The 56343-nt window shown below is 67.3% G+C and carries 55 protein-coding genes (2 of these 55 only partly in view); 39 read left to right on the top strand and 16 right to left on the bottom strand.

What is annotated here, in order from left to right:
- A protein-coding gene (locus ACZYZ7_RS01395) for an SMP-30/gluconolactonase/LRE family protein (protein WP_450068827.1) crosses the window boundary here: on the bottom strand, window positions 1-144 show its start. It extends 756 nt beyond the left edge of the window; 144 of the gene's 900 nt are visible here — the first part of the coding sequence; the start codon lies at window positions 142-144; the stop codon falls past the left edge of the window.
- Window positions 145-219: 75 nt separating this feature from the next.
- On the opposite strand from ACZYZ7_RS01395, the gene ACZYZ7_RS01400 reads away from it, so the two are divergent.
- The 8 genes from ACZYZ7_RS01400 (at window position 220) to ACZYZ7_RS01435 (ending at window position 8555) form a co-directional block, all read left to right on the top strand.
- Window positions 220-924, top strand: coding sequence for a hypothetical protein (locus tag ACZYZ7_RS01400; protein ID WP_044517584.1), 705 nt, complete (start codon window positions 220-222; stop codon window positions 922-924).
- Between the two features lie 8 nt (window positions 925-932).
- On the top strand, window positions 933-2162 hold the full coding sequence (locus ACZYZ7_RS01405) for a cytochrome P450 (protein WP_450068828.1): 1230 nt from the start codon (window positions 933-935) through the stop codon (window positions 2160-2162).
- 1 nt (window position 2163) lies between these two features.
- Window positions 2164-3132 carry a zinc-binding dehydrogenase gene (locus ACZYZ7_RS01410; protein WP_450068829.1) on the top strand — a complete coding sequence of 323 codons (969 nt, stop codon included), beginning with the start codon at window positions 2164-2166 and terminating at the stop codon, window positions 3130-3132.
- Complete coding sequence (locus tag ACZYZ7_RS01415) at window positions 3129-3941, top strand: HpcH/HpaI aldolase family protein (protein WP_450068830.1); 813 nt, start codon at window positions 3129-3131, stop codon at window positions 3939-3941. The genes ACZYZ7_RS01410 and ACZYZ7_RS01415 overlap by 4 nt, the downstream gene beginning before the upstream one ends.
- Window positions 3942-3952: 11 nt before the next feature.
- Complete coding sequence (locus ACZYZ7_RS01420; protein ID WP_450068831.1) at window positions 3953-4684, top strand: SDR family NAD(P)-dependent oxidoreductase; 732 nt, start codon at window positions 3953-3955, stop codon at window positions 4682-4684.
- Window positions 4666-6198, top strand: coding sequence for a flavin-containing monooxygenase (locus ACZYZ7_RS01425; RefSeq protein WP_450068832.1), 1533 nt, complete (start codon window positions 4666-4668; stop codon window positions 6196-6198). Before ACZYZ7_RS01420 ends, ACZYZ7_RS01425 begins: the two co-directional genes overlap by 19 nt.
- Window positions 6199-6201: 3 nt before the next feature.
- Window positions 6202-7125, top strand: coding sequence for an alpha/beta hydrolase (locus ACZYZ7_RS01430; RefSeq protein ID WP_450068833.1), 924 nt, complete (start codon window positions 6202-6204; stop codon window positions 7123-7125).
- 191 nt (window positions 7126-7316) lie between these two features.
- On the top strand, window positions 7317-8555 hold the full coding sequence (locus ACZYZ7_RS01435; protein WP_450068834.1) for a MinD/ParA family ATP-binding protein: 1239 nt from the start codon (window positions 7317-7319) through the stop codon (window positions 8553-8555).
- On the opposite strand, the gene ACZYZ7_RS01440 is transcribed toward ACZYZ7_RS01435, so the two are convergent.
- Together ACZYZ7_RS01440 and ACZYZ7_RS01445 are read right to left on the bottom strand one after the other, a co-directional pair.
- Window positions 8547-9026, bottom strand: a complete 480-nt coding sequence (locus ACZYZ7_RS01440; RefSeq protein WP_450068835.1) for an SRPBCC family protein — start codon at window positions 9024-9026, stop codon at window positions 8547-8549. The genes ACZYZ7_RS01435 and ACZYZ7_RS01440 overlap by 9 nt on opposite strands.
- 28 nt (window positions 9027-9054) lie before the next feature.
- Window positions 9055-9762 carry a DUF427 domain-containing protein gene (locus ACZYZ7_RS01445; RefSeq protein WP_463740066.1) on the bottom strand — a complete coding sequence of 236 codons (708 nt, stop codon included), beginning with the start codon at window positions 9760-9762 and terminating at the stop codon, window positions 9055-9057.
- Window positions 9763-9971: 209 nt separating this feature from the next.
- Here ACZYZ7_RS01445 and ACZYZ7_RS01450 point away from each other — a divergent pair, with 209 nt between their 5' ends.
- Together ACZYZ7_RS01450 and ACZYZ7_RS01455 are read left to right on the top strand one after the other, a co-directional pair.
- Complete coding sequence (locus ACZYZ7_RS01450) at window positions 9972-10565, top strand: hypothetical protein (protein ID WP_450068837.1); 594 nt, start codon at window positions 9972-9974, stop codon at window positions 10563-10565.
- Window positions 10565-11431 (top strand): acyl-CoA thioesterase, encoded by an 867-nt coding sequence (locus ACZYZ7_RS01455; protein ID WP_450068838.1) that lies wholly within the window; start codon window positions 10565-10567, stop codon window positions 11429-11431. The genes ACZYZ7_RS01450 and ACZYZ7_RS01455 overlap by 1 nt, the downstream gene beginning before the upstream one ends.
- A gap of 22 nt (window positions 11432-11453) precedes the next feature.
- On the opposite strand, the gene ACZYZ7_RS01460 is transcribed toward ACZYZ7_RS01455, so the two are convergent.
- Window positions 11454-11708 (bottom strand): DUF2631 domain-containing protein, encoded by a 255-nt coding sequence (locus ACZYZ7_RS01460; RefSeq protein WP_135453695.1) that lies wholly within the window; start codon window positions 11706-11708, stop codon window positions 11454-11456.
- A gap of 87 nt (window positions 11709-11795) precedes the next feature.
- Window positions 11796-13130: a cryptochrome/photolyase family protein gene (locus ACZYZ7_RS01465; RefSeq protein WP_450068839.1), complete on the bottom strand. Its 1335-nt coding sequence runs from the start codon at window positions 13128-13130 to the stop codon at window positions 11796-11798.
- A 48-nt stretch (window positions 13131-13178) separates the two neighbouring features.
- Here ACZYZ7_RS01465 and ACZYZ7_RS01470 point away from each other — a divergent pair, with 48 nt between their 5' ends.
- The 3 genes from ACZYZ7_RS01470 to ACZYZ7_RS01480 are packed head-to-tail and all read left to right on the top strand — an operon-like array spanning window position 13179 to window position 15406.
- Window positions 13179-14048 (top strand): TIGR03619 family F420-dependent LLM class oxidoreductase, encoded by an 870-nt coding sequence (locus tag ACZYZ7_RS01470; protein ID WP_450068840.1) that lies wholly within the window; start codon window positions 13179-13181, stop codon window positions 14046-14048.
- Between the two features lie 53 nt (window positions 14049-14101).
- Entirely contained in the window at window positions 14102-14578 is a 477-nt protein-coding gene (locus ACZYZ7_RS01475) for a histidine kinase (RefSeq protein WP_450068841.1), read from the top strand.
- Window positions 14579-14599: 21 nt separating this feature from the next.
- Window positions 14600-15406 (top strand): DUF4097 family beta strand repeat-containing protein, encoded by an 807-nt coding sequence (locus ACZYZ7_RS01480; RefSeq protein WP_135453699.1) that lies wholly within the window; start codon window positions 14600-14602, stop codon window positions 15404-15406.
- Here the strand turns inward: ACZYZ7_RS01480 and ACZYZ7_RS01485 are convergent.
- Both ACZYZ7_RS01485 and ACZYZ7_RS01490 read right to left on the bottom strand, forming a co-directional pair.
- Complete coding sequence (locus tag ACZYZ7_RS01485; protein ID WP_135453700.1) at window positions 15403-15855, bottom strand: nitroreductase family deazaflavin-dependent oxidoreductase; 453 nt, start codon at window positions 15853-15855, stop codon at window positions 15403-15405. The genes ACZYZ7_RS01480 and ACZYZ7_RS01485 overlap by 4 nt on opposite strands.
- A gap of 12 nt (window positions 15856-15867) precedes the next feature.
- Window positions 15868-16710 carry an NmrA family NAD(P)-binding protein gene (locus ACZYZ7_RS01490; RefSeq protein ID WP_450068842.1) on the bottom strand — a complete coding sequence of 281 codons (843 nt, stop codon included), beginning with the start codon at window positions 16708-16710 and terminating at the stop codon, window positions 15868-15870.
- Window positions 16711-16803: 93 nt separating this feature from the next.
- Between ACZYZ7_RS01490 and sigI the strand changes: the two genes are divergently transcribed.
- The 5 genes from sigI to ACZYZ7_RS01515 are packed head-to-tail and all read left to right on the top strand — an operon-like array spanning window position 16804 to window position 22179.
- Entirely contained in the window at window positions 16804-17658 is an 855-nt protein-coding gene (gene sigI, locus ACZYZ7_RS01495) for an RNA polymerase sigma factor SigI (RefSeq protein WP_450068843.1), read from the top strand.
- 41 nt (window positions 17659-17699) lie between these two features.
- A complete protein-coding gene (dxr, locus tag ACZYZ7_RS01500) occupies window positions 17700-18884 on the top strand; it encodes a 1-deoxy-D-xylulose-5-phosphate reductoisomerase (RefSeq protein WP_450068844.1) in 1185 nt (394 codons plus the stop codon).
- Window positions 18881-20101, top strand: a complete 1221-nt coding sequence (locus tag ACZYZ7_RS01505; RefSeq protein WP_135453704.1) for a M50 family metallopeptidase — start codon at window positions 18881-18883, stop codon at window positions 20099-20101. The genes dxr and ACZYZ7_RS01505 overlap by 4 nt, the downstream gene beginning before the upstream one ends.
- 10 nt (window positions 20102-20111) lie before the next feature.
- The gene (gene ispG / locus ACZYZ7_RS01510) at window positions 20112-21269 is read left to right on the top strand and encodes a flavodoxin-dependent (E)-4-hydroxy-3-methylbut-2-enyl-diphosphate synthase (protein ID WP_210115501.1); all 1158 of its coding nucleotides are present in this window, start codon (window positions 20112-20114) and stop codon (window positions 21267-21269) included.
- 55 nt (window positions 21270-21324) lie between these two features.
- Window positions 21325-22179 (top strand): GNAT family N-acetyltransferase, encoded by an 855-nt coding sequence (locus tag ACZYZ7_RS01515; protein WP_450068845.1) that lies wholly within the window; start codon window positions 21325-21327, stop codon window positions 22177-22179.
- Window positions 22180-22197: 18 nt separating this feature from the next.
- Here ACZYZ7_RS01515 and ACZYZ7_RS01520 read toward each other — a convergent pair whose 3' ends face one another.
- On the bottom strand, window positions 22198-22749 hold the full coding sequence (locus ACZYZ7_RS01520) for a peroxiredoxin-like family protein (RefSeq protein WP_450068846.1): 552 nt from the start codon (window positions 22747-22749) through the stop codon (window positions 22198-22200).
- A gap of 76 nt (window positions 22750-22825) precedes the next feature.
- On the opposite strand from ACZYZ7_RS01520, the gene ACZYZ7_RS01525 reads away from it, so the two are divergent.
- From ACZYZ7_RS01525 to ACZYZ7_RS01535, 3 genes are all read left to right on the top strand, one after another.
- On the top strand, window positions 22826-23434 hold the full coding sequence (locus tag ACZYZ7_RS01525) for a TetR/AcrR family transcriptional regulator (RefSeq protein WP_450068847.1): 609 nt from the start codon (window positions 22826-22828) through the stop codon (window positions 23432-23434).
- A 96-nt stretch (window positions 23435-23530) separates the two neighbouring features.
- Complete coding sequence (locus ACZYZ7_RS01530; RefSeq protein WP_135453708.1) at window positions 23531-25354, top strand: penicillin-binding transpeptidase domain-containing protein; 1824 nt, start codon at window positions 23531-23533, stop codon at window positions 25352-25354.
- A 23-nt stretch (window positions 25355-25377) separates the two neighbouring features.
- Window positions 25378-25965, top strand: a complete 588-nt coding sequence (locus ACZYZ7_RS01535) for a DUF1707 SHOCT-like domain-containing protein (protein WP_463740067.1) — start codon at window positions 25378-25380, stop codon at window positions 25963-25965.
- Window positions 25966-25972: 7 nt separating this feature from the next.
- Here the strand turns inward: ACZYZ7_RS01535 and ACZYZ7_RS01540 are convergent, their stop codons facing one another.
- The 3 genes from ACZYZ7_RS01540 to ACZYZ7_RS01550 all read right to left on the bottom strand — a co-directional run bounded on the left by ACZYZ7_RS01540 (window position 25973) and on the right by ACZYZ7_RS01550 (window position 28666).
- Window positions 25973-26353, bottom strand: coding sequence for a PaaI family thioesterase (locus ACZYZ7_RS01540; protein ID WP_450068848.1), 381 nt, complete (start codon window positions 26351-26353; stop codon window positions 25973-25975).
- A 70-nt stretch (window positions 26354-26423) separates the two neighbouring features.
- Window positions 26424-27608, bottom strand: a complete 1185-nt coding sequence (locus ACZYZ7_RS01545) for a sulfotransferase family protein (RefSeq protein ID WP_450068849.1) — start codon at window positions 27606-27608, stop codon at window positions 26424-26426.
- Window positions 27605-28666: a DUF1214 domain-containing protein gene (locus ACZYZ7_RS01550; RefSeq protein WP_450068850.1), complete on the bottom strand. Its 1062-nt coding sequence runs from the start codon at window positions 28664-28666 to the stop codon at window positions 27605-27607. Before ACZYZ7_RS01550 ends, ACZYZ7_RS01545 begins: the two co-directional genes overlap by 4 nt.
- Window positions 28667-28707: 41 nt before the next feature.
- Between ACZYZ7_RS01550 and ACZYZ7_RS01555 the strand changes: the two genes are divergently transcribed.
- The 5 genes from ACZYZ7_RS01555 (at window position 28708) to ACZYZ7_RS01575 (ending at window position 32987) form a co-directional block, all read left to right on the top strand.
- Window positions 28708-29292 (top strand): TetR family transcriptional regulator, encoded by a 585-nt coding sequence (locus tag ACZYZ7_RS01555; protein WP_450068851.1) that lies wholly within the window; start codon window positions 28708-28710, stop codon window positions 29290-29292.
- A 16-nt stretch (window positions 29293-29308) separates the two neighbouring features.
- On the top strand, window positions 29309-30166 hold the full coding sequence (gene map, locus ACZYZ7_RS01560) for a type I methionyl aminopeptidase (protein ID WP_450068852.1): 858 nt from the start codon (window positions 29309-29311) through the stop codon (window positions 30164-30166).
- Window positions 30167-30176: 10 nt separating this feature from the next.
- Window positions 30177-31676, top strand: a complete 1500-nt coding sequence (locus ACZYZ7_RS01565; protein WP_450068853.1) for a cobyric acid synthase — start codon at window positions 30177-30179, stop codon at window positions 31674-31676.
- A 9-nt stretch (window positions 31677-31685) separates the two neighbouring features.
- On the top strand, window positions 31686-32360 hold the full coding sequence (locus ACZYZ7_RS01570; RefSeq protein WP_450068854.1) for a hypothetical protein: 675 nt from the start codon (window positions 31686-31688) through the stop codon (window positions 32358-32360).
- A 63-nt stretch (window positions 32361-32423) separates the two neighbouring features.
- Window positions 32424-32987, top strand: coding sequence for an alpha/beta fold hydrolase (locus ACZYZ7_RS01575; protein ID WP_135453716.1), 564 nt, complete (start codon window positions 32424-32426; stop codon window positions 32985-32987).
- Between the two features lie 81 nt (window positions 32988-33068).
- Here ACZYZ7_RS01575 and ngg read toward each other — a convergent pair whose 3' ends face one another.
- Together ngg and ACZYZ7_RS01585 are read right to left on the bottom strand one after the other, a co-directional pair.
- Entirely contained in the window at window positions 33069-34856 is a 1788-nt protein-coding gene (gene ngg / locus ACZYZ7_RS01580; RefSeq protein WP_450068855.1) for an N-acetylglutaminylglutamine synthetase, read from the bottom strand.
- On the bottom strand, window positions 34853-36658 hold the full coding sequence (locus ACZYZ7_RS01585) for an N-acetylglutaminylglutamine amidotransferase (RefSeq protein ID WP_450068856.1): 1806 nt from the start codon (window positions 36656-36658) through the stop codon (window positions 34853-34855). Before ACZYZ7_RS01585 ends, ngg begins: the two co-directional genes overlap by 4 nt.
- Window positions 36659-36755: 97 nt before the next feature.
- Here ACZYZ7_RS01585 and ACZYZ7_RS01590 point away from each other — a divergent pair, with 97 nt between their 5' ends.
- The gene (locus ACZYZ7_RS01590; protein ID WP_463740068.1) at window positions 36756-40079 is read left to right on the top strand and encodes a DEAD/DEAH box helicase; all 3324 of its coding nucleotides are present in this window, start codon (window positions 36756-36758) and stop codon (window positions 40077-40079) included.
- Here ACZYZ7_RS01590 and ACZYZ7_RS01595 read toward each other — a convergent pair whose 3' ends face one another.
- Window positions 40080-41669, bottom strand: a complete 1590-nt coding sequence (locus ACZYZ7_RS01595) for an amino acid permease (RefSeq protein ID WP_463740069.1) — start codon at window positions 41667-41669, stop codon at window positions 40080-40082.
- Window positions 41670-41858: 189 nt separating this feature from the next.
- Here ACZYZ7_RS01595 and ACZYZ7_RS01600 point away from each other — a divergent pair, with 189 nt between their 5' ends.
- Genes ACZYZ7_RS01600 through nicT form a run of 7 tightly spaced genes read left to right on the top strand, consistent with a single transcriptional unit; the run spans window position 41859 to window position 48398 of the window.
- Window positions 41859-43226, top strand: coding sequence for a glutamine synthetase family protein (locus ACZYZ7_RS01600; protein WP_450068859.1), 1368 nt, complete (start codon window positions 41859-41861; stop codon window positions 43224-43226).
- A 1-nt stretch (window position 43227) separates the two neighbouring features.
- Window positions 43228-43971 (top strand): gamma-glutamyl-gamma-aminobutyrate hydrolase family protein, encoded by a 744-nt coding sequence (locus ACZYZ7_RS01605; RefSeq protein ID WP_450069250.1) that lies wholly within the window; start codon window positions 43228-43230, stop codon window positions 43969-43971.
- Complete coding sequence (locus ACZYZ7_RS01610; RefSeq protein WP_450068860.1) at window positions 43968-45347, top strand: aldehyde dehydrogenase family protein; 1380 nt, start codon at window positions 43968-43970, stop codon at window positions 45345-45347. The genes ACZYZ7_RS01605 and ACZYZ7_RS01610 overlap by 4 nt, the downstream gene beginning before the upstream one ends.
- Window positions 45347-46120, top strand: coding sequence for a 3-oxoacyl-ACP reductase (locus tag ACZYZ7_RS01615; RefSeq protein ID WP_135453722.1), 774 nt, complete (start codon window positions 45347-45349; stop codon window positions 46118-46120). The genes ACZYZ7_RS01610 and ACZYZ7_RS01615 overlap by 1 nt, the downstream gene beginning before the upstream one ends.
- Before the next feature lie 17 nt (window positions 46121-46137).
- Window positions 46138-46902, top strand: a complete 765-nt coding sequence (locus ACZYZ7_RS01620) for a FadR/GntR family transcriptional regulator (protein ID WP_135453723.1) — start codon at window positions 46138-46140, stop codon at window positions 46900-46902.
- Between the two features lie 9 nt (window positions 46903-46911).
- Window positions 46912-47241: an ArsR/SmtB family transcription factor gene (locus ACZYZ7_RS01625; protein ID WP_450068861.1), complete on the top strand. Its 330-nt coding sequence runs from the start codon at window positions 46912-46914 to the stop codon at window positions 47239-47241.
- Window positions 47242-47297: 56 nt separating this feature from the next.
- Window positions 47298-48398 carry a Nickel transporter NicT gene (gene nicT, locus ACZYZ7_RS01630; protein WP_450068862.1) on the top strand — a complete coding sequence of 367 codons (1101 nt, stop codon included), beginning with the start codon at window positions 47298-47300 and terminating at the stop codon, window positions 48396-48398.
- On the opposite strand, the gene mtr is transcribed toward nicT, so the two are convergent.
- Both mtr and ACZYZ7_RS01640 read right to left on the bottom strand, forming a co-directional pair.
- Window positions 48395-49780 (bottom strand): mycothione reductase, encoded by a 1386-nt coding sequence (mtr, locus tag ACZYZ7_RS01635; RefSeq protein WP_450068863.1) that lies wholly within the window; start codon window positions 49778-49780, stop codon window positions 48395-48397. The two genes, nicT and mtr, sit on opposite strands and share 4 nt — an antisense overlap.
- Window positions 49781-49789: 9 nt before the next feature.
- Window positions 49790-50830, bottom strand: coding sequence for an alpha/beta hydrolase (locus tag ACZYZ7_RS01640; protein WP_463740070.1), 1041 nt, complete (start codon window positions 50828-50830; stop codon window positions 49790-49792).
- A gap of 571 nt (window positions 50831-51401) precedes the next feature.
- Here ACZYZ7_RS01640 and mqo point away from each other — a divergent pair.
- The 5 genes in view from mqo to ACZYZ7_RS01665 are tightly spaced (at most 34 nt apart) and all read left to right on the top strand, a layout consistent with a single transcriptional unit that may run on beyond the window.
- On the top strand, window positions 51402-52841 hold the full coding sequence (mqo, locus tag ACZYZ7_RS01645; protein ID WP_450069251.1) for a malate dehydrogenase (quinone): 1440 nt from the start codon (window positions 51402-51404) through the stop codon (window positions 52839-52841).
- Window positions 52842-52854: 13 nt separating this feature from the next.
- Window positions 52855-53340, top strand: coding sequence for a GNAT family N-acetyltransferase (locus ACZYZ7_RS01650; RefSeq protein WP_135453729.1), 486 nt, complete (start codon window positions 52855-52857; stop codon window positions 53338-53340).
- Window positions 53341-53374: 34 nt separating this feature from the next.
- The gene (locus ACZYZ7_RS01655; protein WP_450068864.1) at window positions 53375-55246 is read left to right on the top strand and encodes a magnesium chelatase subunit D family protein; all 1872 of its coding nucleotides are present in this window, start codon (window positions 53375-53377) and stop codon (window positions 55244-55246) included.
- A 34-nt stretch (window positions 55247-55280) separates the two neighbouring features.
- Entirely contained in the window at window positions 55281-55895 is a 615-nt protein-coding gene (gene cobO, locus ACZYZ7_RS01660) for a cob(I)yrinic acid a,c-diamide adenosyltransferase (protein ID WP_450068865.1), read from the top strand.
- Between the two features lie 13 nt (window positions 55896-55908).
- Window positions 55909-56343: the 5' end (the start) of a cobyrinate a,c-diamide synthase gene (locus ACZYZ7_RS01665; protein ID WP_450068866.1), read on the top strand. 927 nt of this gene lie beyond the right edge of the window; the window shows 435 of its 1362 coding nt (coding positions 1-435); its start codon is at window positions 55909-55911; its stop codon lies off the right edge, out of view.

Here is a 56343-nt window from a genome sequence, read left to right on the forward strand (position 1 = left end):
GGAGCCTGACAGCGTGACCGTGTGTACCGCCTCGCCGAGCATGTCGGAAAACCACAGCAGGCCCTCGAACCAGCGCGGCCCCTCGCCGAAACAGAAACCATGCGCCAGTTGGGTTGTCCCGGTTTGTTCGGTTCCCGCCGTCATGTCCTCGCACCTTTACAAAACACGCCTCAAGTGTCACGCTCGCATGGTGCCACTGTCAACTATCGGAGCGTCGTGATGAAGAAGTTCTACGGCCACACGCTGCTGTATTTGCACGAGACCATCGACCTCGGGTCGGGTAGGACCGACCAATTCACGGAGACCTTCGGTGAGGTCTACCGGCCGATGATGGAGGACCTCGGCGCCCGATTGTTCGCGATCTGGGAAACCACGCCCTACAACGGGCACTGGCCGCAGGTGACGATCATCTGGGAGATCGACGCATTCGCCGACTACGCCCGCATCGGCAAGGCGCAGGCGGTCGGCGGCAGTCATGAGAAGCCCGCACTCCAGTGGGCGGCCTACCTGTCCGAGCTCGGGGCCCGCGGCGAGGGGCGGATCATGTACGCCGGCAAGTACAACAGGACGCTCGCGCAGCTCCAGGAGGCGAACTTCGGTGCGGGCCTGGTGATTCAGGAGATCATGGAGACCAAGCCCGGGCGCCAGGACGACTACATCCGGGAACTCGAGCGGTTGTATGTGCCGTGGTCGGAAAGCACCGGCAAGCGCTGGCTGGGCTCGTTCATCACCACGTTCCGGTTCAACGAGGTGATCCACTACTGGGCACTCGACGACGACTGGGACTGCTTCGAGAATCATTACCCGTCGTGGAAGGGCAGCCCGCCCGCGGAGATCGTCACCTGGATGAGCGTGGCCCCCGCGCTTCGTGACGGCTGGGAGGATTCGATCCTCTCGGCCCTGCCGCCCTCACCGCTGAAGTAGAGGCGGCCATGAATCAGCCTGTGCTGCAGGACTTCACCTACGATCCGTTCGATCCGGACGTGATGGCCGACCCGCTCCCGTACTACCGGATCCTGCGCGACGAGTACCCGGTGTACTACATCGACAAATGGGACACGTACGCGCTGTCCCGGTTCGACGACATCTGGAACATGCTCGGAGTCAACGACGGAACCTTCGTCGCCTCCGAGGGGACCCTGCCGGCCGCGAACGTGCTGGCGCACCGCAACGACGGCCCGGTGCCCGATCCGCCGCTTCATCCCATGCCCTTCCACGCCAACTTCGACTCTCCGCTCTACGAGAACGTGCGGCGGTGTACGTCGGCGCAGTTCCGGCCACGCTCGGCGGCCAAGCTGGCCGAGAGGATCCGGACGTTGGCCAACGAACGTCTGGACGAGTTGCTGCCGCGCGGCACGTTCGACCTGACGCAGGACTACGGCGGCATCGTCGCCGCCGCAATGGTCTGCGAGTTCGTCGGACTACCAGCCGATCTCGCACCGGAGGTGTTGGCCACGGTCAACGCGGGCAGCCTCGCGCAACCCGGGGAGGGGGTCGAGGTCGGCAACGCCCGCCCCGGCTACCTGTCCTACCTCACCCCGATCATCGAGCGGCGGCGCGCGGCAGGTCATGACGGCAGCGTGCCGATCGCCGATGCCCTGATCGACTTCCGGCTGCCCGACGGGTCGGCCTTCGGGGACATGGAAGCCGCGGTGCAGATGCTCGGCGTGTTCATCGGCGGAACCGAAACGGTCCCGAAGATCACCGCGACCGGGCTGTGGCAGCTGCTGCGGCACCCCGACCAGTTGGCCGCGGTGCGTTCCGATCTCGACGGCAATGTGCCGGTCGCCCGTGAGGAGATCATCCGGCACAGCGCCCCGGCGCAGTGGTTCGCCCGAACGGTGCGGCGGCCCTACACCGTTCACGGCACCACCATCAATCCCGGCCAACGTGTCATCACGCTGCTGGCCTCGGCGGCCCGCGACGAACGGGAATACGACAATCCGGACGACTTCGTGTGGAACCGGCCCATCGAACGGCTGTTGTCGTTCGGCCACGGGCAGCATTTCTGCCTCGGCGTACACGTGGCCCGGCTGGAGATCACCATCATGATCCAGGAGTTCCTCAAGCGCGTGCCCGACTATCACATCGACGAGACCGCGGCGTCCCGACCGCCGTCGAGTTTCCAGTGGGGCTGGAACAACATCCCTGTGGAGGTGTGACGTGTGGTCGTATCGGCTCGTCGCTCCCTATGTGTTTGAGCGGAAAGATATTTCAGAACCATCGCCGGAATCGTTGACCGACGGCCAAGTGCTGCTCGACTTCCTGGCCGCCGGGATCTGCGGCAGCGACCTGCCCGGATTCCGTGGCACCCAAGGCAAGCTGCCGGGGGACACCGGATGCTGCGCGGCGGAGATGAACGGCTTCCCGATCCACGAGATCGTCGGCGAGGTACTGGCCAGCCGCCATCCTGACCACCGCCCGGGGGAGCGCGTGGTGGGTTGGGCGTCGGGTTTCGACGGTCTGATGGGCCGCGTGATCGCCGACGGAGCCGGGCTGGTCTCCTACGACCCGGCACTGACCCCGGAACTGGCCGTCGGCCTGCAGCCGCTGGCATGCGTCCTGTACGCCGTCGAGCAACTACCGGATCTGCAAGGCCGCCACGTCGCCGTTATCGGACAGGGCTCGATCGGCTTGCTGTTCTCCTATGTGGCAAAGGCTTTCGGTGCCGCACGGGTCACCGGGGTGGACCCCGTGGACCGTTGCGCGGTGAGCGCCCACTTCGGGGTCGACGACGCGATCCGGGCCACGAGTGACCGTTGGGTCAGGCACCTGGGGCCGGACGGCAAGCCCGACATCGTCATCGAGGCCGTCGGGCATCAGGTCGCCACGCTCAACCACGCACTGGATGCCGCCGCGTTCGGGGGCACGGTGTTCTACTTCGGGGTGCCCGACGACGACAGCTATCCGATCAGCATGCGCACCATGTTGCGTAACAACCTCACCCTGAAATCCGGTGTCACACTCGACCGTCAGCGTGTGCTGCGCCGGGCCGACGACTTCGCCCGGGAGCATCCCGACCTGTTGCCCCGCTACGTGACCCACACTTTCGGCTCGGACGATGTGCAGGCGGCGTTCGAACTGGCCTGCCGTCCGGTGCCCGAGCGCGTCAAGATTGCGATCACCCGATGAACCCCAGTCGATTGCAGGACGCGCTGGCGGCCAACGCCCAGGTCTGGGGTGGCTGGGTCGTGGGGCCGACGATCCTCGGTCCCGAGGAGTTCGCGGCGGCGGGCTACCACTATGTCGGATTCGACGTCCAGCATGGGTATCTCGATGACGCGGACGTAGCCCTGCTGTTGCGACGGCTCGAGCATGTGCCGATCGCCACGGCGGTGCGGTTGCCCTCGGCCGACCCCGCACCGATCGGCCGGGTGCTCGACGCGGGCGCCGACGCGGTGATCATCGCGATGGTGGAATCCGCCGACCAGGCCGCCGCTGCAGTCGCGGCCACCCGATACGCCCCCGCCGGGGTGCGCAGCTTCGGGCCGCTACGGGCGAGCCTCGGACACGACACCGTCGAGCTCGAGGCCCGGGTGAGTGTATTCGCGATGATCGAGACCGCGCGGGGCCTGGCCGCCGCCGAGGAGATCTGCGCGGTACCCGGCCTCACCGGGATCTACGTCGGCCCGGCGGACCTGGCCATCTCGATGGGATACCAACTCTCCGACGCCTGGACGCACCCCGAGGTGCGAGCGGCGATGGTCACCGTGCAGACCGCCGCCCGCGCGTCCGGACTGGTCGCCGGAATCCATGCCGGGGCAGGAAAACTCGGAAAAGCGATGGCCGACTTCGGTTTCCAGATGATCACCTTGGCCTCGGAATCCCAGGCGTTACGCCGCGGTGCCGCCGAGCACCTCAACGAAGCAGCAGGAAACGCCGGTGGTCCGTCCGCATCCGGGCAGGCCGCGACCGGCGCCGAACGAGGAGGCTACAACTGAACGCAGGAGCAGTGCCGAGCAGCGATCGGGTCGCGCTGGTGACCGGCGCCGCGCGTGGCCAGGGCGCGGCCATCGTGCGCCGGCTGGTGGCCGACGGCTACCGGGTGACAGCAGCTGATCTGCTGATCGACGAACTGGCCGCCAGCACAGCCGAATTCGGTGACCAGGTGCTGGCCGTCCAGCTGGACGTGACCTCGGCCGAGCAATGGCAGGCCGCGGTGCGGGCCACCGTCGAGCGGTTCGGCGGGCTCAACGCGCTGGTCAACAACGCCGGTGTGCTGCACCGCGCCTCGATCGCCGAGGAAACGCCGGCCGGATTCGAAGGATCCTGGCGGGTCAACTGCCTGGGCCCCTTCCTCGGATTGCAGGCAGCCCTCGAGCCCCTCCGGCAGGCCGAAGGCGCTGCCGTGGTGAACACCTGCAGCACCGGCGCCGTCCGGCCGTTCCCGTACCACGCGGCCTACGGGTCGTCGAAGTGGGCGCTGCGCGGCCTCACCCAGCTGGCCGCCGCCGAACTGGGCCGCGACGGTATCCGGGTCAACGCGGTGTTCCCCGGGCCTGTCGAGACACCGATGCTCGACGAGTCGACTCAGGCCCGGCTGGTCGACCGGGCCACCCTCGGGCGGTTGGGTAAGCCGACCGAAATCGCCGACGCCGTGGCATTTCTGTTGTCCGGCCAGGCGACCTTCATCACCGGCTCCGAGCTCCTCGTCGACGGCGGCCAATGTCTGCAGATCGGATAGTGCGCATGTCGAGCTCACCCTCGGTGGGGATCATCGGTGCCGGCCCGGGCGGGCTGGCGCTCGGAATCTTCCTGAAAAAGGCGGGTTTTGACGATTTCACGATCTTCGACCGCGAAGACGGGATCGGTGGCACCTGGCGGATCAACACCTATCCGGGCCTGGCCTGCGACGTGAAGTCACACCTGTACTCCTACTCCTTCGATCTCAACGCCGGCTGGAGCCGGCTGTGGGCCGGGCAGCCGGAGATCCTGGAGTACTTCGAGCGGTGCGCCGAGCGCTACCGCCTGGGCTCGCACCTGCAGCTGAACACCGAGATCATCGCGGCGCGGTGGGATTCCGACGCCAACAACTGGGTGTTGACCACCGCGGCCGGGGCGCAGCGCCGCTTCGACATCGTGGTCTCGGCGATCGGCCTGTTCACCCAACCGTTGCAACCAGATCTGGTGGCCGAGGAACCGTTCACCGGCACCCTCATGCACACCGCGGAGTGGGACCACAGCGTCGACCTCGACGGGGCGCGGGTAGCCGTACTCGGCACCGGATCGACTGCCTCCCAGGTGGTTCCGGAGATGGCGAAGGTCGCCGAGAAGGTGTACTCGGTCCAGCGCTCGGCGACCTGGGTGCTGCCGAAACCCGACCGGCCGTACACCGACCGGGAGCGCTGGCTGTTCGCCCATGTGCCGTTCGCGAAGAAGATCTACCGGACCCGGCTGTGGCTGCGCAGCGAGTCCAACATCGCCGTCATCGAGAACGGCAGCGACAAGACGCAGGAATTCAAGGCACTCGCGCTCAACCTCCTCGAATCAACCGTGGCCGACGAGGAATTGCGGGCCCGGCTCACCCCGGACCATCCGCTGGGCTGCAAGCGCCTGGTGTTCTCGCCGGATTTCATCGCGACCCTGACCCGGCCCAACGTCGAGGTGGTGTCCAGCCCGGCCCGTGCGTTGCGGGCCCGGTCGCTGGTCACCGAGGACGGTCGGGAAATCGACGTCGATGTGGTGGTGTGCGCCACCGGGTATGCGGCCGCCGACTATCTGGGGCAGATCGAGGTGACCGGCGAAAACGGGGTGTCGCTGCACGACACCTGGAGTGACGGGGCATTCGCCTACCTGGGGATGGCGGTGCCCGGTTTCCCCAACTTCTTCATGCTGTACGGGCCCAACACCAATGTCGGCTCCAACAGCGTCATCTTCATCCTGGAGGCGCAGGCCCGCTACGTGGTGCGGGCACTGAAACACCTTCGGCGCAAACGCAAGTCCTATGTGGCGGTGCGTCCCAGCGCCATGGCCGCGTTTCTCGCCGACATCGACCGGTGGATGCAGGGCACGGTGTGGCTGACCCGGTGCAGCAGCTATTTCCGGGCGCCCAGCGGCCGGGTGGTCACCCAATGGCCACGCAGCGCCCGCGCATTCTGGTCGATGACCCGCCGGTTCCGGTCCGCCGACTACACTTTCGAACCGCACACCAACTACCCGGCCCCGGTCTCCGCGGCCGCCGATCGGACGGACGGCTGAGCCATGCCCTGGCTGGAGCGCCTCGACCCCGCGTTGCACGGATTTGCCGAGGCGCGCACCGATCTGACCACGGACCAGTTGGGCGTGGTGCGTTCCTCACTGGATCAGCGGCGCCGTGACGCTGCGCAGGTCCTGGACACGCCGGGCGTGGAGATCGTCGGCGCCGGCGTCGCGCTCGGACGTCGCACCATCCCGGTGCGGATCTATCGCGGCGGACCCTCGCCGTCGCCCGCGGTGGTGTACTGCCATTCGGGTGCCTTCGTCCTGGGCAACCTCGACACCGACCAGATCCAGTGTGTGGAGTTGGCCCGGCGAGCCCGGTGCACCGTGATCTCGATGGATTATCGATTGGCACCGGAGTATCCGTATCCGGCCGCCTTCGATGACGCGATGGTGGTGCTCAACTGGGCGGCCACGCTGGCCGCTGAGCTCGACATCGACGCGGGCCGCATCGCGGTTGCCGGCAACAGCGCGGGTGGCGCTCTGGCCGCGCTGCTGGCACAGCACTCCGCAGCCGGTTCCGCGCCACCGATCGTGTTCCAGTCGCTGCACCAGCCGGTGCTCGACGACCGGCCCACCCGGTCGAAGGAGGAGTTCGCCGACACACCGGGCTTCGACGGTCCGGCGACCATCGCGATGTGGCGGCACTATGTGGGCGGCCGGGACGTGCCGGAGGCGGCGGTGCCGGCCCGCGGCGCCACACTGACCGGTGTGGCGCCGGCGCTGATCACCTGTTCGGAGCTCGATCCGCTTCGCGACGAAGCGCTCGACTATGCGCGTCGGCTGTTGGCCGCGGGCGTTGCCACGGAACTGCATCTGTTTCCCGGGACGTGCCACGGCTTCGATTCGCTGCTTCCGGAGTGGGAGGTCAGCCAACAACTGTTCGCGTTACAGGGCGCGGCGCTGCGCCGTGCGCTGCACGGTTGAGCTGGTAGCTGGGGCACCCCGGCGGGCGCTCGGCAGTGGTTGTGATCGACGTTGTGGGCAATAATGCAGGTCTGTTGCAAGTGAAAACTCGCGCGGACAATTCGGTGCGGCCGGTGCGCCGACGGCCTCGGCGGTGCACCCGAGGGTCAACCTGGTCGCGTCGGGAGCGAGTGAGCGATTGAGAGGTAAACATGTCGGCCGACGACGACCGGCTCATGTACTCCGGCGATGCCAAGCATGCCCGGGACCCGCTGGCGTACGGCGGGCTTGACGCGCTGCTGGGCGGACCGGTCGCGGCGCTGCCGAGCGGGCGGTCCCGGCACGGCGACACCAGGGTATCGACGCCACCGATCGTTCTGACCTCGAATTTCGCCGCCCCCCGCGAGGCGGAGATCACCGCCAAGCTGCCCGTGGTTCCGGGCCGTCCGATCAGCGGGTCGTCCTCGGCCGGCAGCTGGATCCTGGAGCAACCGATCCCGCCGGCCGCACCCGGCGAGCCGCGCGCCATCGACAACCTCTCCCGCGTCGGTGTCCGCTCCTCGGTCAAGATGCAGCCACGACGCGGCTGGCGGCGGGCGGTCTATGCCACCACCCGCCTCAACCTCGGGCTGTCCCGCGACGAACTCTACGAACTGGATCTGTACGCGAGGGTGCGCCGCACGGCCCGCGAATCCCACCAGATCGGTGTCTTCGGCCTCAAGGGCGGCGTCGGCAAGACCGCCGTCACCGTCGCGCTCGGATCGGTGCTCAGCGCCGTGCGCGGTGACCGCATCCTCGCCGTCGACGCCGATCCGGCCGGCGGCAACCTGGCCGACCGGGTGGGACGGCAGTCCGCGGCGACGGTGAGCGACCTCCTGGCCGCCAAGGACCTGTCGCGCTACAACGATGTCCGAGCCTTCACCAGCATGAACGAGTCCAAGCTTGAGGTGCTGTCCAGCGATGAGTACAGCGGCGCGAGCCGCGCGTTCAACGATGCCGATTGGAATGCCGCGACCGCCACGGTCTCCAAGCACTACAACCTGATCCTGGCCGATTGCGCGGCGGACATGTTCGCCTCGGCGGGCCGTGGCGTCCTGGCGACGGTTTCCGGTGCCGTCATCGTGGCCAGTGCCTCGATCGACGGTGCCCGGCAAGCTGCCGTGACCATGGACTGGCTGCGGCACAACGGCTACCAGGACCTGCTGAACCGCTCCTGCGTGGTGGTCAACCACGTCGGGCCGCGGAAACCCAATGTGAACACCGGCGACCTGGTGCACCAGTTCCAGAAGCATGTGGCCCCGGGCCGGGTGTTCGTGTTGCCGTGGGACAAGCACATCGCCGCGGGCACCGAGATCCATTTCGACCTGCTGCGCCCGGCGTTCCGGCGCCGCACGCTCGAGTTGGCGGCGGCGCTGTCCGACGATTTCGAGGGCGGCGCGGCGCTAGCTTGAACTGAGCGCCAGTTCCCGACCCACCGCGGCGTGATACCTGTCGATGTTGGCCGGATTGACCACACGGAACAGCGCGTCCGGTAGCGGGGCGTCCTTGTATGCCTCGATGGTCATCGTGCGGCTGAACAGCGTGATGTCGTTGCCCGGGCGGGTGAACTGATACTGCACGGTGATGCGGCCTTCCATGCCGCCGTTTCCTTCACGGTCATGGCCGAGCCGGCCCACCGAATTGAACACCCACATGCGCGGTCGCATGGCGATCGCCAGGTGCCAGGTGTAGATCTGTGCGCCGTCGGGTCCGGCCTCGGTCCAGGTATCGCCAACCTGCAGCGGTAGCCGCTCCGGTAGTCCGCCGATGTGCGCGCTGCCCGGATACGTCTTCACCCAGTTCGCCGGATTGGTGACGAAGTCGTAGACCTCCTCGGCGGATTGGGTGAAGGCCGTCTCGGAGGTGGTGGTCACGATGCCCAATGGTGTTCGCTTTCCTCGGTTTTGCAGGTCAGAGTTCGCAACCGCACGTGGCCGACGCCCCGGACGAAGGGAGTTCGGCGAGCACGTCCACGCGCGTCGCGTCGAAGCTGAGGAACCCCTGGATCGGCAGGGATTCCGGTGGGGTGTCGGGGTAGCTCCACGCCACATCGGCGATGACGGTGTCGCCCACGGCCACCGACCAGTAGGTGGCCGTGCCCTTGTAGTTGCAGTACGACGTGGTCGTGCTGGGCCGCAGCAGGTCGGTGCGGACCCGGGCGGGATCCACATAGAGGCGCGGCTCCAGGGCTGTCTCGAAGACGATCACCGTCTCGTCGGTGTCGACGAGGACGGCGTCGGCGGCCGTCACCCGCAGACCGCGGCGGGTCGGCCGGCAGTCGATCCGGTGGTAGGGGTTGGGTGGGTAGTGCACCAGCTTGCGGCCCTCTTCGAACCACGCGTCGACGGCATCCCAGGGCACTGCGACGTACCCCGGTGCTTCGGCTATCGGCTCGTGCGGAAGATCGCCGACCTCATCGCTGCGGAACGCATAGCTGAGCGGTTGTCCGGCGCGGTGCACCATCAGGGCGTGTTCCGTGTCGAGCAGGACGGTGTCGCCGCGGAAGGCCTGGATGCGGCGCGGATGGGGCTCGATGTAGACCGTGCCTTCTGTCAGCGGGGGCGTGAACCAACCGGCCGGTTGTGTACTCAACGGACCCCGCCCTGCGACGAGACTCATTGCAGCACCTCCAATTTGGCTGATGGGCTGGGACCCGGGCGCGTCAGTGGGACGCATCGGTGCGATCGTTCGGCCGATGGTTGCGTCCAGATAGAAGCTTTACAGATTCTCTTGAGAATGTCACGCTGTTGGATGAGGCGGGCCACACCGCAACACCCCCGTCGAGAGTGTCGGCCGATCAGCCCTTTGGACCCGGATTGGATGCCCCTATGTCCCCACAGTCAGGAATGTCCGCGCAGTTGTCGGAGGAGCGCGGCGACGGCAATATGCTCGCGGTCCCGTTCGCCCGGCCGCGGGTGCGTCCCGAGAAGGCCCTGCGGTACGAGCTGAACGTGGTGGCTGCCGATGTCGCCGAAGCTGTGTCGGGCATCGGTGGATGGTTGTTCGACCGGGCGATGGCGGGCTGGCGGGTCAGTGTCGCCGCCGGCGAGGCCGGAGATGAGCGTGCGTTGCGCATCCTCGGGCTGAAAGCCGTTGACCTGAACGGGCTGTGGCGATCAGGGGCGGCGGACTCGGTCGCGATGACGGCGATCGGCACGTCGCGCCTCGAATCCGGTGACCACGGCCTCGCCTCGCGGAGTCCCGTTGGCGACGTGGTCTACTTCGGGCCGCACGCTCCGGTCGGCCTTGGCGTGCAGGTTCAGCGGATTCAGTACCGGCCGAGCGCGGCCGCCCTGGCGTTCAAGGCCCATGCGTTGGCCCTGGCCGGGGGAGACCCGGGGTCGGTGGGAAGCGGGGAGACTCTGTTCCGGTGTGGGCGATCGGCGGGCCTATTCGAGGCCGACCTGGTTCCGGTGTGTTGATGCCGGCGCAGGCATCAGTCGCCGGCCTGCTCGAGGTGTTCGACGTGACGCCCGCCGGTCCGGATCGATTCGTCGGCGTGACCGGGCCGACCGGAACCGACGGCAGGCGGGTGGCCAAGGGGGCGCAAGCGCTGGGCCAGGCCATTGTCGCGACGGCTAAACGGTTCCCGGACAAGATGATCCGATCAGCCCATGCGGTCTTCACCCGGCCGGTCGAGATCGACTCCACGGTCGAACTGGCGGTCACTGTGATGCACTCGGGCCGCTCGACGGCGACGGCGGTGGTCGCCGTCGAACAGGATTCGCGGCTGTGCGCGACAGTGACGGTGTTGGCCGATGTGCCCACGGCCGATGTGATCCGCCACCATGCCCTGCGGCCCGACGTCGAGACGCCGGACGACGCCCACCCGGCGGGGCAGGCCATGCTCGGCCACGAGCTGCGCCTGGTGGACGTGGTCGATGTCAACAGTCCCGACGAGGTGGGGCCACCCGAACTCTATGCCTGGTTGCGCTATGACCCGGTCCCCGAACGGGACGATCTGGCCAAGGCACTGCTGGCGTATTTCACCGGGCAACTCGGCATCTCGACCACGATGCGGCCCCATCCTGGGGTCGGCACAGCGCAGGCGCACGCGACGGTGTCGACAGCATTGATGTCGACTTCGGTCAGCTTCCACGAACCCGTGGAGTGGGATGGCTGGCTGCTCTACAGCCACGAGAGCACCGCAGCCGGACAGGGGATGTCGTATGTTCGCGGTCAGGTACACACCGAGGACGGCGAGCTGTTGGCTTCGTTCGCCCAGGAGGGGCTGATCCGCCCGATGCGACCGGTGGATACCTCGATCGACGTGCCGGCTCGGTTGTAGAGCCGGCATGCGCGATGTGCGGCTAGCGAATCCAGCCGCGGCGACGCAGCCAGATGTTGCGGCCCACCGCAAGCAGGAGGAACGCCGCGAAGGAGATCAGGAACCAGTCCTCGACGTGGCCCACGTGATTGCCGATCATCATGACCAGCAGGAAGAGCGCGGACAGGATGCCGCCGAGGTGGATCACCTTGATGTTCAGATCCGACCAGCCCCACGCTGCCGAGGGCACTTCCTCGACGTCGACGCCGTTGCTGCGCTCCACCTCGGTGCTGACCACTTTTGCTCCTCCGGATCGAACTGCCTTCTGGCTTGGCTTGCGGACATTCTGGCATACGACGCTGTGTCGTATGCCGGCCGTGGGGGGTCAACCCAGGCTTCGGTACCTCCGCAGCGCCTCCAGTCGCTCCTCGGCGTGATCGGCGATCGGTTCCGGATACGACGTCGGCCGGTCGGTCCCCAGTTTGTGCACGTTGATGACGCCGGCCAACTCCGGGACCCAGCGTCGGATGTAGTCGCCGTCTGGGTCGAACTTCGCGCCCTGCAGGTCCGGATTGAAAACGCGGAAGTACGGCGCGGCGTCGGTGCCGCAGCCGGCTGCCCACTGCCATCCGTGTTGGTTGTTGGCCAGATCGCCGTCGATCAGCTGGTCGAGAAACCAGCGCGCACCCCATTGCCAGGGCAGATGCAGGTCCTTGACCAGGAACGAAGCCACGATCATGCGCACCCGGTTGTGCATGAACCCGGTGGCGGCCAGTTGGCGCATTCCGGCGTCGACGATCGGGAATCCGGTCCGGCCGTCCTTCCATGCCTCGAATACCCGCATGGCCGCCTCATCGTCATCCAGTTCGATCGCGTCGAAGTCGTGGTTCCAGTTCTGCCACGCGCTGTCGGGCCAGTGATAGAGCACCGCCGCATAGAAATCTCGGAACGCCAGCTCGCGGAGGTAGGAATCATCGCCGGAGCCGAGGTCAACCGCCATCGTCCGAGGGTGGATGGTGCCGAACTTGAGGTGGGCCGACATCCGACTGGTGGTGTCGAGATCCGGGCGGTCGCGCCGGGCCGGGTAGTCGGTGAGTCCTTGATCCACGAATTCCCGCCACTGCGACCTCGCTGCGCGCTCACCCGCGTTGAACATCGAAGCCTCTGTCGCAGAAGGAATTTCGATGCGATCGCAGGTGCCTGCGGGTGTGTCGGCGGGGTCGATCCAGCGCGCCGAATCGGGTCCGGTATCCGCAGGAGCACGCCAGCCATGCCGGCGCCAGGCGCGGAAGAACGGCGTGAACACCCGGTACGGCGCGCCGTCCGGTTTGGTTATCCGGCCGGGCGACACCAGGTAACCCGATCCCGTTGCGCACAGGGCGGTCTCGCCGAGCGCCGCCTGGACCGTGTCGTCGCGGCGCCGCCCGAAGGGCGCGTAGTCCTGCGAGATGTGCACCGAGGTAGCGCTGATGGCCCGGGCCAGCGCCGGAATCCGCTGCTCGGGTCGGCCGCGGGTCACCAGCAGATTTCCCTCGAGGTTGTCGGACAGCTCGCGCAACGCCCGATAGAGATATGCCAGGCGACGCGGACCCGAGGATGCCTCCAATCGCGGATCGAGCACATAGCAGGCCAGTACCTCGCCGTCGGTTTGTGCTGCCTCCAGCAGGGCGGGATGGTCGAAGCAGCGCAGGTCTCGCCGAAACCACAGGAGCGTGGGCATGTGTCCATGCTGCCTATGAACACACCGGAAAACACGGAGGGTTGGTAGATGCAGTTCTGGAGCGGTACGGCATTCATGGATGTCGCCGACGCGCTGACGGTGGCGCCGTTGCTCGACGAGGCCGGCTTCCACGGCATGGTGTGCTCGGACCACATGATCTACCCGCGCGAACTGTCCTCGCCCTACCCGGATTCCCCGACCGGTAAGCCCCCGTGGGCACCCGAGACCAGCTGGCCGGACTCCTGGGTACTGATCGGGGCGATGGCGGCGCTCACGCGTCGGCTGCGTTTCTCCAATGCCGTCTACGTGGCGCCGGCGAGACCGCTGCTCGAGGTTGCCAAGCAGGTGGCGACGGCCGCGGTGATCTCGGGTGGACGGGTGGCCCTCGGTGTCGGCGTCGGCTGGATGCGGGAGGAATTCGAGCTCATGGGCCAGGATTTCGACACCCGCGGTAAGCGGCTCGACGAGATGATCCCGGCACTGCGCGAGATCTGGCGTGGCGGTTGGGTCTCGTACGAGGGGCGCTACTACTCGGTTCCCGAGCTGATGATCGAACCTCACCCGCCTGAGCCGGTGCCGATCCTGTGTGGTGGTGAATCCGAGGCGGCGCTGCGGCGCGCGGCCCGATCCTGTGACGGCTGGATCGGCTACGCCTACACCCTCGAACAGGCGACTTCCTACGCCACCCGGCTGGCCGAACTGCGCCGTGAATACGGGCGGCAACACGAGCCGTTCGACATCATCCTGGCCCTCCTCGATCCGCCCTCGCCGGATCTGTACAGGCGGGCCGAGGACCTCGGCATCACCGCGGTGATGTGCGCGCCCTGGCTGACAGCGCCCAACGGTGCCACCGGCGCCGACCGGTTCCGCGGTCCCATCGAGCGCTTCGCGGAGACCTTCATCGCGAAGCTGAAGTAACTCCGCGCGGGCTGACGCTTGCGGTGACATCAAAATGATGTCACCATGACATCATGGACTTGCAGCCGTATGTCGAGACCGTCCGGCACGAGTTCGGCGTCGCCGCGGCGGCGGGAGGCGCCGAGGCGGAGGCGTTGGCACAGCGGCTGACCGCGCCGCTGGAATCGGCGTTGCGGCTCACGCTGCTGGAAGCGCTGTCGGAGGCGGCCGAGCAGATCACGCGTGAACTCGCGCCCGGATCCGTGCACGTCCGGCTCAACGGCCGTGACCCCGAGTTCACTGTCGAGCCCGCCGAGGCCGACGTTCCCGCGCCGGCACCGGTGGTGGACGTCCCCGACGATGACGGCGGCGGCACCTGGCGGGTGTCGTTGCGACTCCCGGAGAGCCTGCGCGCCGGGGTGGAGGGCGCCGCCCGCCGCGACGGTGTGTCGGTGAACGCCTGGCTCGTACGTTCCGCTGCGGCGGCCCTCGGTGGGGCCGGACGTCCGAGCCGTGGCAGCGACAAGAACTTCAGCGGCTGGGTCCGCTGAATCTGACCGAAGGAGAATCCGATGACCACGTTCCACACAGCCGAACCCATCACGGCCGTCGTCGAAGTCGTTGCCGGTGCGGTGCACCTGGCAGCCACCGACCGTGACGACACCGTCGTCGACATCGCGCCGCGGGATCCCGAGCGCGCCTCCGATGTGCGCGCGGCCGAACAGGCCCGCGTCGATTTTCACAACGGCACCCTCGTGGTGACCGCAGGCAGAAAGGTCCTGTCATTGGGACGCGGGGGAGCGGTCCGCGTCGACATCGCCCTGCCGACAGGCTCTCGACTGAACCTGTCCTCCGCGTCGGCCGACATCGACGCGGACGGCGTCTACTCGGACTGCCGCTGTGCCTCTGCCAGTGGTGCGGTACGGGTGGCGACCATTACCGGGAACATCAAGGCGGACAGCGCATCCGGCGATATCTCGATTGGCGATGTCGCGGGCAACGCTCAGATCGCCACGGCGTCCGGTGATGCGTCGATCGATCGCATCGACGGAGACGTCAAGTTCCAGGCGGCCAGCGGCAGCCTGGCGGTCGGGACGTTGCGTGGGCACCTCAAGCATCAGGCCGCGTCGGGTTCTGTCACCGTCGGGGTCGGGATCAGCGGTGCCCTGAGCGCCCAGACCGGTAGCGGTGAGGTCGAAGTCGGCATTCCGGAGGGCACCGCGGCGCGGCTCGAGCTCAAGACCCACTCGGGCACCGTCGACAACGGTTTGCAGGCCTCCGAGGGGCCAGCCGACGGCGACGAGACGTTCATGGTGCACGCCCGCACCGGCTCGGGAGACATCTCGATCCGCCGCGCCGTCACATCGGCCGCCTCCTAGGCGGGATCGAACCGGAACACCGTCAGGCGTCCGGCCAGCTTCTCGAATTCCTCTGGTGTGCCATCGATGACGAGGCCGCTGCGTTTGGCGAAGCCGACACCGACCGGCACCTTGACCGCGAACGCGCGCAGCACCGGACGCGACTGGTCCGGCGTGAGTTCGACGATTCGCACCGGCCGGGACCGCCGGCCCCGGGTCAGTGTCCCGGTTCCGGCGGCCCGGGCATTGGCCGCCCAGTCCGAGCCGGGATAGCCCGCCACGGTGTACAGGCCGCCGTCGTGGTCGAACGGCGTCATCGGAGTGCTGCGGAGCTTGCCGGTCTTGCGCCCCGGGACGGTCAGCACCATCGCCGGCCCGGTGGGGAGTCCGAGGCGCTGCACCGCCATCATCACCTTGTTCATCGGCTTGAGCCAGCGTGGTGGCTGCGGCTCGGTCCTCTGCTCTGACATGTCTTGTCCTCCTCAACTATTGGTAAACAACCCGCGATGTTCATCGACCCAGTCGCCGAATGCCGTGGCGGGTCGTCCGAGAATCTTGTCGACCTCATGGGTGACCAGTGCCGGCCGCTCGACGGTGTCGGCCAGCAGGCCCATGTACGCGTCGGCGAACGCGGCCGGAAAGCCCAGCCCGACGAACCGCTGCCGCACCACGTCGGTGGGCACCTCGCGGTAGTGCAGCGGCCGCCGCAGCACCCGCCCGATGGTGTTCACCAGTTCGGTGTTGGTCAGCGCCTGCGGTCCCGTCAGCGGGATGCGCTGTCCCACAAGGTCGTCGGTCAGGAGCGCCACCGCGGCCACGGCGGAGATGTCGGCGTCGACGATCACCGCTGTGGATGCACCGGCGTACGGGCCGCTCACCACATCGCCGGACCGGATCTGTGCCGACCACATGCCCGCGAAATTCGAGGCGAACACCGTGGGGCGCAGGCTGACCCACTCCAGGCCGGAGGCCACGGCCAGCTGTTCGACTTCGCGGTTGCGGTCCCCGCGCACGCGCGACGGCTGCCGGGAGTCGTCGTCGTCGGCGTTGATCGCCGACAACGCGACCAGACGTTTCACGCCTGCGGCCCGGGCCAGCTCGACTGTCGGCGCCAATTCCTGTCCCAGCGCACGGGAGTTGAGGAATACCGCCGAGGCGCCCGCCACGCCGTCGGCGGCGGATCGGAACAGTTCGACACCGGGCGGAAACCCGGCGGTTTCGGGACTGCGGGTGACGGCGCGCACCTGTGCACCGGCACGGACGAGTTCGCTGACAAGCGGGCGGCCGACATTGCCGGTTGCGCCCGTGACGAGAATTGTGTTCATGCGATCAAGGACGGAGCAGCCGTCCGAAAAGTTACAGCGAAAGAGAGATCGGAAATCCTGTAACTTTCCGGCTCCCGGATTCGTCGTAAGCACATGAACGGATCAGTGGGTATCGAGTCGGCCTGGCGGGAGCACCACCCGTACCTGGTCAATCTCGCCTACCAGATGGTGGGCGACATCGGCGACGCCGAGGACGTCGCCCAGGAGGCATTCCTGCGGCTCGCCCGCACCGACCATGAGCACCTCGACGACGTACGCGCCTGGCTCACGGTGGTGACCGGGCGGCTCTGCCTCGATCACGTTCGATCGGCCCGTTCCCGGCTCGAGCGTCCCGATCCGGGTGTGGTCCTGGCGTCGAAGGCGGCGGCCGACCTGGACCCTGCCGACCGGGTCACGCTCGACGACGAGGTGCGCGCCGCCTTGTTCGAGGTGCTGAACCGCCTCAGTCCCGGCGAACGCGTGGCGTTCGTGCTGCACGACGTCTTCGCGGTGCCGTTCGACGAAATCGCCGAGACGGTCGGCAGACCGGTGGGCACCTGTCGGCAGTTGGCGCGCCGGGCCAGGGAGAAGTTCACCGCCGAGGCGCACCGGCCGGTCGATGTCCGCGCCGTCGAACACCGTCAGGTGATGGAGAAGTTCATCTCCGCGTGCGCCTCCGGTGACGTGCGGGCGTTGACCGCGGTGCTCGACCCGACCGTGTGGGGCGTCGGTACGGTCCTCGCCGATCCGGCGCCGCCCCCACAGATCAACCACGGCCCCGACGTCGTCGCGACCAACTTGCTGCGCTACCTGGGGCCGGGAGCGACGCTGGTGTGCGGGGCAGCCGGCGAGCCGGTTCTCCTCGCCTACGACCATCGCCGGCTGTTCGCGGTCGTCACGCTGACCATCCGGGACGGCCTGGTGATGAAGATCGAGGCCACTGCGGACCCGGCGGCCCGGATGCGGTGACCGTCGGCGCCATCGGTCCCGGCACGCGGCACAATGTAACGGTGAGCGACACAACGCGCGTGCTGATACTCGGAAGTACCGGATCGATCGGCACCCAGGCGCTCGAGGTCATCGCGGCCAACCCTGACCGGTTCGAGGTCGTCGGCCTCGCCGCCGGCGGCGGTAACCCCGATCTGCTCGCCGCCCAGCGCGCCGCGACCGGCGTCAGCAACATTGCGGTCGCCGACCAGCGGGCCGCCGACCAGATCGGCGACGTGACATATGCCGGGCCCGACGCCGTCACCCGTCTGGTCGAGAACACTGAGGCCGACGTGGTGCTCAACGCACTGGTCGGGGCATTGGGGCTGGCGCCGACGCTGGCCGCCCTGGCCACCGGCGCGCGCTTGGCCCTGGCCAACAAGGAGTCGCTGGTCGCGGGCGGCCCGCTGGTGCTCAAGGCGGCCGCACCGGGGCAGATCGTTCCCGTGGACTCCGAGCATTCCGCGATGGCCCAATGTCTGCGCGGCGGCACCGCCGACGAGGTGGCCAAGATCGTGCTCACCGCGTCCGGCGGTCCGTTCCTGGGATGGTCGGCCGCCGACCTGGAATCGGTCACCCCGGAGCAGGCCGGAAAGCACCCGACCTGGTCAATGGGCCCGATGAACACGCTGAACTCGGCGACCCTGGTCAACAAGGGCCTGGAGCTGATCGAGACCCATCTGCTGTTCGGCATCGACTACGGCCGCATCGAGGTCGTGGTGCACCCACAGTCGATCGTGCACTCGATGGCGACCTTCACCGACGGCTCGACACTGGCGCAGGCCAGCCCACCGGATATGAAGCTGCCGATCGCGCTGGCGCTTGGCTGGCCGGCGCGGGTTCCCGGCGCGGCCCTGGCCTGCGACTTCACCACCGCCTCCACCTGGGAATTCCTCCCGCTGGACAACGAGGTGTTCCCCGCGGTGGATCTGGCTCGCCAGGCCGGAACCCGCGGCGGCTGCCTGACCGCGGTGTACAACGCCGCAAACGAGGAGGCCGCCGAGGCGTTCCTCGCGGGCCGGATCCCGTTCCCGGCGATCGTGCAAACCGTCGGTGACGTGTTGCATGCCGGCGACCAGTGGGCCGCCGAACCCGCTACCGTGGAAGACGTACTCGATGCGCAGCGGTGGGCCAGAGAAACGGCACGACGGGCCATCGACATGCACTTCGAGCAGAAATCCGTCAGAAAAGGGCTCGTCACCAAATGATGTTCGTCATCGGCATCGCGCTGTTCGCGCTGGCCATCCTGGTATCGGTGGCCCTGCACGAATGCGGGCACATGTGGGTGGCGCGTGCCACCGGCATGAAGGTGCGTCGCTACTTCGTGGGCTTCGGTCCGACACTGTGGTCGACGCGGCGTCCCAACCGCCTCGGCGAGACCGAATACGGCCTCAAGGCCATTCCGCTGGGCGGGTTCTGCGACATCGCCGGCATGACGTCCGTCGATGAGATCGCGCCCGAAGACCGGCCCTATGCGATGTACAAGCAGAAGGTGTGGAAGCGCGTCGCCGTGCTGTTCGCCGGCCCGGCGATGAACTTCATCATCGGACTGGTGCTTCTCTACGCGGTGGCGGTCATGTGGGGCCTACCCAACATCACCGCGCCCACCACCGCGATTGTCGGTGAAACGGGTTGTGTTGCAGCACAAGTGAGCCTGGACAAGATGGGTGAGTGCACGGGGCCCGGCCCCGCGGCATTGGCCGGCATCCAGGCCGGCGACGAGGTCGTCAAGGTCGGCGACACCAAGGTCTCCGATTTCAGCCAGATGGCCGCCGCGATCCGCAAACTGAACGGCCCGGTGACCATCGAGCTCAAGCGCGACGGTCAGACCATGACCAAGGTCGTCGATGTGACCCAGACGCAGCGGTTCACCAGCGCAGACGCCAAGGCGCCCGCCACGGTCGGCGCGATCGGTGTCAGCGCGGTCGAAGTGAAGCCGCCCACCCCGTACAGCCCGATCGCCGCGGTGCCCGCGACGTTCGCGTTCACCGGTGACCTGACCATCGAGTTGGGTAAGTCGCTGGCCAAGATTCCCACCAAGATCGGCGCCCTGGTTCATGCGATCGGCGGCGGTGAACGCGACAAGGAAACCCCGATCAGTGTGGTCGGCGCGAGCATCATCGGCGGCGAGACGGTCGAGGCCGGGCTGTGGGTGGCGTTCTGGTTCTTCCTGGCGCAGTTGAACTTTGTGCTCGGTGCGATCAACCTGGTGCCGCTGTTGCCGTTCGACGGCGGTCATATCGCGGTCGCGACGTACGAGAAGATCCGCAACATGATCCGGGCGGCCCGCGGCAAAGTCGCCGCAGGCCCCGTCAACTACCTCAAGCTCATGCCCGCCACGTACGTGGTGTTGCTGGTAGTGGTCAGCTACATGCTGCTGACCGTGACCGCAGACCTGGTCAACCCACTCAGCATCTTCCAGTAGGAGATCCCACATGACAGCGTCCATCGGTTTGGGAATGCCCGCACCCCCGGCGCCGACCCTGGCGCCGCGGCGTAAGACCCGACAGCTCATGGTGGGTGGTGTCGGCATCGGCAGCGAGCACCCGATCGCGGTGCAGTCCATGTGCACCACAAAGACTCACGACGTCAATTCGACGCTGCAGCAGATCGCCGAGCTGACCGCTTCCGGCTGCGACATCGTGCGGGTGGCCTGCCCTCGCCAGGAGGACGCGGACGCGCTCGCCGAGATCGCCCGGCACAGCCAGATCCCGGTGATCGCCGACATCCACTTCCAGCCCAAGTACATCTTCGCCGCGATCGACGCCGGCTGCGCGGCCGTGCGCGTCAACCCCGGCAACATCAAGGAATTCGACGGCCGGGTCAAAGAGGTCGCGAAGGCCGCGGGCGATGCGGGTATCCCGATTCGCATCGGCGTCAACGCCGGCTCGCTGGACCCCCGGCTGATGAAGAAGTACGGCAAGGCCACCCCCGAGGCGCTGGTCGAGTCCGCGCTGTGGGAGGCCTCGCTGTTCGAGGAGCACGGCTTCGGCGATATCAAGATCAGCGTCAAGCACAACGACCCGGTGATCATGGTCGAGGCCTACACACAGCTTGCCGCGCAGTGCGACTACCCGCTGCATCTCGGTGTCACCGAAGCGGGCCCGGCGTTCCAGGGCACGATCAAGTCCGCGGTGGCGTTCGGCGCGTTGCTGTCCAAGGGCATCGGCGACACGATCCGGGTGTCTCTGTCAGCGCCGCCGGCCGAAGAGGTCAAGGTCGGAAATCAGATCCTGGAGTCGCTGAACCTGCGGCCCCGCGGTCTGGAGATCGTGTCGTGCCCGTCGTGTGGGCGGGCCCAGGTCGACGTGTACACCCTGGCGAACGCGGTCAGTGCGGGCCTGGACGGGCTCGATGTACCGCTGCGGGTCGCGGTGATGGGTTGTGTGGTCAACGGTCCGGGGGAGGCCCGCGAGGCTGATCTCGGGGTGGCCTCCGGCAACGGCAAGGGCCAGATCTTCGTCAAGGGTGAGGTGATCAAGACCGTCCCCGAGGCGCAGATCGTCGAGACCCTGATCGAAGAGGCAATGCGCCTGGCGGAATCGGCCGGTTCAGATGATGCCACCGGTTCGCCTGTGGTGACCGTAAGCTGATAACGACCCTGTGAGCGGGGTCACCCAGCCTCGGCTTCAACAGAGAGAATCGTCCATGTCGGCTCCGCCACTGTTCCGCCTCGTCGACGAGCGCCGAGTATCCGTGGTGCGCGACGCCACCCCTTGCCTGCAGGTGTTCGACGAGGACCCGGTGGGGTCGTGCATGGTGGCCGCCCGCGTCGCCGAGTTCGGGGTCGAACACGGCGCGATCGGCGGGGAGCTGTGGACGAGGCGCGGTGTCACGGAGTCACTGTGTTACGCCGGTCCCAACCTGATCCCGTTGCGTGGGGATTCCGAGGATCTCAAGGCGTTCTCGGACAAGGCGATGAGTACCGCGCGTCGCTGCTCCTCGCTCGTCGGCCGGGCCGAGCTGGTACTGCCAATGTGGCGGCGGCTCGAATCGGTGTGGGGTACTGCCCGTGACGTCCGTGAGCAACAGCCGTTGATGGCACTGAACTCGATGCCGCACTGCGTGATCGATCCGGCGGTCCGCCCGGTACGCATGGAGGAACTCGACGCTTATCTGGTGGCCGCGGTCGACATGTTCATCGGCGAGGTCGGTGTCGACCCGCGGCTCGGTGACGGTGGCCGTGGCTACCGCCGCCGCATCGCCAGCCTGATCGCCGCGGGACGGGCGTGGGCCCGGTTCGAGCGCGGCGAGGTGGTGTTCAAGGCCGAGATCGGGTCGCAGTCGCCCGCAGTCGGCCAGATCCAGGGGGTGTGGGTGCATCCCGAGTGGCGCGGTCACGGATTGGGCACCGCAGGGACAGCGGCGCTGGCAGCCGCGGTGGTGGGCTCGGGCCGGATCGCGAGCCTGTACGTCAACAGCTACAACACCGTGGCGCGGGCGACGTACGCCCGCATCGGGTTCGAACAGGTCGGCACCTTCGCCACGGTGTTGCTGGACTGAGTGCTGCCGGAGTGAGCGTCACCGCCGTGCGGCGGTGGCCCGTAGCAGCAGGTCATCGACCGACCATTGGTCATCGGCATGCGAGCCGTATTTGGCGGCGAGCACCACGCCGTCCGGGGCGATGAGGAAATCCGCGGGTAGCCCGAGCCGGCCACCCACCTGCCTGCCGGCCGGGGCGCGGAACCGCCCGCGCAGTGTCAGCAGCCCGCCGTGGATGATCGCCGGCCAGCTGCGGGGATCGAGCAGCGCCCGGGGACCGGACTCGACGCCGAACTGCCGGTAGATCTCCTTCTCCGGATCGGCGATGGTGGCAAACGGCAGATCCGATGTGTGCTCGGCCAATTCGGCTGCGGGGGAGTGAAAGAAGACCACCTCGCGGATACCGGCGGCGCTGATCTCCGCGTGCCGGGCCACGAACGACTGCAGATGCAGATTGCAGATCGGACAACCCGCGAACCGTCTGAATTGCAGGTGTACCAGGCCGTGCGGATCGGGTACCGGGATGTGTTCGCCTGTGACACTGAGGAACTGGCGGCCGGGAACCGTCGTGGGCGGATCGGGTGGGGGCACGGCTCCTCCTCGTTAGCGTGTGGTGTACGCCTATAGATTGAAGGCTATAGGCGTACGGTGTACGCTGTCAATCGTCATGCCGCGCCCACGTTCGATCAGCCAAACTCAGCTCGCCGCAGCTGCGTTGGCGGTCGTTGACGCCGATGGGCTGGGGGGCCTGTCGATGCGGACCGTCGCCCGGCGGCTGGGCCTGGGCACCATGTCGCTGTACCGGTACGTCGCCGATCGCGACGAACTCGAAGCGCTCGTGGTGGACCTCGTACTCGGCGAGATGGATCCCGGACTGCCACAAGGCTCGGCGCGCCGCCAGCTCGTCGAGCTCGCCGAGCGTGTGCATGTTGCCGCCGCACGGCATCCCGCGGTGGTGCCCTTGCTGCTGACGCACCGGCACCGCTCGCCGGCGTCCTTGCGCTGGGGAGAAATGGTGCTCGGTGTGCTCACCGCCGCCGGCTACGGCGGCAAGCGCCGGGTGTATGCGTTCCGGGCGGTGCTGGCCTACATTTTCGGCGCCATCGAGATCGAGATGCTGGGAAGTCTGACCGGACCGGGAACTCGAACGCTGGCAGGTTTGTCTGCTGAGGAATATCCGCTGTTGTCGGAGACCGCGGCAGTGGCGCACGGCATCCAGCCGGATGAGGAATTCCGGCGCGGTCTCGAAATCCTGTTGCGTGCTCTGGACCTGTGACGCCGGCGGGGCTACTTGTCGGTCTCGCGACAGTCTCGGTTCGGTATCGGTGCGCCTCCGACGAAACCAGCGTCTACGTTTCTAACATCAGCCTCAATGGCAACTCAAACATCATCAGTCACACGAACCGCAGGCCTGTTCGCGGTCGTCGTGGTCCTTGGGGCTTCCGGGCTGAGCGCCTGCACCCCGAGGCCCAACGGGCCCGAACCCGCCGCCGAGCAGTTCTTCGCGGCACTGGCCACTGGTGACACCGCGGCCGCCGCTGCGCTGGCCGACCGGCCCGAGGATGCCAAGACCGCTCTCAGCGAAGCATGGAACGGCTTGCAGGCCACCCGGCTCGACGCGCAGATCCTGGGTTCGAAGTACGCCGAGGACACCGGCAGCGTCGCCTACCGCTACACCTGGCACCTGCCGAAGGACCGCACCTGGACCTACGACGGGCAGCTCAACATGGTCCGCGAGGAGGGTCGCTGGGAGGTGCGCTGGAGCGCGACCGGGCTGCACCCGAAACTCGGGGAGCACCAGACCTTTGCGCTGCGCGCCGACGCGCCGCGGCGGGCCTCGGTCAACGAGCGCGGCGGTACCGATGTGCTGGTGCCCGGCTACATCTATCACTACGCACTGGATGCCAGGTCGGCCGGCGCTGCGTTGATGCCGACGGCGCGGGCGGTCGCCGACGCGCTGCGGGGCTTCGATCCAGCCCTGGGTGATCCTCAGCTGCTTGCTGAACAAGCCAGCGCATCGGCACAGCCGATGAGCCTGATCACGCTGCGCCAATCCGACAACGACCGGATCGCGCCGGCCATCGGTCGGCTCCCCGGCGTCGTGCTCACCCCGCAGCCCGAAATGTTGCCGACCGACGAGACTTTCGCCCCGGCGATCGTCAATGAGGTCAAGCGATCGGTGGCCGACCAACTCGATGGTCAGCCGGGCTGGCGGGTGGTCACGGTCAACCAGAACGGCGTCGACGTCGATGTGCTCAACGAGGTGGTGGGCGATCCGGCACCGTCGATCACCATCAGCCTGGACCGCGCCGTGCAGAATGCCGCGCAGAACGCGGTCAACACCACGGGCAAGCAGGCGATGATCGTCGCGATCAAACCGTCCACCGGTGAGATCCTGGCTGTCGCGCAGAACGCGGCTGCCGATGCCATCGGCCCGCTCGCAACCATGGGCCAGTTCCCGCCGGGCTCGACTTTCAAGATGGTTACCGCCGGCGCCGCCATCGAGCGCGACATGGCAACGCCCAACACGCTTTTGGGGTGCCCCGGCACGCTCGACATCGGCCACCGGACCGTCACCAACTACGACACGTTCGATCTCGGCACGGTGCCGTTGTCGCGGGCGTTCGCCAATTCGTGCAACACCACCTTCGGCGAGCTCGCCAGCCGGATGCCACCGCGCGGCCTCACCCAGGCCGCTGCGCGTTACGGCATCGGCACCGACTATCAGGTGGACGGAATCTCCACGCTGACCGGTTCGGTGCCGCCGACGGTCGATCTGGCCGAGCGCACCGAGGACGGCTTCGGTCAGGGCAAGGTCCTGGTCAGCCCCTTCGGTATGGCACTGGCCGCCGCGACCGTGGCGGCCGGCAAGACGCCGGTGCCGCAACTCATCGAGGGACGCCAGACGATGGTCGACCGCGCGGGCGCCCCGATCAGCCCGAAGATGGTCGACGGGTTGCGGCCGATGATGCGACTGGTGGTCACCAACGGCACGGCGAAGGATCTCAACGGGCTCGGCGATGTGCGTGGCAAGACCGGGGAGGCCGAGTTCATGGGCGGCTCCCATTCCTGGTTCGCCGGCTACCGCGGGGACATGGCATTTGCCGCGCTCATCGTCGGCGGCGGCAGTTCGGAGTACGCGGTGCGCATGTGCAAGACCATGTTCGACGGGCTGCCCCCGGCCTATCTGGCCTGAACGGCGGTACCGTTGAACCTGCCATGACAGGGATCAACGAACAATCCGTGGACCTGCGCGTCTCCGATGCCGATCGCAACGGCACGTTGCGGCGACTGCACAATGCCGTCGCTCTCGGACTCATCGACATCGCCGAGTTCGAGGAGCGCTCGGCGATGGTGTCGCACGCCCGTCTGCATTCGGACCTCGATGCGTTGGTGGGTGACCTGCCCGGGCCCGGGGCGATCGTCACCACCGCCACCGACCGGGTCGAGTTGCGCGGGGTGCTGGGCTCGCTGAAACGCCAGGGTGAATGGACGGTCCCGACCCGGCTGGCGTTGGTGCGCCGGATGGGGTCGGTGGAGCTGGACCTGACCCGGGCCCGGTTCGCCCGGCCGATGGTGGTCATCGAGCTGGACATGAAGTTCGGGTCGGTGGAGATCCGGTTGCCCGAAGGGGCCAGTGCGTCGATCGATGACGTCGAGGTGATCGTGGGCAGCGCCGACGATCACCGCCGCGACGCCCCTGCTGAGGGCGCCCCGCACATCATCCTCACCGGCAAGGTGGTGTGCGGCTCGGTGGACATCCGTGGGCCGCGCCGGAACTGGAAGCTGACGCTGCGCCGGTCCTGACGTGCGCTCAACGCGGTTCAAGCACCGCGAACGTCAGTGTCGCGCGGGCGGCGAGCCGATCACGCGTGATGTCGGTGACATCGACCGACGTCACGATGAGGCGTTTGCCCGCCCGCACAATCTTCGCCTCCGCGCGGGCCGTGCCCATGATCGGCGCCAGGAAGTGGATGTTGAGGTCGGCGGTCGTCACGTCGTAACCGACGCCGCCGGCATTGCCGGCCAGCATGCCTGCCGCGATATCGATCAGGGTGGCTACCAGGCCGCCTTGAAGGGCGCCGCGGACGTTGGCGAGGTCCGGCCGGTTGTCCATCTCCAACACCAGTCGGTCGGCGGTCGACTCCACCTCGCGGTAGTCCAGCAGCTGCAGGACATGAACGGTTTCGGTCATCGCCGTACCTCAATCATCCCCGTACGGTAACACCATTACCGCTTCCTGAGAGGGCCGCTCTCCATCGGTGTCACCGCAGTGCCTCTGTAGGCACGCCGAAGCGTTCCTGATAGCCGGTGACCTGGGCCCGGACCTCCTCCGCGTCGAGACCGGTGTTGCTCCACGTGTATCGCGCGCCGCCGTTGTCCCCGGGGTGGGCGGCCAGGAAGTCGCGCATGCGCCCTTCGGCGACGGGGGTGAACTCGCGGTCCAGTGCCCCGTAGATGCCGCGGATCGTCGCGAACGGATCACGGATGAAGTCGGCGAATTGGACATCGACGATCTGGCCGGGCGCCAGCACCCCGGAGTCGCGGGCCTTCATCGAGTTCTCCAGCCCGACGACGATCTCCTCACGCGACTGCTGGGCACACTCGGCGATGTCGCTGTGATCGGAGGCCAGTCGACGCAGGTGCGTAGTGAGTGCGGCGATCGAGGAGATGACGTTGAGCGGATCGCGGTGGGTCTGCACGATCAGCGCGTCCGGATACTCGGTGACCAGTGCGTCCAGCTGCCACAGGTGTGCGGGCGATTTCAACAGCCACTGCGGTGTGGTACCTGGTCCGGGCACTCCGGATTGCAAGTGTTGCAGGAACATCCGGTGGTAGCGGTAGGCGTTTCGGTGGTCGGCGTCATGCAAGAGCCAGCGGTAGTAGGTGGGCAGTCGGTACTGGGTTGAGAAGATCATGCTGCAGAACTGTCCGGCCGACATCCGAACGCACTCCTGCCCGACCAGCGCACCCATCGGATGATGCGCCAGCAGACCGGGTACCAGCTGTTCGGACATCTCGATACTCGCCTGGATCTGGGCGATACGCGGATCCGTGGTGTAGGTATCCGGCTGCGGTAACGGCCAGGGCGCATCCACCTCCCAGGTCAGAGGTGGGCGTAGGGCGGGATCCTGGGCCAGCAGGTCGAACAGGATCGTGGTGCCGGTGCGCGGCTGGCCGACGATGAAGATGGGCCGCTCGACTGGTGTGGCCGCTACGGCGTTATTGTCCTTGCGCCACTGCATGATTCGGAGTCGGTTGACCAGCGGGTTGACGATGTCCATCACGGCGATCTCAACGCCCAAGTCGTTCAGTTGGGCTTCGGTCGCCAGCCCGTCGGCCAGCCGCGTGAGATCCTCGCGCCACCCGCCGGGCTCCCCGAAGTCGTCGGTACCTGCGATCTCGCAGGCTTGCGCGATCAGGGCGTCGGGGTCGAAGCGGTCGGTCATCGCACCGTCACCGTTACCTCGGGCGCGGCCGGATTGTCCAGCCAGCGCAACACCACGAACCCGCGGCGGCGGCCACCGGTGTCCAGCCAGTGACCGTTGCTGGAGTCCTTGCTGCCGATGGCAATTCGGACTTTTCCATCCGTGCCGGGAGAGACGCCTTTGTCGGTCACCGAACTGTGCCTGCGTCGCGGTTCGATGCACTCGTGCCAGATGTTCTCCAGCGTGACGTTCCAGTAGCGGGTGTCCGGCGGGGTGAACTCCAGGTGCAGTGTCTCGTCATCGGCGAGGTCGAACGTGCCGATCATGTAGAGGTTGTCGGGTGTGGTGTCCGCGGACCCCAGCGCGGCGGCTTCGGCGGTGACGAGCTCGTTGGGCCGGGTCAGCAGTTCCGGCTTGATGGTGCGGTGCAGCGTCGTCAGCTTCATCAGCGTCCAGGCCATCGCGGTGAACTGCTCGGCCACCTCGGCGTCGGTCGGCACCTGTGGGGGACCGGCGTCAAGGGTCTCGATGTGCAGGGTCGCCGGCGATTCGGTGGCCGCGTCACCGATGTACTCACGCACCACGACCGAGGCGGCGTCGGCGGGGATCTGCAGCCATTGCGCGCCGTCGAGTCCGGCCGGGCGCTCGGCCGACACGATGACCGTGAAGGTGTCGTCGTCGAGCTTCAGCTCGGTGTCGCTGAGGTAGGCGGCCATCCGCCGCGGAGTCATGCCGGTGCCGGCGAGCACCTGGAAACCCAGATAGGCGCTGGAGCCCCGGGTTCCGGTGATCTGGTAGGTGCGGTCGCCACGGATCATCGCGAGCAGGTAGCGGCCGTCGGGATTTGGGCCGCCGACCATCCTGGTGGGCGAGCACATGTCGAAGAACCACGGCAGTTCCGGGTCGGCCTCCACGGACAGCTCCGAGCACAGTGCCGTCACCCGGGAGACCACCCGCAGCCCGTCGAGCAGTTCACGCTCGTCGCGGGCATCGGCTTTCACGATCTCGGTGATGTCGCCGAGCATTTTCTGGACGAACTGCCAGGCTTCGAGAGTTTTTGGGGCGCGCTCTTCGCTCATGCGAGACACAATCTCAAATGAGACGTAGTCTCATACGGGAAATGGCCGAACCGATTCCCCTGAACATCCGCAAGCGCCGGGCCACCCGCGACCGGATCGCCGCATGCGCCGCGACGCTCGTGGCAGCCGACGGGCTGGCCGCAACCACGGTGGAGCGGATCGCCGCCGAGGCCGAGGTCGGCCGGGCCACCTTCTTCCGGTACTTCTCCTCCAAGGAGGACGCCGTCGCCGACGGGATGACCAGGCACTGGCTGGATGTCATCACCGCGCAACTGGCAGCCCAGCCCAGCGGATTGTCGGCGCGCGACGCCGTGGTGGCCGCGTTCCGTGACCTCGGCGACGGTTTCGACGCCATCAGCGATCAGGTGCGTGAGCTGGCCATTCTGACCCGGTCATCGCCGGCGCTGAACGCGTGGACACTGCAGATCTACGTCGGCTACGAGACGGCGATCGCCGAGCTGGTGGCCCCCAGATTCGCCGACCTGACCCCGAACGACGCCCGGCCGCGGCTCATCGGCGCGCTGGCGATGGCGTCGGTGCGCATCGCCCTGGACGACTGGCTGCAACATGGCGGATCGCTGCCGCAGCGGGTGGGCGCGGCGCTGGGGGCGTTGTCGGTGGGCTGACGATTAAGCTGTCCACATGCCAGTTCGTACCGCCCTGAGCCCCGGCGTGCTCTCACCGACCCTGATGGTTCCCAAGTCGATCCCACGACCGGAGTACGCCTGGCAGCCCACTGTGCGCGAGGGCAGCGAACCTTGGGTGCAGACCCCTGAGGTGATCGAGAAGATGCGCGTCGCGGGTCAGATCGCGGCGGCGGCGCTGGCCGAGGCGGGCAAGGCCGTGGCCCCCGGCGTCACCACTGACGAACTGGACCGCATCGCCCACGAGTACATGATCGATCACGGTGCCTACCCATCGACCCTGGGGTACAAGGGGTTTCCCAAATCCTGCTGCACCTCGCTGAATGAGGTGATCTGCCACGGCATCCCGGACTCGACCGTGATCGAAGACGGCGACATCGTGAACATCGACGTCACCGCCTACATCGACGGAGTGCACGGCGACACCAACGCCACCTTCCTGGCCGGCGACGTCTCCGAGGAACACCGGTTGCTCGTCGAGCGCACCCACGAGGCGACCATGCGGGCCATCAAGGCGGTCAAACCCGGGCGCGCGCTGTCGATCGTGGGCCGGGTCATCGAGGCCTACGCAAACCGGTTCGGCTACAACGTCGTCCGTGATTTCACCGGCCACGGCATCGGCACCACGTTCCACAACGGGCTGGTGGTGCTGCACTACGATCAGCCTGCGGTCGAGACCGTGCTGGAACCGGGCATGACCTTCACCATCGAACCGATGATCAATCTCGGGTCGCTGGACTACGAGATCTGGGACGACGACTGGACCGTGGTGACCAAAGACCGCAAGTGGACCGCTCAGTTCGAGCACACACTCGTGGTCACCGACGACGGCGCTGACATCCTCACGCTGCCGTGAACAACGCACCGTGAGCGGAGCGCTGCTGGTCGCCGGGACGACCTCGGACGCCGGTAAGTCGATGGTGGTGGCGGGGCTGTGTCGGCTTCTTGCCCGCAAGGGCCTGTCCGTGGCGCCGTTCAAGGCGCAGAACATGTCGAACAACTCGGCGGTCACCGTCGACGGCGGAGAGATCGGCCGCGCCCAGGCCATGCAGGCCCGTGCCGCCGGGCTGGCGCCCAGCACCCGGTTCAACCCGATCCTGCTCAAGCCGGGCGGGGACCGAACCTCGCAGCTGGTGATCCGCGGACAAGTGGCCGGAACCGTCGCCGCGGGCGACTACTTCACCCACCGGGACCGGCTCGCGACGGTCGTCGCCGAGGAATTGGCCTCACTGAGATCTGAATTCGACGTGGTGATCTGTGAGGGCGCGGGCTCGCCGGCCGAGATCAATCTGCGCGCCACTGACCTGGCCAACATGGGGCTGGCCCGCGCCGCGGACTTGCCGGTGGTCGTGGTGGGCGACATCGACCGCGGCGGCCTGCTGGCCCACCTGCATGGCACCGTGGCCGTCCTGGAGCCCGAGGACCAGGCGCTCATCGCGGGATTCATCGTCAACAAGTTCCGCGGTGACCCCGCCCTGCTGGAACCCGGATTGCGCCAGCTCCAGGATCTGACCGGCCGCCCCACCTACGGGGTGGTCCCATTCGACGACGGAATCTGGCTCGACACAGAAGATTCCGTGTCGGTCCGGCCGGGAGGCGTGGTGGGGACCCCGCAAGCGCCCCGTGGCGCGCAGACGCTCACCGTCGCTGCCATCAGACTGCCCCGCATCTCCAACTCCACCGACATCGAGGCACTGGCATGTGAACCCGGAGTCCTGGTGCGGTGGGTCGCCGATGCCGCCGATCTCGCCGGCGCGGACCTCGTGGTGATCCCCGGCAGCAAGGCCACCGTGAACGATCTGGCCTGGTTGCGCCAACGCGGACTGGCCGAGGCGATCCTCACGCACGCCGCGCAGGGCCGGCCCGTGCTCGGTGTGTGTGGTGGGTTCCAGATGCTGTGCCGTCGCATCGACGACGCGGTCGAATCCTCAAGCTCGGAATCCGTCGAGGGCTTGGGTCTGCTGGACGCCGATATCGAGTTCGCCGCCGAGAAGACCCTCCGGCATTGGGAAAAGCCCTTGTGGGGCTACGAGATTCATCACGGCCAGGTGACCCGCGCGGCGGCCGATGACTGGCTCGGGGTGGGGCTGCGCCACGGCGCGGTCTACGGCACCCACTGGCACGGTCTGCTCGACAACGATCGGTTGCGCGGGGCCTGGCTCACCGAGATCGCTGACAGCGCCGGCCGTGGCGGGTTCGTGGTGGCCGGAGACACCGACGTGCAGGGGCGCCGCGATGCGCAGCTTGACCTGATGGCCGACCTGCTGGCAGCCCATCTCGACATCGGGGCCGTGATGGACCTCGTGGAGCACGGGCCGCCACCGCGGCCCACTATGAGCACTGCGCTCGTCGGCCCACCTCGGTAACCTGGGCAGATGACTCGATGCCATCGATGGGTGGCAGCTCCGGCCGGCCTGCTCGCCATGCTCGTGGTGTCCGGCTGCGCGCCGGTGATCGTCGGCACGCCCACCTGGCCGGGCGCCACCCTGGAGAAGGTGTTGCTGACACCCGCCGACTTCCCGCCCGGCGTGCAGGTCGATCGCGTCACCGACGATGGCGCAGGGCCGGGCGGTCCGGGCGGCCCGCCACCGATGCTATCCACCCCGGTCGGCTGCAGCGACGGGCTGACGAGGGTGATCGCCGAATCGGCCGAGCGGGGCCCGGGCAGCGCCGCGCAGATCATCGCCGCCTACGACGGGGCGCGGATGGTGCTGACCGTGATGGCCTCGCCGCTGCCGCTGGACAGGTTGGCGGCCACGGCAGAGCGATGCGCCCAGTTCTCCACCTACTTCGATCCGGCGGACAAGGGCATCCCGATGACCACCACCAAGCTGACCGCACCGCGTGCGTCAGCGTTGGCTTATCAGCAGACGATGCAGCTGGGCGGTAGGGCACAGAGCATCTTCTTCGCCTTCGAAAATGTCGGCAACTGGGCTGTTTTCGGAATTGCATTCCCCACGCAGGATCCGTCGATTGTCGCCAAAGGTGCATTGCCGCAGACATTTCTGGACGTTTTCGGTACCCAGGCCGAGCGGCTTGCCTCTCACTGACGCGGGCGTCAAGACAATGTTGATTCCGGCCCGCCCGTCGCTACTGGACGGTAGTTTGGCCGAATGCTTACCACCGTCGCGACGATCGACGGATTCACCACACCCGTCGACGTCTCGGGCCCCGAGAAGGGTTCCACCGTGGTAGTGCTGAGCGCCGGCCACCACGGCCCGGCCGCATACGAGCCGATCTGCCGGCGCCTGCACACCGCGTCACTGCGCACGGTGATCATCGGTCCGGATCCACGGCTGACCGCCAAGTCGGTGGTCGGCATTCTCGATTCGCTCAACATCAAATGGGCGTTGTTGGTCGGCGACCGGCTCGGGGGAGAACTCGCCTGGGAGCTGGCCGCGACCCGGCTGGACAAGTTCATCGGTCTGGTGGTGGTGGATCGTGGCCACCCTCGCGTCGCAGACGCCACGGGGACGATCCGCGACGACGAATGCCCGCCGGTCGAGATGAACACCACCGTGCTCGTCAGCTCTCCCGCGGCCCGCGCCGTCGCCAAGGCCAGCCAGCGCTTTGTGTACGGCGACTTCCGGCTCGTGGAGATAGCGGGACGACGCAACGCCGGTGACTCGACCGCACAGCTCGCGGCCGAGATCGTGCTGCGCACCAGCAGTTGGTGACGGCCCAGGCCTGCCTTCGCGCGAGCGCTCAGTCAGCCGCCACTGTGTTGTCGGGTCGGCGGCCTGCCTTCGCGCGAGCGCTCAGTCAGCCGCCTCCGAAGGCGTCCAGGCTTGCGGCAAACCCGGCTGCTGCGGGAACAGGAAATCCACGAATGCCGCGGCCGTGGGCTGCGGCTCATGATTGGCCAGCCCGGGGCGTTCATTGGCCTCGATGAAGACGTACTCGCGGCCCGTGACATCGGGCACCAGCAGGTCGATCCCCGTCACCGGGATACCGATCGCCGCGGCCGCGGTCACCGCAACTCGGCACAATTCGGGATTCACCTCCGCGGTGACATCGTGGATCGTCCCGCCCTGATGCAGATTGGCCGTTCGCCGTACCCGCAGGTGCACCCCCTCGGGCAGCACATCATCGAACGACCAGCCGGCCTCGGCGACCGTTCCCACGGTGACGTCGTCGATCGGGATGCGTGATTCGCCGCCGGTAGCCGCCGCGCGGCGCCGCGATTGCGTCTCGATCAGCTCGCCCACGGTGTGCTTACCGGTGCCGACGATCTCGGCGGGCCTGCGGATCGCCGAGGCCACCACCTTGCCGTCGATGACCACCAGACGAAGATCGTCGCCGGCGGCCCGCTGCTCGATCAGCACCTCCGGGTACTGCTCGCGGGCCCGGTGCAGCGCGGCATCCAGTTCATCGCCGCCATCCACGCCGACGGTGATGCCCTTCCCCTGCTCGCCACGGGTGGGCTTGACCACCACATCTCCGACCTCGGACAGGAAGTCGTGGTCCTCGCGGTCGAAGGTGGCCAGCCTGCCCTTGGGCACCGAGATGCCCGCCTCGGAAACGATCCGACGGGTCTGCCGCTTGTCATCGCAGCGGGCCATCGCCACCGCAGAAGTGAACTCCGACAGCGACTCTCGGGTGATGACTGTGCGCCCGCCGTGGGACAGCCGCATTTCGCCCGCGCCCGCATCGAGCACCTCGACCCGGATCCCGCGACGCATCGCCTCGTCGGCGATGATGCGCGCGTACGGGTTCAGATCGTCCACCGTTTCCGGAGGATGGGTGAACAGCGGCTCGTTGATCGCGTTCTTGCGTTTGACGGCCAGCACCGGGACGCGCTGGAAACCCAGCTTCTCGTACAGCGCGATCGCGGCGGAATTGTCATGGGCCACAGACAGATCCAGGTAGGCCCGGCCCCGCTCGCGGAAGAACCCGGCCAGGGTCCGGGTCAGCGCGTCCCCGACGCCGGGCAGTCCGGCGGCCGGATCCACGGCCAGGCTCCACAGGCTCGACCCGTCCTCGGGGTCGGCGAACAACCGGTTGTGGTCGACGCCGGTGACCGTGCCCACGACGCTGCCGTCGTCGTCGCGTACCGCAACCAGATAGACCACCGCCGGGGTCAGGGTGTGGTTGTGCCAGATGACGTCGACGGGTGCGGGCACCATCCCACACCGGACGTACACGCGGTTCATCGCGTCGGCGTCGCTCGGCGTCTGCAGGGTGCGCACGGTGAACCCGACGGGTTCGGCGGCGGTGAATTCGTCGGTGAACCGCAGCCGGTAGGTGTGGCTCGGATCGATGAACAGCTCAGCGGGGGAGCGGGCGATCAGCACGTGCGATTCGCGGGCGTAGATGCAGATGTCCCGCCGGCCGGGCCCCTCCTGCTGCAACACCTCGGCAAGCTGCTCGGGATCGGCGAAGGTCTGTCCGAAAATCAGCCGTCCCCAGCCTAATTCGAGCACCACATCATCGGCCATGGCATCGATGAGGTGCTGCGGTGAGGCATCGTGCAGGCTGAGCGTGATCGCCTCGGTGTGGTCGGACCCCAATGAGGCTTCCGACGAGTCATGGTCAGTGGCGGTCACGCCGCAGCCCCCGTCACCCCGTGGCGCTGCAACCACAACTCGAGCAGCGCGATCTGCCACAACTCATTGCCGCGCAGCGGGGTCAGCCTGCCGTTCGGGTCGGCGAGTAGACGGTCGACGGCCTCGGGGCGAAACAGACCGCGCTCCTTGGCTTCCGGTGCATACAGCGCGTCGCGGACCATATCCAGGTACGGCCCCTCGAGGTGGGTCAGCGCCGGGACGGGGAAGTAGCCCTTCGGGCGATCGATCACCGCTGCCGGAATCACCCGGCGCGCAGCCTGTTTGAGCACACCTTTGCCCCCGTGTGCGGTCTTCAGGCCCGGCGGACAGGTGGCGGCCAACTCGACGAGTTCGTGATCGAGGAACGGCACCCGGCCTTCCAGGCCCCACGCCATGGTCATGTTGTCGACCCGCTTGACCGGATCGTCGACCAGCATCACGGTGGTATCCAGACGCAACGCCCGGTCCACGCCGGTCTGTGCGCCCGCCGCGGCGAAATGATCGCTGACGAACACCCCGCTGGGATCGCCGTCGGCCCGGTAACCCTCGCTGATCAGCGCGCTCACCCCGGTGCTGTCACGGTCGAAGAACGCGCCGCGGTAGCTGGCCACAGCGCCGTGGAGGTCGGCCGCGCCCGGTTCGGCCATCGGCGGATACCAGTGATACCCGGCGAAAACCTCGTCGGCGCCCTGGCCGGACTGGACCACCTTGACGTGCTTGGCCACTTCCTGGCTCAGCAGGTAGAAGGCCACGCAGTCATGGCTGACCATTGGTTCGCTCATCGCCGCGATCGCACCGTCGAGGGCGGGCAGCATGCGGTCGGTGCCGATGCGGATCTGGTGATGGTCGGTTTCGAAATGCTCGGCGATGATGTCGGAGTACTTGAACTCGTCACCGGCCACCCCGCCGACGGACTCGAAACCGATCGAGAAGGTGGACAGGCCGTGCTGGCCGGCCTCGGCGAGCAGTCCGACGATCAGACTGGAATCGACGCCGCCGGACAGCAGGCATCCGACGGGCACGTCAGCCACCAGCCGGCGCTCGACCGCGCGCCGCAGCGACTCCAGTACCGCGTCCTCCCAGTCCTTTTCCGACCAGTCGGCCCGGTCGGCGTGCCGGGTGAAGTCCGGCGACCAGTAGACCGTGGTGTGCCGGCTGCCGTCCGGTTCGATCGCGACCACCGACGCGGGCGGCACCTTCTTGATGCCCTGCAGGATGGTCAACGGGGGCGGCACCACCGAATGGAACGTCAGGTAGTGGTGCAGCGCGATCGGATCGATCCGGGTGTCGACGCCACCGGCAGCCAGCAGGGCGGGCAGCGATGACGCGAACCGGATCCGGTGGGTGTCCTCGGTGATGTAGAGCGGCTTGACGCCCAGCCGATCGCGGCCCAGCAGCACCCGGCCGGTGTCGCGCTCGACGATCGCGAAGGCGAACATCCCCATCAGGTGCTCGACGAACCGGTCGCCCCAGTGGTGATAGGCCTTCAGCAACACCTCGGTATCGCTGTGGGAGAAGAACCGGTAACCGTGTCCGGACAGTTCCCGGCGCAGCTCCTGGTAGTTGTAGATGCAGCCGTTCCAGCAAACGGTCAACCCGAGTTCGGGATCGACCATGGGCTGGGCGCCCGCTTCGGTCAGGTCAATGATTTTCAGGCGGCGGTGACCCAGTGCGACCCGGCCTTGCGACCACACACCGGCCGCGTCCGGACCCCTGGGTGCCATCGCGTCTGCCATGGCCGACACCGCTGAAATATCCGGTGTCCGGCCATCGAGACGCACCTCCCCGGCGGCTCCACACATCAGTTCGACCCTACACAGGATCCGGCGGCGGCGCGTCACCCGCGGTGTGTCGGGGGTGTGACCGGGACATGTCGGAGCGTGGCCCTATTCTCCTCACATGAGGCCTGGATTCGGCTTCGGGATAGCCCGTGACGAGCTGATTCGTGATTTCGGCGCGCAGTCGACCGTGCGGGGTGAACGCTATGCCGCCGAGGGTCGGATCCGTGACATCGAGTTCGATGACGGCGAGCGTCTGCTTCGCGGACGGTGTGTCGGTTCGCATGGTCAGCTGTACGTCCTTGAGGTCGGCCTGTCGCCGGGAAGCCGGGCTGTTGTCGAGTGGGCATTGTGTTCGTGCCCCGTGGGGTCGTTCTGCAAACATGCGGTCGCCCTGGTTCTGACGGCCGCACCCCAGGACCCGGCCCACTCGCCGGTGGAGCGATGGCGCTATGTGCTCGACAAAGTGCTCGACGAGGTCGCCGTTCCCGACGGCGGCGGCAAACCGATCGCGCTGGAATTCTCGATCGGTGCCCCGACCCGCTACCGCCCGGGCACCCTGCTGATGCTGCGCCCGCTGTCCCTGGGGAAACGGGGCACCTGGATCAGCCGGGCACTGACCTGGCGGCGCCTCGTGGACTACCCGGACCCGGGCGAGTTCGACCGCGACCAGTACCGGGCCGTGCGGGCGCTGCTGTCGGAGATCGTGCGGTACTCCCCGCCGCACGGCAGCGAGGGGATGGTGCTCAACGGAATGCCTGCCACGCTGTGGTCCCGGCTCGACGAGGTGCTGGATGCGGGAGTGACCATCTTGGCCGACACCGCGAGTGGCATCCGGGCGGTCGAGTTGGTCAAGAACGTTCACCTCCGGCTGGACTTCGCGGCCGAGGGCGGTGGTGCCGTGATGTCGGTGGCACTGATCGTCGACGGGCAGGACAGCGACCCCGACGGCGTCGCGCTGATCGGGATGCCGGCTCCGCACGGGATGTTTCAGGTCGCCGATTCGGTGCTGCGCCTGGGCGCCTTCGACCCGGTGCCGGGACGCACCATGGCCGAGATGCTGGGCCACCACGAGCAGGTGCACATCCCGGCCGACATGGCGCGCGAACTCGCGGTCGACATCCTGCCGCGCCTGGCCAGCAGCGTGGACATGGAGGTCGCCGACGGCCTGTTCGTCCCGCCGGCCATCACGGGCCCGATGCCCGCGCTGACGGTCAAGGCCGTCGACGGCGGCGCGCGGGTGTTCTGGAGTACGCGCTACCAGGTCAACGATCAGCATCACGACTTCGACCCGATGTCTTCGGCCGGGTTGATCGGATACCGTGACGCCGCTGCCGAACAGTCGCTCTGGCAGCGGGTGCTGCCCGCGTTGCAGGCGGTCGCAGCCGCCGCGCAGGACTGGAAACGTCAAGCGGCGCAACATGTCAACCGCCGGATAACCACGACGCTCGACACCGACGCTGTCCATGAGTTGCGAGCCATCGTCAATGCCCAGAGCGCCCTGGACGCGGTCGCGGTGGCGTCGCAGCGCACATTGCTGGGCGGGGTGACTCTCACCCTCGTGGAGGCCGCGGTGCTGTGTGATCAGACCCTGCCGCAGCTGGACTGTTTCGCGGACCTGACGGTCGACGCCGATGACCGGTACCGGGCCGCCGGCGCCGATCCGGTGCTGTCGTTCTCGGGTGACACCTCGGTTCCGGGGGACTGGTTCAACCTGAACATCACGGTGAGCGTGGACGGCGAGACAGTGGCGCTGCCCGAGCTCATCCGCGAATTGAGCACTGGTGCAACGCACATGCTGTTGCCTTCCGGCATGTACTTCCGGCTGGACACGCCCGAGCTGGCCCGGTTGAGAGCCTTGCTCGACGAGGCGCGTGCGCTCGGCGAGATCGACGGGGACCGGGTCAATGCCGCGTCGATGAACATCACGCTGTGGGACGAACTGCTCGAGCTCGGTGTCGTCGACGAGCAGCTCGCCCGGTGGCGGGCCAACCTGGCGCGTCTGGCAGCGGCGCGTCCTCCGGTGCCCGTCGACCCGCCCGCGGGGCTCGACGCCGAATTGCGCGACTACCAGCGAGATGGACTGGACTGGCTTTCGTTCCTGTGGGACAACGGGATCGGCGGGGTGCTCGCCGACGACATGGGCCTGGGAAAGACCGTGCAGACGTTGGCTCTCATCGAGCGTGCCGTGGCCGGCGGCGCAGGCAGGTTCCTGGTCGTGGCGCCGACCAGCGTGGCGCGCAACTGGGTGGCCGAATGCCGCAAGTTCACCCCGGGACTGAACGCGGTGGTGGTCACCTCGACCAATGCACGGGCAGCCGTCGGACTGGCCGAACAGGTGGCCGAGGCGGATATCGTGGTCACCTCCTACACGCTGCTGCGCATGGATGTTGCCGCGTACTCACAAATCCAGTGGGCCGGAATGGTTCTCGACGAAGCGCAGTTCGTGAAGAACCACCACAGCAAGACCCATCAGGCCGCGCGGCTGCTCGACGTGCCGTTCAAGTTGGCCATCACCGGCACCCCGATGGAGAACAACCTGATGGAGCTGTGGTCACTGCTGTCGATCACGGTGCCCGGGCTGTTCCCGTCGCCGAAGGTGTTCGAGACGTATTTCCGCAAGCCGATCGAATCGGGTGCCGCCGATGATCTGCTGCCGGTGTTGCGCAGGCGGATCAAGCCGGTACTGCTGCGGCGCACGAAAAGTCAGGTGGTCAGCGAGCTGCCGCCGAAGAGCGAACAGGTGCTCACCATCGGACTGGGCGCCAAACATCGCAAGATCTACGACACGCGGCTGGCCCGGGAACGGCAGAAGGTGCTGGGGCTGCTGGGGGACTGGGAGAAGAACCGGTTCCAGATCTTCCGGTCGCTGACCTTGCTGCGCCAACTCAGCCTGCACCCGGGTTTGGTCGACGACTCCGCTCGCGCGGTGGGCTCGGCCAAGATCGACTTCCTCGTCGAACAACTCGATCAGCTGGTCGCCGAGGGGCATAGCGCGCTGGTGTTCAGCCAGTTCACCGGATTCCTCGCCATCGTGCGGGCGCACCTGGATTCCGCGGGTATCGCCTACAGCTACCTGGACGGTTCGGTCGACTCCGACGGAAGAGCCAGAGCCATCGAGGAATTCGGTACGGGAACCAAGCAGGTGTTCCTGATAAGCCTGAAAGCGGGCGGATTCGGGCTGAACCTCACCGCCGCCGACTACTGCTTCCTGTGCGACCCGTGGTGGAGCCCGGCCGCTGAGGCTCAGGCCGTCGACCGGGCCCACCGCATCGGGCAGACCCGGCCGGTCAGCGTCTACCGACTGGTCGCGGAGAACACCATCGAGGAGAAGGTGGTCGCGTTGCAGGACCGCAAGCGGGCACTGTTCGCCGCGGTGGTCGATGACGGGGATCTGTTCGGCTCGACCATCTCCGCGTCCGACATCCGCGAACTGCTCGGGTGATCAGCCCGGCAGTTCGGCGGTCGGGGCGTCGACCTGCTTGATCGGACCGGTGAACCAGTGCTTCACCGACACGTGCCAGTAGATGAACAGCAGCACCAACACGCCGCCGACCAGCAGCGGGGTGTAGTTCACGAACTTCCACTGGAAACTCGGGTCCCACGGCATACCGCCGAGCGAGGTCGGGAACATCGCGATGATCGAGGTGACGATGATCTCGACGATCGCCACCGGCGCCATCCACTTGTACTTGCTGCCGATGTTCCACCGGCCCTGCTCGAAGGAGTCGCCGGTCTTCCACCGGTAGTAGATCGGCACCGCGAAGCACAGGTACAGCCCGACCACGCCGATCGAGACGACGGCATAGAACGCGACCGGTGAGGGCACGTCCACACCGTTGACCGGAATCTTCACCGGCACGATGGCGGGCAGGGTGATGATCGCCGCGATCACCGCGGTGACGATGACGGCGTTGGCGGGCACCCGGCTGGCGCTGACCTTCGACCACAGCTGGTGCCCGGGGACCGCGCGGTCCCGGCTGAATGCGAACAGCATGCGTGAGGCGCTGGTCTGGCAGGCGGTGGTGCAGAACAGCTGACCCGCGGTGGCGATCAGCAGCACGACGCCCGCCCACTTCGATCCGAGCGCCTGGGTGAAGATGGTCGCCACCGCTCCACCGTTGGCCGACACCTCGTCGGAGTTCTGCACGGCAAACAGGAATGACAGCAACAGGATCCAGCCGCCGATCGCCGAGTAGAAGATCGACTGCCAGATCCCCTTCGCGGCGGCATTGGCCGCGCTCTTGGTCTCTTCGGACAGATGCGCCGACGCGTCATATCCGGTGATCGTGTACTGCGTCAGGATCGCCGAGATCGGCAGCACGAACAGCAGGAAGCCCCAACCGGAGGTGGAGCCGGAGAAGATCCCGGAGTTGTTGATGGTCTTGGCGAAAACGTCGGAGGCGCTGGCGTGTTGGTCCGGGAGCAGCCACAGGATGGCGATCACCGCGGTGGCGCCCGCGACGTGCCACCACACCGAGACGTTGTTGATGACGGCCAGCAGGTGTGACGAGAAGATGTTGATCACAGCCGAGACCGCCAGAATGATCAGGAACATGATGAACACCCGGGTCAGGCTGTAGCCGGCCAGCCAGGATTCACTGAACGTTCCCAGGGTGAGGTCCAGGAATGTCGCGCTGCCGTAGGACACCGACGCCAGGATCGCGATCAGGCCGATCAGGTTGAGCCAGCCGGTGTAGAAGCCGGCCTTGGGGCCGCCGAGTTTCGAAGCCCACCAATAGATTCCGCCTGAGGTGGGATACGCGGAGACGAGTTCGGCCAGACAGAATCCGATGATCAGGATGAAGACCGAGACAATCGGCCAACCCCAGGCGATGGCGGCCGGCCCGCCGTTGTTCCAGCCCAGCCCGAATGAGGTGAAGCAACCGGCCAGGATCGAGATGATCGAGAACGAAATGGCGAAGTTGGAGAATCCCGACCAGGACCGCTGCAGTTCCTGGACGTAACCGAGCTTGGCGAGATGTTGTTCGTCGTCACTGAGGTGTTCGGTGAGTTCTTCGTGCCCCTCGGGCATGGCGGCTCCTCGTGTGCAGGGCGGTGGGCGGTCTGCACACGGACAATAGAACGTTATTGGTCTGCTGTCCTACCTTTTGGGCGTGACAATCATGCTAATTCGGGGCACGATCATGACGTCATCGGCGAGGCAATGGTCGGCTGGACGTCAGGTTGGCCACCGAGTCCCACACGGGCAGGAGGGTGCGCAATGAGCCAGAACCCCGGCATGCTGGCACGGGCCGACCTGGAGCAAATGGTGGCGGCGGGTGAGATCGACACCGTGATCGTCGCCTTCTGCGACATGCAGGGCCGGCTGACCGGCAAGCGGGTTTCCGGCCGGTTGTTCATCGAAGAGGTCGCCGCCCACGGTGCGGAGTGTTGCAACTATTTGCTCGCGGTCGACGTCGACATGAACACCGTCGGCGGCTACTCGATGTCGAGCTGGGACACCGGCTATGGAGACATGGTGATGACGGCCGACTTCAGTACCTTGCGGTTGATTCCGTGGCTGCCCGGCACCGCGCTGGTGATGGCGGATCTGTCATGGCTGGACGGTCGCCCGGTCGAGCAGGCGCCACGCAGCATCCTCAACCGCCAGATCGACCGGCTGACCGAGCGGAAGCTCGTGCCCTATGTTGGCACCGAGCTCGAATTCATGGTGTTCGACAACACATTCCGGGAGTCCTGGGCCGCGGGCTACCGCAACCTGACACCAGCCACCGACTACAACGTCGACTACGCCATGATGGCGTCCACTCGGATGGAGCCGTTACTGCGCGACATCCGTCTGGGCATGGCGGGCGCCGGCTTGTACTGCGAGGGCGTCAAGGGGGAGTGCAACCTGGGCCAGCAGGAGATCGCGTTCCGCTACGACCATGCCCGCGCCACCTGTGACAACCACACCATCTACAAGAACGGTGCCAAGGAGATCGCCGACCAGCACGGCAAGAGCCTGACGTTCATGGCGAAATTCGATGAACGCGAGGGCAACAGCTGTCACATCCATATCTCGCTGCGTGGCGAGGACGGGTCACCGGTCTTCGCCGACGAGTCCGGCCCGCACGGGATGTCGCCCATGTTCCGCAGCTTCATCGCCGGCCAGCTGGCCACGCTGCGCGAGCTGACTCTGCTCTACGCACCGAACATCAACTCCTACAAGAGGTTTGCCGACGGCAGCTTCGCCCCCACCGCCATCGCCTGGGGCATGGACAACCGAACCTGCGCGTTGCGCGTGGTTGGTCATGGGTCCGGTATGCGGGTGGAATGCCGGGCGCCCGGCGGCGACGTCAACCAGTACCTGGCCGTGTCGGCGCTGATCGCGGGCGGCCTGTACGGCATCGATCACGAGCTGGAACTTCCCGACCCGCTGCCGGGGAATGCCTATGCCAGTGGGGCGCAACGGCTGCCGACCACTCTGGCCGAGGCGGCAGAGCTGTTCGCGAAGTCCGAGGTGGCGCGCACGGCGTTCGGGGACGACGTCGTCGAGCATTACCTGAACAATGCGCGGATCGAGTTGGCCGCCTTCAATTCCGCGGTGACCGACTGGGAAAGGGTGCGTGGCTTTGAGCGGCTCTGATATGGGGGCGCGTCCGATCATCGGCATGACGACCTATCTGCAGCAGGCGCAGACCGGGGTGTGGGATGTGCAGGCGAGCTTCCTGCCGCAGGTCTACTTCGAAGGCGTCACCCGTGCCGGTGGTATTGCGCTGCTGTTGCCGCCGCAGCCGGTGGACGTCGACATCGCCGACCGGGTGCTTGACCGCGTCGACGGTCTGGTGATCACCGGCGGCCCAGATGTGGATCCGCAGCGCTATGGACAGCAGTCACATCCGGCCACCAACGAGCCGGCCGCCGAGCGTGACGCCTGGGAGTTCGCGCTGCTGGAAGCCGCACTGCGGCGCGGTATCCCGGTGCTCGGCGTGTGCCGGGGCGCGCAGGTGCTCAACACCGCGCTGGGCGGCACCCTGCACCAGCACCTGCCCGACGTGATCGGGCACACCCATCATCAGAAGGGCAACGCGGTCTTCGGCACCTCGGCCGTACGCACCGTGCCCGACACCAGACTGGCCGATCTGATCGGCGCGACGTCCGACGCGCAGTGCTATCACCACCAGGCGATCGACCGGCTCGGTGAGGGCCTGGTGGTCAGCGCCAGTGACGCCGACGGCGTGATCGAAGCCGTCGAACGTGACCCGGCACTACCCGGTGATGCATTCGTGCTGGGCGTTCAATGGCACCCCGAAGAAAACCTCGATGACCTACGCCTGTTCACCGCCGTGGTGGACGCGGCCAGAACCTATGCGACTGAGAGGGTCTCATGACATCCAGCCACGTCGTCAACCCGGCTACCGAGGAGGTGCTGACCACCGTCGACCTCCTGGACGTGGGTGCCGTCGATGACGCCGTGGCGCGTGCCGCCGTGGCGCAACGGGAATGGGTCCGGCTGGCCCCGGCTGAGCGGGCCGCCGCGCTACGCGCGTTCGCCGCCGTCGTCGACGCCCACATCGAAGACCTCGCCGCCCTGGAGGTGGCCAATTCCGGGCACCCGATCGGGCAGGCCGAGTGGGAGGCCGGGCACGTCCGGGACGTCCTGCAGTTCTACTCGGCCACTCCGGAACGATTGAGCGGCAAGCAGATCCCGGTGGCCGGTGGCTTGGACGTCACGTTCAACGAGCCTCTCGGCGTCGTCGGGGTCATCACGCCGTGGAATTTCCCGATGACCATCGCCGCGTGGGGCTTCGCCCCGGCGCTGGCGGCCGGGAACGCGGTGGTGCTCAAGCCCGCCGAGTGGACCCCGCTGACCACGATCCGGCTCGGTGAGCTGGCCATCGAATCGGGTTTGCCGGCCGGGCTGTTCCAGGTGCTGCCGGGCAAGGGTTCGGTGGTGGGGGAACGGTTCGTCACCCACCCCGGCGTCCGCAAGGTGGTGTTCACCGGATCCACAGAGGTGGGGATGCGGGTGATGGCCGGGGCGGCGGCTCAGGTCAAACGGGTGACGCTGGAGTTGGGTGGCAAGAGCGCCAACATCGTGTTCGACGACTGCGATCTGGAGAAGGCCGCGGCCACCGCTCCGTACGGCGTGTTCGACAACGCCGGGCAGGACTGCTGTGCGCGTAGCCGGATCCTGGTGCAGCGCAGTGTCTACGACCGTTTCATGGAGCTGCTGGAGCCGGCGGTCAAGGGCGTCGCCGTGGGGGACCCCACCGTCCGCGGCACCGAGATGGGGCCGTTGGTGTCACGTCCGCACTGGGAGTCGGTGTCGTCCTACGTTCCCGACGATGCCCCGGTGGCGTTCCGGGGTTCCGCCCCGGACGGTCCCGGGTTCTGGTTCCCGCCAACGGTGTTGACGCCGCAGCGCACCGACCGCGCCGTGACCGACGAGATTTTCGGCCCCGTGGTGACCGTGCTGCCCTTCGACGACGAGGCCGATGCCATCGCATTGGCCAACGACACGCCCTATGGTTTGTCGGGCTCGATCTGGACCGACAATCTCTCGCGCGCACTTCGGGTGTCGCGGGCGGTGGAAGCGGGCAATCTCAGCGTCAATTCGCATTCGTCAGTGCGCTACAACACGCCGTTCGGGGGTTTCAAGCAGTCCGGACTGGGGCGCGAGTTGGGACCCGACGCACCACTGTTTTTCACCGAAACCAAGAATGTCTTCTTCGCCATTGAAGATCGAGCAGAGGAGTCCAATTAATGGATCTGACCCAGCGACTGGCCGGCAAGGTTGCCGTCATCACCGGTGGTGCCAGCGGCATCGGCCTGGCCACCGGACGGCGGCTGCGTGCCGAGGGCGCCACGATCGTGGTGGGCGATATCGACCCCGTCGCGGGCGAGGCCGCCGCCGAGGAACTCGACGGATTGTTCGTCGGCGTTGATGTGTCCGACCAGGATGCTGTCGATCAGCTCTTCGACACTGCGGCAGCGACATTCGGTTCGGTCGATATCGCGTTCAACAACGCCGGGATCTCGCCCCCCGAAGATGATCTGATCGAGACCACCGAGCTGCCGGCGTGGCAGCGGGTGCAGGACATCAACCTGAAATCGGTTTACCTGTCCTGCCGGGCGGCGCTGCGCCACATGGTGCCCGCGGGCAAGGGCTCGATCATCAACACCGCGTCGTTCGTGGCGGTGATGGGTTCGGCCACCTCCCAGATCTCCTACACCGCCTCCAAAGGCGGCGTGCTGGCGATGTCGCGCGAACTCGGGGTGCAGTACGCCCGGCAGGGAATCCGGGTCAATGCCCTGTGCCCCGGCCCCGTGAACACCCCGTTGCTGCAGGAGTTGTTCGCCAAGGATCCCGAGCGTGCCGCGCGACGGCTGGTGCACATCCCGTTGGGCCGTTTCGCCGAGCCCGAGGAGTTGGCCGCCGCGGTGGCGTTCCTGGCCAGTGACGACTCGTCGTTCATCACAGGTTCGACTTTCCTGGTCGACGGCGGGATCAGCTCCGCGTACGTGACACCGCTGTGACACCCTGATAGCTCGCCATGACAGCTGAACCGGATCCACAGCAGCCGACCGCCGCGGGGCCTGATTCGCGGCTCGCCGCGGAGGCGGCCGCGGGTGCACTGCTGCGCCCGGTCCGGCTGGGCAACGCCTTCGAGGACACCGTCGGCCGGTTGTTGGAGACGATTCGGCTGGGGGTCCTGGGGCCCGGGGAGTCGTTGCCGCCCGAGCGTGAGCTGGCCGCCCGGCTGGGGGTCAGCCGCGACACGGTCCGGGAGGCGATCAAATCGCTGGCCGACGCCGGTTACCTGGTGTCCAAACGGGGGCGGTACGGCGGCACCTTCCTGGCCGAGGAACTTCCCCGGCATACCGCCGACGGGCCGAGGCCGACGCGCGAGGAGATCGATGACGCGTTGCGGTTGCGCGAGATCCTGGAGGTCGGAGCGGCGCGGATGGCGGCCGGCCGCACCCTGAGCGCGGCCGAGCGCGACGGGCTCTGGTCGCGACTGGCAGACGTCCGCGCCGCCGAACCCGACGATTACCGCCGGCTGGATTCGCGGTTGCACCTGGCCATCGCCGAGGCGGCGGGGTCCCCGTCCCTGGTGCCCCTGGTCGCCGAGAACCGGATGCGGCTCAACGCCCTGCTGGATCAGATCCCGCTGCTGCCGCGCAACATCGCCCACTCCGACGAACAGCACGAGGCGATCGTGATGGCGATCCTGGCCGGTGACAGTGAGCGGGCCGCCGCGGCCATGCTGGCCCATGTCGGGGGATCGTCGGCCTTGCTGCACGGCTTTCTGGATTAGATTCGTACCGTGGACCAGCACGGTAAAGAGGTCCAGGTCGAGCGCGCGTCATCGGCCCTGGCCGATGTCGACACCTCGGGGTGGGCGCAGCGCTTCGATCTGCTGTCCGACCCGCACCGGCTGGAGATCCTGCTCGGTCTGCACCGGGCGCCGGGTATCTGTGTCAGCGATCTGGCCACGGCCCTGGGCCGTTCGGAGAACGCGGTGTCCCAGGCGTTGCGGGTACTTCGGGATCAGGGCTGGGTCACCTCAACCCGGGTCGGCCGCACCGTGAATTACCGCCTCGACGATGAGACGGTGCATGACCTGCTGCACTGGATCGGAGCGCGGCACGGCTGAAACCGTGTTCATCTGTTCATCTGGACAGATATATGGCGCAGTCTTAGGCTCGATAAATGACCACCGGCGCGGTTCCCGACGTGACTACGACGAAGCCGCAGCCATTCGACCGCGCCGATTGGACTTCGATCGCGATGGTCGCCGCGGTCGTGTTGCTGTTGCACGTATTCGGTTGGGGCGTGCTGATTTTCGGGGTTGCGCCGCAACACATCACGCTGGGATCGGCCGGGGTGTTCGGGGTCGGACTCGGTGTCACCGCCTACCTGTTGGGCGTGCGGCACGCCTTCGACGCCGACCACATCGCCGTCATCGACAACACCACCCGCAAACTCGTCGGTGAGGGCACGCGATCGCTCTCGGCGGGATTCTGGTTCTCGCTGGGGCATTCCAGCGTGGTGTTCGGGCTGGCCCTGCTGCTGGCGTTCGGAGTTCATGCGCTGGCCGGGCCGGTGCAGAATGAGGATTCGCCGATGTTGGAGACCCTCGGGCTGATCGGGTCGGTGGTGGCCGGGACGTTCCTCATTCTGATCGGCCTGACGAATCTGTTCGCCGTCGTCGGGATCGCCAAGATCTTCCGCGCCATGCGTGGTGGACAGTTCGACGAGGCCGAGCTCGAACGTCAACTTCAACAGCGGGGCTTCCTGGCACGTCTGCTCGGCCGGTTCATGCGGCGGGTGAGCCAGCCGTGGCACCTGTACCCGGTCGGCTTTCTGATGGGCCTGGGCTTCGACACCGCCACGCAGGTGGCACTGCTGGTGCTGGCCGCGGGTGCGGCAGCCTTCACGTTGCCCTGGTACGCCATCCTCGTGCTCCCGGTGCTCTTCGCGGCGGGGATGAGTCTGTTCGACACCGTGGACGGAATCTTCATGTCGCGGGCCTACGGCTGGGCATTCCTGCAGCCGGTCCGGAAGGTCTATTACAACCTGACGGTCACCGTGTTGTCGGTCATCGTGGCGCTGGTGATCGGCGTCATCGTCCTCGCCGGCCTGCTGGTCGAGCGACTGGGCATCACCACGGGTCCGCTGGCATTCATCGGTTCGGCGGACCTGGAGTTCGTCGGATTCGCGATCGTCGGGCTTTTTGTATTGAGCTGGATTGTGGCCCTGGGGATCTGGCGGTTCGGCCGGATCGAGGAGCGGTGGGCCGCGCGGGCCTAGTCGGTCAGGCCCAATAGCGCGTTCTCGATCACCTCGGCCAGTGCCGGGTGGATCCAGTACTGGCCGCGGGCAACTTCTTCGGCGGTCTGCCCGAAGCTCATCGCCTGGATCAACGGCTGGATGATCGAGGAGGCCTGGTAGCCCATGATGTGGGCGCCGAGAATCCTGCCGGTGTCGCGATCGCCGATCAGCTTGACGATGCCGGTGGTGTCCTCCATCGCCCAGCCGTAGGCGGTGTCGCCGTAGGCCTGGATCTTGGTGACGAAGTCGTAGCCCTCGTCGCGGGCCTGCTCCTCGGTCAACCCGACCATGGCGATCTGCGGTTCGGTGAACACGGCCGACGGCACGAAGCGGTGATCGCTGCGCATCATCGCGTCGGTGTCGTCCCAGTCGTGCAGGAGGTTCTCCTTGACCACCCGTGACTCGTGGTTGGCCACATGCTTGAGCTGATACTCCGAGGACACGTCGCCGAGGGCGAAAACGCCACGCGCCGTGGTGCGTTGGTATTCGTCGACGATGACCAGACCGTCCTCGTCGACCTCCACCCCGGCGAGCTCGGCGTCGAGCAGATCCCCGTTGGGGACCCGGCCGGTGGCCACCAGCAGCATGTCGGCGGGCAGCGTCTTGCCGTCGTCGAGGTCCAGAACGATCTGGTCGCCCTCGTGGTGTGACCCGATCACGTTCTCATGGGTCCGTAGGTCCCACTTCTCGGCGGCCAGCGCGGTGAACTGCCGGCAGATCGTCTCGTCGCAATGGCTGAGCAGACAGTCACCACGCACCACGATGGTGACCCGCACGCCCAACGCCGAGAACACATGGGCGAACTCGGCAGCGACGAACCCGCCGCCGACGATCACCAGGTGTTCGGGCAGTTCGGGGATACGCATGATGTCGTCGCTGGTGTAGTACGTGACGCCGCAATCCAGGATGGCCGGCGGGACGTAGGCGCGGGATCCGGCAGCGATCACCACCTGATCGCTGCTGAATTCGTCACCGGCCTCGGTGCGCAGCGTGTAGCGACCGTCGGCGGTCTTGGGTCCGAACCGGGTGTGGCTGGCGTACACCGTGATGTGCTGGTCGTTGCGGCGGTAGTCCTCGCCGCCGGCGGCGATCGGGTCGATCCGGCCGAAGACCCGCGCGACGATGTCGGGCCAGCGCACCTTGTCGATGTGGGAATCGATGCCGTAGTTGGCGCTGGCACGGATCGTGTCCGCCACGTCGGCGGCGTAGACGAACATCTTGGTCGGGATGCAGCCGACGTTCAGGCAGGTGCCGCCGAACGTGCCCTGCTCGCAGATCGCGACTTTCTTGCCGGCGTAGCGCTCGTCGAGAATGCTGTTGCCCGAGCCGGTGCCGATGATCGTGAGGTCGTAATGCTCCATGTGCGCTCCCTATCCGGAAGGTGTTGTGCTCGGCCGGGTTTGCAGGCTCAGGTAGTAGTCCAGCCAACGGTCGAGCTCGCGGTAGGCATCCGCGCGGGCGTCGGCCACTGACAGGAAGACGTCGTGCTTGGCGTCGGTGATCGGAGCCACCGTGGTGTGGTTACCCACGCAACCCGACCACCGCGCGATCTGACGGACGTCGAGCACGGCATCGCCGCGCTGCATCGCTGCCGGATCGGAGGATTCGGTGACGCTGCGGTCCGAACGCAGGATCAGATTCGGGACGCCGACGTCCAGGCCGCGGTGCAGGCGGGCCTGTCCGCGGCGGATCGCGTTGATCCACCCGAGGGTGACGGGGAAGCCCCCCAACGGTTTCCAGTCCAGGTTGTAGTCGAACTCGCCGCCGTACTCGCGGTGCAATGTGGTGCCGTAACCGCCTTCGGTGGGTTTTCGGATCACCGACAGCTTGCGCAGCCGGGCCAGCGCGATCAGGGCGGCCGACGTGGGCGCGGTGCGCAGGATCGCCGGTCCGTGCAGATCGAAGAACGGGCTGTTGAGGACCAGTCCACCGACGTGATGGGTGGCCAATCGGCCGCTTCGGCGCAGCCGGTCGGCGAACAACGTCAGGATCAGTCCGCCCGCCGAATGCCCGTACAGGCACACCGTGGCGTTGACGGTGTCGGCGGCGATGACCGCCAGGGCCCGCTCGAGTTCGGTGTCGTAGCGCGCCAGATCGGTGGTGAAGTGCGGGGTCTGGCCGCCGTGGCGGGAGCGTCCGCACTTGGGCAGGTCCAACGCGTAGAACGAGAAGCCGCGATCGGCGAATCGATCGGCGAGTTCGGTGTGGAAGAAGTAGTCGGTGTAGCCGTGCAATGCCAGTACGGCGTGGCCAGACCCGCCCTGCCCGTCTGGTGCCGCCGCGCCCGGACCCCGGCGTACCAGCGTGGCGACCAGGTCGCCTTCGCCGTCGGGATCGGGTCCTGCGTCGATGGTCTGTTGCCAGAACCCCGGCAATACATCCGGCTCCCAGGCGGGCTCCCGTGACGTCACGGTTCCACCCTAACCGCGCCCCGAAAATCAGCGCCGTGACGAGGCCGGGAGTGCACATGCTGCGGACAGAAGCCGGAGACTGCCTCCGGTAAATACCCTCCGGTAAATAAGTGGACGCAGTCTCCGGTTGTCGGGGTGGGCCGAGAGGATCGATGAGCAGGCCGGTGTCCAACGCCGGTCCGCGACGGTTGCGGGTCGATGCCGCCCCGCGACCACCAGCCACTTCTCACCGCTGCTGTTCGCCCGGGACGGTGTCTCGATCTTGGTCGACGAGGTGGCCCGGGCGCGGCTTGGGTGGCCGGCCGCCGGGAATCGCCTGGGTCGGCCAGCAACCAGATCGGAGGCGAGAACCAGCGCGTCCGACTGGTTCGGCTGCTCATCGACGGGCGGCGGGTGACGGATAGCACTACCATGCCTGGCCAACCGGGATTCGTCGCGCGATAACCTTGGAATCACAGAAAGCCGTCGACGTCGACGGGCCGCGCAATACAAAGGACGAGCGATCAGGGTGTCTGAGGCAAACGTGGGTACGACCGTGAAGACAGACGTCGTGCTGGTTGGGGCCGGCATCATGAGCGCAACCCTTGGCGCGCTGATCCGGCTGCTGGAGCCGGACTGGTCCATCACCATGATCGAGCGGCTCGACGGTGCCGCTGCGGAGAGCAGCGATCCGTGGAACAACGCAGGCACCGGGCATTCGGCGCTGTGTGAGCTGAACTACACCCCCGAGCGCTCCGATGGCTCCATCGACACCACCAAGGCCATCAACGTCAACGAGCAGTTCCAGGTGTCACGGCAGTTCTGGGCCTACGCCGCCGAGAACGGCGTGCTGCCCGACGTACGCGGCTTCCTCAACCCGATCCCGCACGTCAGTTTCGTGCACGGCGCGGGCAACGTCGATTACCTCAAGCGCCGTCACGAGGCGCTCGTCGCCAATCCGCTGTTCGCCACGATGGAATTCATCGACGACAAGGACGAATTCGCCCGCCGGCTGCCCTTCATGGCCGCCAAGCGTGATTTCTCCGATCCGGTCGGTCTGAACTGGTCGCAGAACGGCACCGACGTCGACTTCGGTGCGTTGTCGCGCCAGCTGATCGGTTTCACCGCGCAGCGCGGAATGGACACCCTGTTCGGCCACGAGGTGCGCAACCTGCGCAAGGAGTCGGACGGAACCTGGACGCTCAAGGTGACCAACCGGCGCACCGGCCTCAAGCGCAAGTTCAATGCCAAGTTCGTGTTCGTCGGCGCCGGCGGCGGTGCACTGCCGTTGCTGCAGAAGTCGGGCATCCCGGAGGCCAAGGGCTTCGGCGGTTTCCCGGTCGGCGGCGCGTTCCTGCGGACCAACAACCAGGTGCTGACCGCGGGCCACCAGGCCAAGGTGTACGGACTGCCGCCGCTGGGGGCCCCGCCGATGTCGGTGCCGCACCTGGACACCCGCGTGATCAACGGCAAGTCGTGGCTGCTGTTCGGTCCGTTCGCCGGCTGGACGCCGAAGTTCCTCAAGCAGGGCAAGTTCACCGACCTGCCGTTGTCGGTCAAGCCCAACAACATCATGTCCATGCTCGGTGTCGGACTCACGGAGATGGGGCTGGTCAACTACCTGGTCGGCCAGCTGCTGCTGAGTGAGGCCGCGCGAGTTGACACCCTGCGTGAATTCGCGCCCAGCGCAGTCGATTCCGACTGGGAGCTGGACATTGCCGGGCAGCGTGTGCAGGTCATCCGGCGCAAGGGCGCGGGCGGTGTGCTTGAATTCGGTACCACCGTGCTCACGGCGGCCGACGGCAGCATCGCCGGTCTGCTGGGCGCCTCGCCCGGCGCGTCCACCGCGGTGCCGGCCATGCTCGACGTGCTGGAGCGCTGCTTCACCGATCGCTACCAGAGCTGGTTGCCCAAGCTCAAGGAGATGGTCCCGTCACTCGGTACCAAGCTGTCGAACGAACCTGGCCTGTTCGACGAAGTCTGGGCGTGGGGTACCAAGGCGCTCAAGCTGGACGATCCTGTGACCGCGTGACCGGAGCGGGCGGATGACGGTCGCATTACGCCGCAGTTGGGCCAAAGACCTCGACGTGCCAACGCTTTACGAGCTGCTCAAGCTCCGTGTCGAGGTGTTCGTGGTGGAGCAGGCGACTCCCTACCCTGAGCTCGACGGCCGGGATCTGCTTGCCGAGACCCGTCACTTCTGGTTGGAAAGCCCCGCCGGAGAAGTCATTTCGACGTTGCGGCTGATGGAAGAGCATCCCGGCGGGGAGAAGGCGTTCCGGATCGGCCGGGTGTGCACCAAACGCAGTGCTCGGGGCAGTGGGCACACCACCCGGCTCATGCAGGCGGCACTGGCCGAGGTCGGCGACTACCCGTGCCACATCAATGCCCAGACCTACCTGGTCGACATGTACGGTCGGCACGGATTCGTCCGCGACGGCGACGAATTCCTTGATGACGGAATCCCGCATGTGCCGATGGTGCGTCCCGGGGCCCGACCCGACGAGCGCTTGCGCGAGGAGCCGATGTGACGAGAGAGCGAATCTTCCTGATGGCGGCCCTGAGATGACGGTGGAGACCCACACGTATCCGTTCAGCGCTCTGGTGGGGCAGGACCGGCTACGCCTGGCCTTGCTGCTGTGCGCAGTCCATCCGGAGATCGGCGGGGTGCTGATCCGCGGCGAGAAGGGGACGGCGAAATCCACGGCGGTACGCGGCCTGGCCGCGGTGCTGTCCGCGGTCGACGACGACGCCCGCCTGGTCGAACTGCCGATCGGTGCCACCGAGGACCGGGTGGTCGGTTCACTGGACCTGCAGAAGGTGCTCCGTGACGGCGAGCATGCCTTCTCGCCCGGCCTGCTGGCCCGCGCCCACGGCGGCGTGCTCTACGTCGACGAGGTCAACCTGCTGCACGACCATCTGGTCGACGTGCTGCTCGATGCCGCTGCGATGGGTCGCGTACATGTTGAGCGCGAAGGGATTTCGCACTCGCACGAGTCCCGCTTCGTTCTGATCGGCACCATGAATCCCGAGGAAGGCGAGTTGCGTCCGCAGTTGCTGGACCGATTCGGGCTCACCGTGGACGTGGCCGCCTCGCGTGACGTCGACGTACGTGTCGAGGTGATCCGGGCCAGGATGGCGTTCGAGGCCGACCCGCGGGCGTTCGTCGATCGTCATGCGGCTGCCGACGCCGAGTTGGCCGATCGGATTATCGCGGCCCGGGCCGCGATCGGCTCGGTGGTACTGCCCGACGCCGAACTGCGCCGTATCGCCGCCCTGTGCGCGGCATTCGACGTCGACGGGATGCGCGCTGATCTGGTGGTCGCGCGCACCGCCGTCGCCCATGCCGCCTGGCGCGGCGCCACCACGGTTGCCGAAGAGGACATCCGGGTGGCTGCCGAGCTGGCACTGCCGCACCGGCGCCGCCGCGATCCGTTCGACGATCCGGGCCTGGATCCCGAGCGACTTGAAGAAGCCATGCAGCAGGCGGGGGAGTCCGCCGAGCAGTCGGGTCACGACGCCGAGCCGTCTGATCCGGACTTCGACCCCGACTTCGACCCGCCCGGGGGTGGGGCCGATGCGGGTTCCGAAAGTGCCGCGCCGCAGGGTAATTCGAAATCAGCCACCCGTCCGAGTGCCCCGCCGTCGGCGGTGTTCCGGACCAGGGCGCTGGTGGTGCCCGGGGTCGGCGAAGGTGCCCCCGGTCGCCGTTCGCGGGCCCGCAACCGCACCGGCACGCCGATCGCGGCCACCGCCGAACCCGGCAGTGGGCACGGGCTGCACATGTTCGCCACCCTGCTCGCCACCGCGGGCCGCCAACAGGGGGCGGGCCTGCCGCGACCCCGCCCCGAAGACATCCGGCGCGCGGTACGTGAAGGCCGCGAAGGCAATCTGGTGATCTTCGTCGTCGATGCCTCCGGGTCCATGGCCGCCCGCGATCGGATGTCAGCCGTCACCGGAGCAACGATGTCGCTGCTGCGTGATGCCTACCAGCGTCGGGACAAGGTCGCGGTGATCACGTTCCGGCAGCAGGATGCCCGCGTGCTGCTCCCGCCCACGACGTCGGTGCACATCGCGAGCCGCCGGCTGGCCCGGTTCGACACCGGGGGCAAGACCCCGCTGGCACAGGGCCTGCTGGCCGCCCGCGATCTCGTCGTCCGGGAGAAAGCCCGTGACCGCGCCCGGCGCAGCCTGGTGGTGGTGCTCACCGACGGCCGCGCCACCGGGGGCCCCGATCCGTTGGGCCGTACCAGGCAAGCGGCGGCCGCGTTGGTGGCCGAGGGTGCCGCCGCCGTGGTGGTCGATTGTGAAACATCGTTCGTGCGACTCGGATTGGCCGGGCAACTGGCCGAACAGCTGGGATCACCTGCGGTACGGCTCGAGCAGTTGCGTGCGGCCGAACTGACCCGGCTCGTGCAGCACCAGACCGCCGCCTAGCCGGCCCGAGACTCTGCGCAGGAAGGACCCGACCATGCCACAGGGACAGCCGCTGACCGTTCCCGACGACGGCCTGACCACCAAGGCCCGCCGCAATGCGCCGCTGCTCGCGGTGCACACCGGGCCGGGGAAGGGAAAGTCGACCGCGGCCTTCGGGATGGCGCTGCGGGCGTGGAACCAGGGCTTCTCGGTGGCGGTGTTCCAGTTCGTCAAGAGCGCGAAGTGGAAGGTCGGGGAGGAGGCCGTATTCGGTCAACTCGGCCGGCTGCACGATGAGCACGGTGCCGGCGGGCCGGTGGAGTGGCACAAGATGGGCTCGGGTTGGTCCTGGACGCGCAAGCACGGCAGCGACGTCGACCACGCGGCGGCGGCCGCCGACGGCTGGGACGAGATCAAACGCCGCCTGGCCGAAGAGCGCCACGACTTCTACGTACTCGACGAGTTCACCTATCCGCTCAAGTGGGGCTGGGTTGCCGTTGACGAAGTAGTCGAGGTGCTCCGCACGCGTCCGGGCACCCAGCACGTGGTGATCACCGGTCGAGACGCTCCGCAGGCGCTGATCGATGCCGCGGATCTGGTGACGGAGATGACCAAGATCAAGCATCCGATGGATGCCGGCCGTAAGGGCCAGAAGGGCATCGAGTGGTGAGCGCGGTGCGCTGGTGACCACCCCGGCGGTGGTGATCGCCGCACCGGCATCGGGCAGTGGGAAGACCACGGTGGCAACGGGTTTGGTCGGTGCGCTGCGCCAGGCGGGTCACTCGGTGGCGCCGTTCAAGGTCGGCCCGGACTTCATCGACCCCGGCTACCACGCCCTGGCCGCCGGCCGTCCGGGTCGCAACCTGGACCCGGTGCTCGTCGGCGAGGGATTGATCGGCCCGCTCTACCGGCATGGGTGTGCCGGTGCCGACATCGCGGTCGTCGAGGGCGTCATGGGCCTGTTCGACGGTCGTATCGAGGGGCAGATGACCGGCATCCCGCGGGGTTCGGCGGCCCAGGTCGCAGGTCTGTTGGGGGCCCCGGTGGTGCTGGTGGTCGACGCCCGCGGGCAGAGCCACAGCATCGCCGCGCTGCTGCACGGCTTCGTCACCTTCGAC

Source organism: Mycobacterium sp. IDUB_17, assembly GCF_055419465.1.

Coding starts and splice junctions, on each gene's coding strand:
- ACZYZ7_RS01400 (WP_044517584.1), top strand. CDS start 220: ATGAAGAAGTTCTACGGCCACACGCTGCTGTATTTGCACGAGACCATC.
- ACZYZ7_RS01405 (WP_450068828.1), top strand. CDS start 933: ATGAATCAGCCTGTGCTGCAGGACTTCACCTACGATCCGTTCGATCCG.
- ACZYZ7_RS01415 (WP_450068830.1), top strand. CDS start 3,129: ATGAACCCCAGTCGATTGCAGGACGCGCTGGCGGCCAACGCCCAGGTC.
- ACZYZ7_RS01425 (WP_450068832.1), top strand. CDS start 4,666: ATGTCTGCAGATCGGATAGTGCGCATGTCGAGCTCACCCTCGGTGGGG.
- ACZYZ7_RS01430 (WP_450068833.1), top strand. CDS start 6,202: ATGCCCTGGCTGGAGCGCCTCGACCCCGCGTTGCACGGATTTGCCGAG.
- ACZYZ7_RS01435 (WP_450068834.1), top strand. CDS start 7,317: ATGTCGGCCGACGACGACCGGCTCATGTACTCCGGCGATGCCAAGCAT.
- ACZYZ7_RS01445 (WP_463740066.1), bottom strand. CDS start 9,762: ATGAGTCTCGTCGCAGGGCGGGGTCCGTTGAGTACACAACCGGCCGGT.
- ACZYZ7_RS01450 (WP_450068837.1), top strand. CDS start 9,972: ATGTCCCCACAGTCAGGAATGTCCGCGCAGTTGTCGGAGGAGCGCGGC.
- ACZYZ7_RS01455 (WP_450068838.1), top strand. CDS start 10,565: ATGCCGGCGCAGGCATCAGTCGCCGGCCTGCTCGAGGTGTTCGACGTG.
- ACZYZ7_RS01465 (WP_450068839.1), bottom strand. CDS start 13,130: ATGCCCACGCTCCTGTGGTTTCGGCGAGACCTGCGCTGCTTCGACCAT.
- ACZYZ7_RS01470 (WP_450068840.1), top strand. CDS start 13,179: ATGCAGTTCTGGAGCGGTACGGCATTCATGGATGTCGCCGACGCGCTG.
- ACZYZ7_RS01475 (WP_450068841.1), top strand. CDS start 14,102: ATGGACTTGCAGCCGTATGTCGAGACCGTCCGGCACGAGTTCGGCGTC.
- ACZYZ7_RS01480 (WP_135453699.1), top strand. CDS start 14,600: ATGACCACGTTCCACACAGCCGAACCCATCACGGCCGTCGTCGAAGTC.
- ACZYZ7_RS01485 (WP_135453700.1), bottom strand. CDS start 15,855: ATGTCAGAGCAGAGGACCGAGCCGCAGCCACCACGCTGGCTCAAGCCG.
- ACZYZ7_RS01490 (WP_450068842.1), bottom strand. CDS start 16,710: ATGAACACAATTCTCGTCACGGGCGCAACCGGCAATGTCGGCCGCCCG.
- sigI (WP_450068843.1), top strand. CDS start 16,804: ATGAACGGATCAGTGGGTATCGAGTCGGCCTGGCGGGAGCACCACCCG.
- ACZYZ7_RS01505 (WP_135453704.1), top strand. CDS start 18,881: ATGATGTTCGTCATCGGCATCGCGCTGTTCGCGCTGGCCATCCTGGTA.
- ispG (WP_210115501.1), top strand. CDS start 20,112: ATGACAGCGTCCATCGGTTTGGGAATGCCCGCACCCCCGGCGCCGACC.
- ACZYZ7_RS01515 (WP_450068845.1), top strand. CDS start 21,325: ATGTCGGCTCCGCCACTGTTCCGCCTCGTCGACGAGCGCCGAGTATCC.
- ACZYZ7_RS01525 (WP_450068847.1), top strand. CDS start 22,826: ATGCCGCGCCCACGTTCGATCAGCCAAACTCAGCTCGCCGCAGCTGCG.
- ACZYZ7_RS01530 (WP_135453708.1), top strand. CDS start 23,531: ATGGCAACTCAAACATCATCAGTCACACGAACCGCAGGCCTGTTCGCG.
- ACZYZ7_RS01535 (WP_463740067.1), top strand. CDS start 25,378: ATGACAGGGATCAACGAACAATCCGTGGACCTGCGCGTCTCCGATGCC.
- ACZYZ7_RS01540 (WP_450068848.1), bottom strand. CDS start 26,353: ATGACCGAAACCGTTCATGTCCTGCAGCTGCTGGACTACCGCGAGGTG.
- ACZYZ7_RS01545 (WP_450068849.1), bottom strand. CDS start 27,608: ATGACCGACCGCTTCGACCCCGACGCCCTGATCGCGCAAGCCTGCGAG.
- ACZYZ7_RS01550 (WP_450068850.1), bottom strand. CDS start 28,666: ATGAGCGAAGAGCGCGCCCCAAAAACTCTCGAAGCCTGGCAGTTCGTC.
- ACZYZ7_RS01555 (WP_450068851.1), top strand. CDS start 28,708: ATGGCCGAACCGATTCCCCTGAACATCCGCAAGCGCCGGGCCACCCGC.
- map (WP_450068852.1), top strand. CDS start 29,309: ATGCCAGTTCGTACCGCCCTGAGCCCCGGCGTGCTCTCACCGACCCTG.
- ACZYZ7_RS01570 (WP_450068854.1), top strand. CDS start 31,686: ATGACTCGATGCCATCGATGGGTGGCAGCTCCGGCCGGCCTGCTCGCC.
- ACZYZ7_RS01575 (WP_135453716.1), top strand. CDS start 32,424: ATGCTTACCACCGTCGCGACGATCGACGGATTCACCACACCCGTCGAC.
- ACZYZ7_RS01585 (WP_450068856.1), bottom strand. CDS start 36,658: ATGTGTGGAGCCGCCGGGGAGGTGCGTCTCGATGGCCGGACACCGGAT.
- ACZYZ7_RS01590 (WP_463740068.1), top strand. CDS start 36,756: ATGAGGCCTGGATTCGGCTTCGGGATAGCCCGTGACGAGCTGATTCGT.
- ACZYZ7_RS01595 (WP_463740069.1), bottom strand. CDS start 41,669: ATGCCCGAGGGGCACGAAGAACTCACCGAACACCTCAGTGACGACGAA.
- ACZYZ7_RS01600 (WP_450068859.1), top strand. CDS start 41,859: ATGAGCCAGAACCCCGGCATGCTGGCACGGGCCGACCTGGAGCAAATG.
- ACZYZ7_RS01605 (WP_450069250.1), top strand. CDS start 43,228: ATGGGGGCGCGTCCGATCATCGGCATGACGACCTATCTGCAGCAGGCG.
- ACZYZ7_RS01610 (WP_450068860.1), top strand. CDS start 43,968: ATGACATCCAGCCACGTCGTCAACCCGGCTACCGAGGAGGTGCTGACC.
- ACZYZ7_RS01615 (WP_135453722.1), top strand. CDS start 45,347: ATGGATCTGACCCAGCGACTGGCCGGCAAGGTTGCCGTCATCACCGGT.
- ACZYZ7_RS01620 (WP_135453723.1), top strand. CDS start 46,138: ATGACAGCTGAACCGGATCCACAGCAGCCGACCGCCGCGGGGCCTGAT.
- nicT (WP_450068862.1), top strand. CDS start 47,298: ATGACCACCGGCGCGGTTCCCGACGTGACTACGACGAAGCCGCAGCCA.
- mtr (WP_450068863.1), bottom strand. CDS start 49,780: ATGGAGCATTACGACCTCACGATCATCGGCACCGGCTCGGGCAACAGC.
- mqo (WP_450069251.1), top strand. CDS start 51,402: ATGAGCGCAACCCTTGGCGCGCTGATCCGGCTGCTGGAGCCGGACTGG.
- ACZYZ7_RS01650 (WP_135453729.1), top strand. CDS start 52,855: ATGACGGTCGCATTACGCCGCAGTTGGGCCAAAGACCTCGACGTGCCA.
- ACZYZ7_RS01655 (WP_450068864.1), top strand. CDS start 53,375: ATGACGGTGGAGACCCACACGTATCCGTTCAGCGCTCTGGTGGGGCAG.
- cobO (WP_450068865.1), top strand. CDS start 55,281: ATGCCACAGGGACAGCCGCTGACCGTTCCCGACGACGGCCTGACCACC.